Here is a 55,625-nt window from a genome sequence, read left to right as displayed (position 1 = left end):
CCGGGGTGCCCACCGACCTCCCGGCACGGATCGCGAGGATCGCGGCCGCCGCCGGCGTACCGGTGCTCCTCGATCTCGACGACGCGGCGCTGGCCGCCGCGGTCGGCACCGGCGCCGTCCTGACCCCCAACGAGGACGAGGCCGCGCGCCTGCTCGGGTACGCCCTCGACGACCCCGCCGCCGCGGTCACCGAGCTCGCGGCCCGCCACGGCGGCCCGGTCGTGCTGACCCGCGGCCGCCACGGGCTGGTCGCACATGCCGACGGCGGCTGCTGGGAGGTGCGCCCGCCCGCCGGGGTGAGCGGGAACCCGACCGGCGCCGGCGACGCGACCGCCGCCGGGCTCGCCCGCGGCCTGGCCCGCGGCCGGCCGTGGCCCGAGATCCTGCGCGACGCCGCTGCCCTGGGCGCCGCCGCGGTGGTCACGCCGGTGGCCGGCGAGATCGACCCCGACGCGTACCCGTCGTTCCTGGCGGACGTCAGCGTCAGACGAATCGACCGCAAGGAGCCCTGACATGCCCCTGGTACCGATGTCCCTCCTGCTCGACGACGCCCGCGGGACCGGACGCGGGCTGGGCGCGATGAACGTGATCCAGCTCGAGCTGGCCGAGGCGATCGTGGCCGGCGCCGAGCAGGCCGGCCGTCCCGTCGTCCTGCAGATCTCCGAGAACACCGCCGACTACCGCGGCTCCCTCGAACCGCTGCTGCGCGCCACCATCGCGATCGCGGAGCGCGCCACGGTCCCGGTCTGCGTCCATCTCGACCACGCGACCCGGGCCGAGCTCGTCGAGGAAGCCGTCGAGCTGGGCTGTCCCTCGGTGATGTTCGACGCCTCCAAGCTGGACTACGACTCGAACGTGGCCGCCACCGCAAAGGTCGCGGCCTGGTGCCACGAGCGCGGCGCCTCCATCGAGTCCGAGCTCGGTGAGGTCGGCGGCAAGGACGGTGTGCACGCGCCAGGGGTCCGCACCCAGCCGGACGAGGCCGCGGCGTACGTCGAGGCCACCGGGGTCGACGCGCTCGCGGTCGCGGTCGGCTCCTCGCACGCGATGACGACGCGTACGGCCTCGCTCGACAACGAGCTCATCGCCCGGCTCGCCGCCGCCGTCGAGGTGCCGCTCGTGCTGCACGGCTCCTCGGGGGTCCCCGACGAAGGCATCGTCGCGGCGATCGCCGCGGGGATGACCAAGGTCAACATCGCGACCCACCTCAACGCGACCTTCACCCGTGCCGTCCGCGCGGCGCTGAGCGACGAGACGAAGATCGACCCGCGCAAGTACCTCGGCGTCGGCCGAGACGCGGTCGCCGGCGAGGCTGCGCGACTGCTCGCGCTCATCGGTGGACCAAGGGTGGACCGGGCTGTGTGACCTACGTTACAGTCGCCCTCGACTTCGATTGATTCTGACTAATTAGGGCGTGATGTGATCATGTTCAATCAATCATTCAGACGGGTGCTGGTCGCGGGAGTCGCGCTGACTGCGGGCCTGGTCGCACTCAGCCCGGTCAGCTCCGTGGCGGCCGAGGCGACGAGCGAGCTCGGCGACGTCACCGGCTTCGAGCGCGACGGCGACAGCTACACCTTCGAGTCCGGTGAGGCCGCGCTGCGCGTGACCTTCGAGGACGCCGACATGGTGCGCGTACGCCTGGCCCCGAACGGCGAGTTCGACGACCCGGCCAACGACGACCCCGCCGAGCCCGGCGCTCCGGACGCCGACATCGTCGTCAAGCGCGACTACCCCGGCGGGGAGTCGGAGGTGAAGGAGTCCGGCGCGGCGTACGAAATCAGCACGGCGAAGGCCGTGCTCACGGTGACCAAGCAGCCGATCACCCTGCGACTGACCGATCCGGCCGGCAAGGTGCTGATGTCGGAGGCCTCGCCGCTGACCTGGGACGACAACGGCACCGCGCAGCACCTGGACCGCGGCGCCGAGGAGCAGTTCTTCGGCGGCGGCATGCAGAACGGGCGGTTCAGCCACCGCGGCGAGACGATCAAGATCTCGCGCGACTTCAACTGGAACGACGGCGGCAACCCGAACGCGGTGCCGTTCTACGTCTCCTCCCGTGGCTACGGCGTCCTGCGCAACACCTTCGCGGCCGGCAGCTACGACTTCGGTGCGCCGACCACGACCACCCACGACGAGCAGCGCTTCGACGCCTACTACTTCGTCGGTGACGCCGAGCGGGTCATCGACTCCTACACCGAGCTGACCGGCCGGCCGGTCGCGGTCCCGATGTACGCGCTGGAGGTCGGCGACGCCGACTGCTACCTCCACAACGCCAACCGCGGCGAGCGCGAGACCCTGCGCGACTCGACCGCGATCGCCGAGGGCTACGCCGAGCACGACCTGCCGCTGGGCTGGATGCTGGTCAACGACGGCTACGGCTGCGGTTACGAGGACCTGGCCGAGACGGGCGACATGCTGAACGACCACGGCGCCGAGCTCGGGCTGTGGACCGAGGACGACCTGACCGAGCAGGAGACCGAGGTCGCGGCGGGCGTACGCGTGCGCAAGACCGACGTCGCCTGGGTCGGCCCGGGCTACCGCTTCGCGCTCGATGCCTGCGAGCAGTCCCGCGACGGTATCGAGACCAACAGCGCCGACCGCTCGACCGTCATCACCGTCGAAGGCTGGGCCGGCACCCAGCGCTGCGCCGCGGTGTGGAGCGGCGACCAGTCCGGAAGCTGGGACTACATCCGCTGGCAGATCCCGACGTACGCCGGCTCCACCATGTCCGGCCAGCACCTGGCCACCGGCGACGTCGACGGCATCTTCGGCGGCAGCGCGGAGACGTACGTCCGCGACATGCAGTGGAAGATGTTCCTGCCGATGACCTACCTGATGAGCGGGTGGGCGGCCTCCGACAAGCAGCCGTGGCGCTACGGCGAGCCGTACACCTCGATCAACCGGAAGTACCTGAGTCTCCACGAGCGGCTGCTGCCCTACTTCTACACGCACACGATGCGCGCCAACCGCAACGGCGTCGGGGCCGTCAAGCCGCTCTACCTCAACTACCCCGAGGACCCGAAGACCTGGGGCGACGAGGTCAAGTACGAGTTCCTCGCCGGTGACGACTTCCTGGTCGCCCCGGTCTACGAGGACGCCACCACCCGCGACGGGATCTACCTCCCCGAGGGCACCTGGGTCGACTACTGGAGCGGCCGGATCCACCAGGGACCGACCACGATCGACGGCTACAAGGCCCCTCTCGACACGCTTCCGCTGTTCGTACGCGCCGGTGCGGTCGTGCCGCAGTTCCCCGAGGGCACGCTCGACTGGCAGCAGGGCAAGAAGTCGGGCCGCCTCGACCTCGACATCTACCCGCAGGGGTCCTCCTCGTTCGTGAACTACGAGGACGACGGGCGCAGCCAGGCGCACGCCTTGGGCGAGTCCGCCACCCAGGAGTTCGAGGTCGACGCCCCCGAACAGGGCCGCGGCCGGGTCGTGGTGCGGCTGGGCTCCGTGGACGGCGCCTATGCCGGCAAGCCCGCCGCGCGTGCGTACGGACTCAGCGTGCACGCCGATGCCGAGCCGGGCAGCGTGGTGCTGGACGGTGAGGAGCTGCCCCGGAGAGGCTCGAAGGCGGGGCTCGAGGGTGCTGCGACCGGATGGTTCCATGACTCGACGACCGGCATCACGTCGGTGAAGACCGGGAAGCTGCCCACGTCCTCAGCGGCCGTGGTCGCGCTGAACGGGTCCTCGGCGGTCGGCGGTGCCCACCCGGGCGACCGCGACGTGAGCCTCGACGCAGCCACCTCCGCGATCGCGGTCGCCGGTGAGGCCGGAGAGGTCAGCGCCACCTTCACCAACGACACCGGCTCCCGCGTGCAGCTCCGGTCGATCACCGCCACCGCGCCGGAGGGCTGGGCGGTACGCCCGGTCTCCGCCGCTTCCGGCGGCCTCGCGCCCGGGGCGTCGCGCACCGCCACCTTCAGCCTCACGCCGCCGGCGGACGCCGAACCCGGCCGCGTGAAGATCGAGACGAAGGCGACCTATGTCGCCCACAGCCGGACGTACGCCGTGACGGACTCGGCCACGACCACGCTCGCCCACCCGGACCTGGCCTCGGCGTTCAACAACGTGGGTGTCACCAGGGCGGAGGATCCCGGACCGGGTGACATCGATGGCGGTGGCAGCAGCCTCCTCGCCGACAAGCTCGCCGAGAAGGGCGTCACACCCGGGGCGACGGTGAGCGCGAACGGCTTCGACTTCACCTGGCCGGACTCGGCGCCGGGCACCCAGGACAACGTGGCCTCCGGTGGCGAGACCATCCGGATCAGCGGCCAGGGCAACGCGCTGGCATTCCTGGGGACCGGCACCAGCCTCTCGGCCTCCGCGAAGGCGACCGTCCACTACACCGACGGCACCTCCGGCACCGGGACGCTCGGCTTCCCCAACTGGTGCTGTGCGGCGACCGACAGCTACGGCGCCAAGGTGGCCGTCACCACGCTCGGGAAGAACACCCCGAACGGACCGGCGTACCCGACGGTCTCCTACCGCCTGTTCACCAAGACCCTGCGCACCGACCCGGCCAAGGAGATCGCCGCGGTCACCCTGCCCGCCAACGCCGCCGTCCACGTGTTCGCGATGACGGTCGGTGACGAGGAGATCGTTCCGCCGGCCCTGGCCGACGGCCAGTACTCGCTCGGCAACGTCGCCTCCGGGCTCGCGCTCGACGCCGCCGGTGAGACGACCGATGGCCAGCTGACCACGTCGGCGGTCGGGGCGGCGGCCTCGCAGAAGTGGGTGGTCACCCGGAACGAGGACGACGGCAGCTACCAGCTGAAGAACGCCGGCACCGGTCTGTGCGCCGACGTCGCCTACAGCTCGACGACGAGCGGCGACCCGGTCGTGGAGTACACCTGCACCGGCACGCCCAACCAACGCTGGGTGATCGCGGCCGACGGCGCGGCGCTGAAGATCGCCGTCAAGCACAGCGGCCTCAGCCTGGCCGCCGGCGCCGAGGGGCTGGTGATCCAGCAGACCGACAGCGCGACCGGGTCCCAGCGCTGGCGCGCCACTGCGAACTAGGGCGGTGGCGGGCGCCCCGGTCGCACTGCTTACATGACCCTCAGACACCGCGTCGTGCGGTGAGCGGGGAGGGCGGTGAGAGGTGCGGCCGGGGAGTCGTCGTGAGGTCGCGCTCTGCGCCGTCCTCGTGCTGATCGCCCTCGGGTGGATCCTCACCGGGCTCCGCGCCGACTCCGGCGAGCTGCACGAGGCTCCGGTGGTGCTGGTCGGTCCCGACGTCGTCACGGCGCCGCTCGTGAAGCAGGCCAACGCGGTGCCGGGGCGGCCGTTCTCGGCCGGCGCGGTCGAGGACCCGGCCGAGGCGGCGGAGCTGCTGGCGAGCGGAGACGTCGTCGCGGTGCTCGAGCTCGATCTCTCCGGCACGCAGGACCAGCTGCGGCTGGCCACCGCTCACCGGCCGGCGCTCGCTCGTGCGATCCGGGCGGAGGTCACGCGGATCGAGAAGACGCGGGGGAGGAGCGTCGCGCTCGTCTCCTCCTCCGCCGACCGGCACGAGGCGCGGTCCTTCTCGCCGATCACCTTCGCGACCGCCCTGGCCGGGTTCCTGCTGGTGTGCGTGGTCTCGCTCGTGTGGGGACCGCTGGCACGTACGCTTCCTCGGCTGCTGGCACGACTGACCGCCCTCGCCGCGCTGGCGGTGGGGGCGGGCGTCGGCGGCCGGCTGCTCGCGGGGTCGGTGCCGGTCGGGGTGGTCCTCGCTGCCACGGTGGTCGCCGCGGGCGCCCTCACCTTCGCCTGCGAGATCGTCGGCGGGCTGCCTGGCCTGCTGTTCGCAGCGGCGCTGATCCTCGCCGGACCGCTGCCCCTCGTCCTCGCCGGTGACCGGCTGCTCCTCTCCGAGCCGTGGTCGACCGGCTCCGGATGGACGATCGCGGGGGCCGCGGAGCCTCTGCTCTGGGCCGCGTCCGGAGCCGGTCGCGACGGCATCATCCAGCCGATCGTGACCATCGCCGGCTCGGCGTTGCTCGGTCTGGTCGTGCTGGTGGCGACCCGATGGCTGGTGCGAGGTCTCGCCGCAACCGAGGACGCTCACGTCTCGGTGGGAGGGTGGCGCAGGGCCCTCGGGCTGGTGCTGGTCTCGGCCACCTGCCTCACGGTGCTTGCGACCGCGCTGACCTCCGCGCTGCACGGCGAGGCCGTGCCACGACCGCTGGCCAGTCTCGCCTCGACGACCCAGTGCGTACCTTCGGGTCCGGTCGAAGACGTCGACGACCTCAACCGGATCACCAGGCTGCGCGCCGAGCCGGCCCTCCAGGGCGGTGACGTGGGGGTCAGCGCCACGCTGGGGGACGGGCGGAGCATCTGGATGTTCGGCGACACCTTGCGGGCCAAGAAGCTCCCCGGCGCCGGTTTCGTACGCAACTCGATGCTGCTCGTCGAGCCCGACTGTCTGCAGGTCGTGCTCCCGGAGTCCGGCGGTGCCGTCATCCCCGACCGGGAGGACGGCGTGGGCTACTGGCCGATGTCGGTGACCTCGCTCGACAAGCCGGGTTACGCGCTCGTCGTCGTGGCCGCGCAGCGGGTGCGTACCACCGACTCCGACGACGTGTTCGGCTTCGAGGCGCTCGGGCCGGCCATCGCCCAGTTCGTGGTCCCGGACGGGGGAGTCCCGCAGCTGATCGCCGTCACCGACATCGGGGCCGACGACGCCGACACGAGGCGGCCGATGTGGGGCGCCGCGGCAGCGGTCTCGGGGGAGTGGTTCTACCTCTACGGCACCGCGCGCGAGCCCGACCCGGAGCTCGGCACCGGCTTCGCGCTCCATGTCGCCCGGGTGGCCCCGGACCAGGTCGCGGACCCCGACCGCTGGACCTATTGGGACGGCACCGCCTGGACCGAGCGGGCAGCGGCCTCGGTCGAGCTGATCCCCGCGACCGACGGCGTCTCCCAGACGCTGAGCGTCTTCGAGCGCGACGGGCGTTGGTACGCCTTCAGCAAGAGCGACGAGTTCCTCGGTGACGACCTGGTCTTCTGGACCTCCTCGTCACCGACGGGACCGTTCCGGGCACAGCCTCCGGTCGGCACCCTGCCCTCCGGGGTGGCACGTGGAGAGCTGCGCTACATGCCGCTGGCCCATCCCGACATCCTCGAGGAACCCGGCTCGGTGATCGTCTCCTACAGCCGCAACAGCACCGACCTCGGAGCGGTGCTGCGCGACCCGCTGCTCTACCGGCCGAAGTTCATCCGGGTCGACCTGCCGGGCCACTAGAACGGACTCCTGCGGGCCAGTCGTGGGTCGCCGGCCCTGATCAGGATGTCCTGGATGCTGAAGTTGGCGGCGATCGCGTCGCGCAGCTTCTCGAGGCTCTCGCGGATGGCCTCCATCTCCTCGCGCGGCCTACGATGCTCGAGATAGGACCTGATGCGACGTACCTCGTCTTCTCTGGTCGGGTTGTCCCGGCCAAGCTCGGCGGACAGGTTGTCGAGAACCATCTGGTGGGAGCGGTACGAGAGCTGGTTGTCCGGCCACCGGACTCCCTCGTCGTCGACCTCGATGCTCGTCGTTCCCAGCGGGAGGTGGTCGTGGTCGAGTGCGTACGAGAGCATGTCCAACGCGGCGCTCTTGATGGTGAGGAGCAGGTCGAGGGCGAGCACGGACGGGCCCTCGATCACGTGGAGGTCCCAGCGCAGCACCTGGAGTCTCGCCGTGATCACCCGGAGGTCGGCGATCTGCTCCGGCACCAGCTCGAGAAGCGCGGCGCGCGCCCAGTTCGGGGCGGCGTTCGGTTCGCTCGCGTAACGCTCCATCTGGGTGACGATCTTTTCGGCCCTCACGAGCACGTCGTTGATCTGTACGTAGAGGAGGAACAGGTCTGCCCCGAGCTTCGCCGCCTTGTCGCGTTCGTTCCTGCCCACGATTCCCGGGACAGCCTTGAGGACCACGTCGACGAGCAGCTTCACGAACTCGATCATGCGGCGATCGTAGGGCTCCTGAACACCTGCTGGTGGGCTATCGGGCGAGCGCCTGAACGCTCGACCGACGCCGTTGTGACTCAGCCGCGGCCGCGGCGTACTCCCTTGTAGATGCCCCAACGCACGATCCAAGGCTGCAGGACGGTGTTGATCGTCCACGCGGGGAAGCGGAACGGGCGTCCGTTGGGCGCGAAGACCTGGAGCCCGTCTCGCTGAACGCCGATCACCGATCCCCAGCGACGACGGGGCGGCTGGTAGCTGTCGAGAGGTCTCCCCGTGAGAACTGCCTTGATGTTGCGAGCGAGGAGCCGGTCGGCGCGGTTCCTCGCGGAGGATCTCAGCCCGTCGGTGGCCGCGACATCGCCCACCGCGAAGACGCCGTTCTGGCCCTTGACCTGGAGATTCGGATCCACCATGACGAACCCGCGGTCGTCGAGGATCTCCGCGGGAAGCCAGCCGGTGTTGGGGTGTACGCGGCCGATGGCCCAGAGGACCGCGTCGGCCTTCGACGGTGGTTGCCCGGTGCTCCACGTGACCGCGGCGCTGGTGATCTCGTCCCCGACGAAGCCGCACGGAAGCTCGGCGCGATGGCCCGGGTGCAGCCCGACGCCTCGCTCGACAAGGCGTCTCTCCAGGCTCTGCCACGTCTTTCGATGGTGCTGGGGGAGGGCGCGCTCGCCCGGGTAGTAGAGGTCGACCTGCTTGTCGGGCCACGTGCCGCTGATGTTGGCCGCACTGCTGAGAGCCGCTGCGCCACCGCCGATGACGATCACCGAGGCCGCTCTCTGCAGCTGTTGGTGGACATGTTGCAGGTCGGCATCGATCTGGTCGTCCGTCTGGAAGCCCGGCTTTCTCCAGAACCCGTTGGTGACCCCCGTCGAGATCACCAGCAGGTCGTACGGTTCAGGGCGGGTTGTGCCGTCCGGCCGCTCGACATGGACGGCTCGGTTCGCAAGGTCGAGACCGACGAGAGTGCCGTGGACGGCATCGACCCGATCGAGTCCGCGGAACCGGTCGAACGAGATCCGGTGGTCGCGCTCCCACTCGGCCGGTCTGCTGACTCGAGCGCCGAGCTCCTGACCGCTGAGCAGCCCTGGCTTGGTGGAGATCCCGACGACGTCGGCGTGCTTCGAGAGGCGTACAGCTGTCAGGACACCCGTGTCGCCGAGCCCCGCGATGACGACCCGCTTGCGCCTCATCCGGCCGCCTTGGGTGGTCTCGGCACGAGGCGGGGCACCCGGTCGATGACGTCCTGGTAGGCAGGCCGCCGCGCGAGACTGCGCTTCTCCATCATCGGGATGCTCGCACCCAGGAACATCGCCGTCATCGCGACGGTGCCGGCGAACAGCCACCACCAGTCGTCAGGCGAGGCGGCCAGGCCGAACAGAGCGAGGGAGAACCAGAAGCAGATCTCTCCGAAGTAGTTCGGGTGCCGCGACCAGCCCCAGAGTCCGCGGTCCATCACCTGGCCCGGTTGGCTCTCGCGGGTGAATCGGTGCATCTGAAGGTCTGCGCCGAACTCCAGAGCCACGGCACCAAGGCCCAGCGCGCAGGCGGCGATGTCGAGCCAGCCGACGTCCTGACCCGTGTGGGTGACCGCGACGTAGATCGGCAAGGATCCCAAGAAGACCTGGAGGGTCGGGATGAGGTGGATCGCGACGAGGTCCACGATCAACGCGAATCTGCCGGCCCGCTCGCGAAACAGCGGGTAGCGCCAGTCCTCGTGATGGAGCCCGGGGAACGAGTACACCCAGTTGCCGGTCAGCCGGATCGACCAACCGAGGACCACCACAGCTACGAGGATGACGCGGGCGTCGGGGACGTCCTCGCCGGCCGAGGCCCACCAATAGAGAAGCAGGAGTGGAGGAACGACGCTCCAGTACGCGTCGTAGAAGCTGGAGTTCTTGTGCAGCCGGCTTGCAGCGAAGATGACGAGCGTCGCGAGGACGTCTGCGATCAGGGCGTCGAGCCACAGGTGAGGCGTGTCAGGTCCCCAGATCAGCCAAGCCGAAGCCACGGCGAGGGCGATGACGTACGCCGCGGCGACGCGGACGAGAGACTCTCTCTTGCTCACCGCTCGAAGGTAGTGGACCTTTCGAAGAATTGAAACATGTTCTAGTTAGCGTCAGCGAGCGAGCGTGTGGAGGAGGCCGGTGACCGCGGCCGCGGCGGCCGCGGCATCCTGGGTGCGGATCGCGTCGAAGACGGCGACGTGCACGTCGGCGATCTCGGCGGTCTCGTCGTCGAGATGGATGGTCGCGCGCAGGGTGTCCTCGAAGCCGGCGTAGAGCTCGATGAGGAGCGGGTTGTGGGTCGCGGTGACCACGCCGAGGTGGAACTCCGCGTCGGCATCCGCGAAGGCCTCGGCGTCTCCTGCTGTGACGGAGGCCGCGCGGCGTTCCATGATGGCGGTCAGGGACCGCAGGTCGTCCTCGGAGCGACGCTCGGCGGCAAGCGCCGCGGCGCGGGTCTCGATCGCATGGCGGACCTCGAGGACGTGCGCCAGGTCGACCCGGCCGACCTGGCGTCGCATCATCGCGGCGACCTCGTTGGAGGCGGCGACGTACGTCCCGTCCCCGCGCCGCACCTCCAGCACCCCGGTGTGGGCCAGTGCCCGTACGGCCTCGCGGACCGTGTTGCGACTGACGCCGAGTGCGGCGGCGAGCTCCGGCTCGGGCGGGATGCGGGCGCCGACGGCCCACTCGCCGTCGGCGAGGAGCTCGCGCATGCCGTCGATCGCCTGGTCGACCAGGGAGCGAGGCGTGGTGGTGGAGAGCGGCACGATGCCGTCCTTTCATCCAATCATCCGATGTCTGGCATCCTAGTGGGCGTGAAGTCGCGTCTCCAGTCCCGCCCCGAGTCACCGCCGTCGAACACCGCCGTTCGGTCGACGATGTGGCTGCTGATCGCGGTCCTGCTGGTGGCCGCGAACCTGCGCGGGGGCATCACGTCCCTCGGCGCCCTGCTCGACAGTCTCGACGGGCTCTCGGCCGGCACCAGGTCCTTCCTGACCTCGCTGCCGGTCCTGTGCTTCGCGGTCGTCGGCGCGACCGGGATGACACTCGCGCGCCGGCTCGGCGTGCACCGTGGCATCGGCGTCGCGCTCGGCCTGCTGGTGGCCGGTCTGCTGGTCCGGGTGATCGGTGACCCCTGGCTGCTCCTGCTCGGCACGTTCGTCGCCTGCGCCGGCATCGCGCTGGCCAACGTACTGCTGCCCGCCGTGGTCAAGGAGGGCTTCCCGCACCGGGTCGGCGCGGTCACCGGTGCCTACAGCGCGGTGATGTCCCTGGGCGCGGCGATCGCGGCCGGGGTCACGGTGCCGATCGCCCATGCTGCCGGCAGCTGGCGGGTCGGCCTCGGCGTCTGGGCGCTGCTCGCCGTCCTGGCCCTGCTGGCGTGGGTCCCGCACCTGCGCGACCACGGCCGGCGCCGCGACGGCGGAGCCCGGGTGTCGCTGTGGCGTGAGCCGGTCGCGTGGGCCGTGACCGTCGTCTTCGGCACCCAGTCGCTGTTCGCGTACGTCGTGATGAGCTGGCTGCCGAGCATCTACGCCGATGCCGGCTTCAGTCACGCGACGGCAGGGCTCCTGCTCGCGGTGAGCATCCTGGTCGGCGTACCCGTGTTCTTCCTGGCGCCGACGCTCGCGATCCGGTCGCCCCAGCAGGGCCACCTGGTCGCGGTCCTGACCGCACTGCTGGCGATCGGGTTCGCCGGGCTCTGGCTCGCTCCGGTCACCGGCGCCTGGCTCTGGGCGGTGCTGATCGGCATCGGCGGCGCGGTCTTCCCCGTGGTGCTGACCCTGTTCAGCATCCGCACCGCCACCACCGCCGGCACCACCGCACTGTCCTCGATGGCCCAGAGCATCGGCTACCTGCTCGCCGCCGGCGGCCCGTTCCTCGTCGGCCTGCTGCGCGAGTCCACCGGCTCCTGGTCGGTCCCGATCGCGCTCCTGCTGGGCCTCGCGGTCGTCCAGATCTATGCCGGGTACGTCGCGGGCCGCCCCGTCGTCATCGGAGCCGGCGCCGAGGACTGATCGCCGTTTCGAGGATCGATCGGCCGGGATCGAATACCGTGGGTGGCATGGCTACCGGGCTGTCGTCCTACACCATCGAGCCACTCGGTCCTGAGACGTGGCCGGCGTTCGATGCGCTGGTGCAGCGGCACAACGGCATCTTCGGCGGTTGCTGGTGCATCTGGTTCCATCCCGACGGTCCCGAGCGCGGCCAGGGCGCGGAGGCCAACCGGGCGCTGAAGAAGGCCTATGTCGAGCAGGGGAAGGCGCACGCCGCTCTGGTCATGGACGGGGACGAGGCCATCGCATGGGCTGAGTACGGCACCCCGGCCGAGCTGCCCACGATCCACCACCGCAAGCAGTACGACGCCACGAAGACCTCGGAGCCCGACTACCGGATCACCTGTGTCTTCGTCGACAAGCGACACCGGCGACAGGGCGTGACGGAGCTGGCGATCGCCGGTGCGCTCGATCAGATCGCGCGGGCCGGCGGCGGGCTGGTCGAGAGCTATCCGCACGACCTGACCGACCAGACCAAGAAGGTGTCCTCGTCGTTCCTCTACAACGGAACCCGTCGGCTCTACGAGCGGCTCGGCTTCACCTACGACCGGCCCAAGGGCCTGAAGAACTGCGTCATGGTGAAGACGGTCGAACCTGCCTGAGGTGGGCTGAGACTCAGGGGCGCGCGCCCCGATTCTTTGCGTTTCTGGGCAAGGAGGGGTCGATCGGCGTGACTCTGACGCCGAGCGCGGAGTGGGCGTAGCTGGCCAGCTGCTGCTCGGCCCGCTCCAGGGTCAGTGACGAGTTGTGGGCGAGCAGGTGGAGGCCGAAGGCGTCCTCGAGGGCGACGAAGTTGCGGGCGATCGCCTCGGCCGAGTCGGTGGGCGTGAAGACCCCGGTCGCGTGTCCGACCTCGAGCACGGCGACGTAGAGCGAGACCTCGCGGTCGAAGAGCAGCGTCATCAAGGTGGCGTGCATCGGGCTGCGGCTCGCGTTGACCGAGATCTCGTCGAGAACCTGGCTCAGCAGGAGGTCCTCACCTCGGGGAAGACCCGAGTACATCAGCCTGCCGAGCTTCTCGGCGGGGGAGAGGTCGCCCTCGATCGCCCGCTGTCGCGACCAGTAGTAGCGGTCGGTCGCGGCCTGGTGGGCGGCCTCGATGAGGCCGTCGAGCTCGGGGTAGTAGTAGGCGATCAGGCGCGGCGAGATGCCGGCCTCGGCGGCGATGTTCTTCATCGTGGCACCGGCCAAGCCGTGGGTGCCGATCACGGTGAGCGTTGCCGCGGTCAGGTGTTCGCGCCGAGCGGCCTGGTCCTTGCGTCGAGCCATGCTCAACCGTAACGCGTATGTGAAATCTGCGCGCGGATGATTGACACCTGGTGTGGCGGGGCTCATATTTGCGGTGAAGCGCAAAGAAAGGACTTGCACGTGCGAACCCACCAGGACTGGCTCGACCTAGCCGCCGAGGTCCGCCCACGGACGCAACCGTTCGTCGGGGGCCGTTCCGTCGACACCGCGGAGGGCTCCTTCGAGAACCGCAACCCCGCCAACGGCACCCTGCTCGCCGAGGTCGCCGACGCCGGCGCCGCGGGTGTCGACGCGGCCGTGCGCGCCGCGCGTTCTGCGTACGACGACGGCGGGTGGTCGCGGGCGGGGGTCGGATTCCGTCGCGAGCGGATGCTCCGCTTCGCCGACCTCCTCGCCGACCACGCCGCCGAGCTGGCCGTCCTGGACGCGCTCGACATGGGCAAGCGGGTCGTGGACGCCTACGACCTGGACCTGCCGTTCTCGGTGAACCTGTTCCGCTACTACGCCGAGGCGATCGACAAGATCAACGACGAGGTCGCGCCGACCCCGCCGGGCACCACCGCGCTGATCCGCCGCGTCCCGCTCGGTGTCGTCGGCGCCGTCGTCCCGTGGAACTACCCGGTGGACATGCTCGCGTGGAAGGTCGCGCCCGCGATGGCCGCCGGCAACAGCGTAGTGCTCAAGCCCGCCGAGCAGTCGCCGTCCTCGGCGCTGCGGATCGCCGAGCTCGCGGCCGAGGCCGGGATCCCCGACGGCGTCCTCAACGTCGTCCCCGGGCTGGGCGAGACCACCGGCCGCGCGCTCGGGATGCACCCCGACGTGGACGTGCTCGCCTTCACCGGCTCCACCGAGGTCGGCGCGTACTTCCTGCAGTACGCCGGCCAGTCGAACCTCAAGCAGGTCTGGCTCGAGTGCGGCGGCAAGAGCCCGCAGGTCGTCTTCGCCGACGCCGAGGACCTCGCCACGACCGCCAAGCAGACCGCCTTCGGCATCTGGTTCAACCAGGGCGCGGTCTGCTCGGCGCACTCGCGCGTGCTCGTCCAGCGCGAGGTCCACGAGGAGTTCGTCGACCTCGTCGCGAAGGAGGCCGCGGCGTACGCCCCGGGCGACCCGCTCGACCCGGCCGCCGGGATGGGCGCGATCGTCTCGCCCGAGCAGACCGACCGGGTCATGGAGTTCGTCGACGAGGCCAAGACCTCAGGAGCCCGCCTGGTCACCGGTGGCGAGCGGGTCACCCGCGACGGCAGCGACTGCTACGTCCAGCCCACCGTCTTCGACGGCGTCGACCCGGCCTCCACCCTCGCCCGCGAGGAGGTCTTCGGGCCGGTCCTGGCGATCACCGCCTTCGACACCGAGGACGAGGCCGTCGCGCTCGCCAACGACACCGCGTACGGCCTGGCCGCCTCTGTCTCGACCGGCAGCCTGAGCCGCGCGCACCGGCTCGCCGAGCGGATCCACGCCGGCACCGTGACCGTGAACGGCGTCGACGCCTTCAGCGCCTGGACCCCGTTCGGCGGGTTCAAGGGCTCCGGGTTCGGGCGCGACCTCTCGCTGCACGCCCTCGACAAGTACGTCGGTCTCAAGACCGTCTGGATCAACCACTGACCTCCAGCCCGACCAGCCAGGACACACCATGACGCAGACCAACCAGCCGACCGCCCTCGCGGCCGAGCAACAGTCACATCTCCGCAAGACGCTGCGACGCTTCGACATCGTCTTCCTGCTCATCGCCGCCGTCGTCGGCCTCGAGACCCTCGGGCAGGTCTCGCTCTACGGCGCCGAGGCGTTCACGTGGGCGCTCGTGCTCGCGGTCTTCTTCCTCGTACCGTACGGCCTGATCTTCGCCGAGACCGGCGCCGCGTTCAGCGAGGAGGGCGGGGCCTACACCTGGGTCCGGGACGCCTTCGGTCGCCCGGCCGCCGCGGTGGCCGCGATCCTGACCTGGATCACCCAGCCGGTGTGGGTCGGTGGCTCGATGGCCTTCCTCGCCGCCGAGACGGTGAGCACCTACATCACCCCGCTCGAGCACGGCTCGGTCGGCGACTACCTCTTCAAGATCGTGTTCATCTGGATCACCGTGGTCGCGGCGATCGCCAGCCTCGCCAAGGGAAAGTGGCTGCCGACCAGCGGCGCGATCCTCAAGGTCGGCCTGCTCGCGTTCTTCGTGCTGACCACGATCATCTACGCCGCTCAGAACGGCGTCGTCGACCTCAGCGGCGGCGACTTCAGCCCGACCCTGCTCGGCCTGTTCGGATCGGTGCCGATCCTGCTCTTCGCCTACCTCGGCTTCGAATCCTCCAACAGCGCCGCCGGCGAGATGGAGAACCCGGCCCGCGACGTACCGGTCTCGATCTTCCGCTCCTGCGCGACCGCCGCGGTCTGCTACCTGGTGCCGATCTTCGCGATCCTGCTCGTCGTCCCCAGCGACGACATCACCGGCATCGGCGGCCTCCTCGACGCCGTCGGCACCGTCTACTCCGTCTACGGCGCCGCAGCGGAGCCGCTGCTCACGCTCACCGCCGTCGTCTTCGTCTACATCCTGATGAGCCAGGGCGCCGCGTGGATGATCATCTCCGACCGGATGCAGGCGATGACCGCCGCCGACGGGGCCTTCTTCGGCGGGTTCTTCGGCCGCTTCCACGAGGGCCTCGGCACCCCGGTTCGGGTCAACATGCTCTCCGGCGTCGTAGCCACCGTCTTCCTGCTCGTCGCGATGCAGGTCACCGGCGACGGGGCCTCGATCTTCGGCGTCGTCCTGACCATCTCGATCTCGACCTTCCTGCTCAGCTACCTCCTGGTCATCCCGGCCGCGATCCGGCTGCGCACCCGCTACCCCGACCGCCCGCGCCCCTTCCGGGTGCCGGTCTCCGACCGCGGCTTCGCGGTGCTCGGCTGGCTGGCCTTCGCCTGGGTCCTGCTCGGCTCGTGGGTCGCGGTGTTCCCGGGCACCCTCGAGCGGCTGTTCGGCGAGGCGTACCCGTTCAAGGAGATCTGGGGCGTGAGCCAGCTGACCTTCGAGGTCTTCACGCTCGGCACCCTCGCCTGCCTGCTGCTGCTCTGCGCCGTCGGGTACGTCCGCGGCGCCCGCGTCCGCGCCGAGGTCGGCGCCCCCGTCCCGTCCGTCCCCACCGAGGAGACCACCCGATGAGCTCGTACGACATCCTGTTCGAGCCCGTGCAGATCGGGCCGTTCACCACGAAGAACCGCTTCTACCAGGTGCCCCACTGCAACGGCATGGGCTACCGCGACCCCAGCGCCCAGGCGGCGATGCGCAAGATCAAGGCCGAGGGCGGCTGGTCGGTGGTGTGCACCGAGCAGGTGGAGATCCACGCGACCTCCGACATCGCGCCGTTCATCGAGCTGCGGATCTGGGACGACCAGGACCTGCCCGCGCTCGAGCGGATCGCCGACGCGATCCACGAGGGCGGCGGCCTGGCCGGCATCGAGCTCGCCCACAACGGGATGAACGCACCGAACCAGCTCAGCCGCGAGACCCCGCTCGGGCCCGCGCACCTCCCGGTCGCCCCCGACACGATCGCGCCGGTCCAGGCCCGGGCCATGTCGCTGCAGGACATCCAGGACCTGCGCCGCTGGCACCGCAACGCCGTACGCCGCTCGCTCGAGGCGGGCTACGACGTCGTCTACGTCTACGGCGCCCACGGCTACGGCGCCCCGCACCACTTCCTCTCGCGCCGCTACAACAACCGCACCGATGCGTACGGCGGCTCGCTCGAGAACCGGATGCGACTGCTGCGCGAGCTGCTCGAGGACACCATCGAGGAGGTCGCCGGGCGCGCCGCGGTGGCCTGCCGGATCACGGTCGAGGAGGAGATCGACGGCGGCATCACCCGCGAGGACATCGAGGGCGTGCTGCGCGAGCTCGGCGAGCTGCCGGACCTGTGGGACTTCGCGATGGGCAGCTGGGAGGGCGACTCGGTCACCTCGCGGTTCGCGCCCGAGGGACGCCAGGAGGAGTTCGTCGCCGGGCTGAAGAAGCTCACCACCAAGCCGGTCGTCGGCGTCGGCCGGTTCACCTCGCCCGACGCGATGGTGCGCCAGGTCAAGGCCGGCATCCTCGACCTGATCGGCGCCGCACGGCCGTCGATCGCCGACCCGTTCCTGCCGAACAAGATCCGCGACGGCCGACTCAACCTGATCCGCGAGTGCATCGGCTGCAACATCTGCGTCTCCGGCGACCTCACCATGTCGCCGATCCGCTGCACCCAGAACCCGAGCATGGGGGAGGAGTGGCGCCGCGGCTGGCACCCGGAGAAGATCCGCGCCAAAGAGAGCGACTCCCGCATCCTGGTCGTCGGTGCCGGTCCCTCCGGCCTGGAGGCGGCCCGGGCGCTCGGGGTCCGGGGCTACGACGTCGTGCTGGCCGAGGCCGGCCGCGACCTGGGCGGCCGGGTGACGATGGAGTCCGCGCTGCCGGGTCTCGCCGCGTGGGGCCGGGTCAAGGAGTACCGCGAGGCCGTCCTCGCCGAGCTCCCCAACGTCGAGATCTACCGCGAGAGCCCGATGACGGCTGCGGACATCGTCGAGTTCGGCTTCGAGCACGTCCTCACCGCGACGGGTTCCACCTGGCGTACCGACGGCGTCGCGCGCTTCCACACGACGCCGATGCCGATCGCGGAGGGCGCCCAGGTGCTCGGACCGGACGACCTCTTCGCCGGCCGGCTGCCCGAGGGCAAGAAGGTCGTCGTCTACGACGACGACCACTACTACCTCGGCGGTGTCCTCGCCGAACTGCTCGCGCAGAAGGGCTACGACGTCTCGATCGTCACCACCGGCTCGCAGGTCTCCTCGTGGACCAACAACACCTTCGAGGTCAACCGGATCCAGCGTCGCCTGATCGAGAACGGCATCACCCGGGTCACCGACCACGCGGTGACGGCCGTCGGCCTCGGCGGCGTGACCGTACGCGACACCTACGCGGGCATCGAGCGTGAGCTCGACTGCGACGCGGTCGTCATGGTCACCGCCCGCCTGCCGAAGGAGGAGCTCTACCTCGACCTGGTGGCCCGCCGTGACGCCGGCGAGATCGCCTCCGTACGCGGCATCGGCGACTCCTGGGCCCCCGCCACGATCGCCGCCGCGGTCTGGTCCGGTCGCCGCGCCGCCGAGGAGTTCGACGCCGTCCTGCCCTCCAACGACGAGGTGCCGTTCCGCCGCGAGGTCACCCAGCTGGCCTGAGGCGCAACCACGCCAGCTGGGCACAGATCCGCACCCCGGTCTCCTCGCGAGCCCGGGGTGCGGTGCATCTCGCCCGTCCGTCCAGTGCCGAGTCGGCTCGTCCTGACCATCCCAAGCGCCGAGTCGGCGCGTTAGAACGAGCCGACTCGGCGCCGGCCGAGTTGGCGCTGCGGTCGGCCGAGTTGGCGCTTGGGTCGGCCGAGTTGGCGCTTGGGTCGGCCGAGTTGGCACGAGATGACGCTTCGACCGACCTAAGTGACGTTTCGACCGACGTAAGTGACGTCTCGGCCGACGTGCGTGACGTTTCGACCGACGTACGTGACGTCTCGGCGGGAGGGGGTCGGGCGTGGTGTGGGTTGGTTTGTCGTCGCCGGGGCGGTTGTTGGGCTGGCTTGTCCTGTCCGATCCAGGTGCCGAGTCGGCGCGTCAGAACGAGCCGACTCGGCGTGGGGTGGGTGGACGTGCGCGATGGCCCGGATCCCTGTCGGGATCCGGACCATCGGGGTGACGCCGGCTGAGCGTCGTTGGTCAGCCGAGGTCGGTCAGGAGCGGGCCTGGCGGTCGTACGCCGCGTAGCTGCGCTGCGTCGCGATGTGGCCGGCGACGTGCTTGGCGTCGTGCCACACACCCCAGATGAAGGACGAGCCTCGGCGGGAGAGCCAGGGGAGGCCGACGAAGTAGACGCCGGGCTCGGTGGAGACGCCGCGGCGGTGGGCGGGGCGGCCGTTCTCGTCGAGCGCGTCGACCTGGAGCCAGCCGTAGTCGGTCGCGAAACCGGTCGCCCAGATCACCGTGGTGATGCCGGCCTCGGCCAGGTCGACGGAGAGCAGCGGCGTGGTCGCGGCTGAAGGGCTGGGGCCGAGGTCGCGGGCCGAGGGCTCCTCGGGCAGGTCGATGCCGTTGCGGGTGACGTACTCGTCGGCGGCGTCGAGGAGGGCGAGGTAGTTGGCATCGCCCTGGGCGATGTTCTCGGCCAGGTCCTCGCGGAAGGTGAGCGTGCCGGCGTCGAACCGGTCGGTCATCCCGACGAGCTGGATCCCAAGCGCCTCGAGGGCGCGGAAGTCGACGGTGTGGCCGCCGCGGGCGCCGCTGACGGCGATCGTGACGTGCTCCGCGCCGGCGGCCGGGGTCTCCAGGTCCCACAGGCCCAGGACGCCGAGCCACCAGCAGAAGTCGCGGCCGCGGTAGCTCCGCGGGGGACGGTCGTGGGGGCCGACCGAGAGGTGGACCTGCCGGCCCGAGCGCTGCAGCTCGTCGGCGATCTGGACGCCGGAGGAGCCGGCGCCGACGACCAGGACGTTGCCCTCGGGAAGCTGGTCGGGGTTGCGGTAGTCGCTCGAGTGCATCTGCAGCGCGACCGCGCCGTCGGGGACGATCGGCGGGTAGACCGGCCGCTGGAACGGGCCGGTCGCGGCGACCACGAAGCGCGCGTCGATGACACCGTCGGAGGTCTCCACCCGGAAGCCCGGGCGGCCCTCGTGGCGGGTCACCGAGGTGACCTCGACGCCGGTCCGGATCGGAGCGGCGATCTTCTCGGCGTACGCCTCGAAGTAGGCCGCGACCTGGTCCTTGGTGGCGAACGCCTCGGCGTCGACGTCCTGGAACTCCAGGCCCGGGAACCGGTCGTGCCAGGCGGGGCCGTTGGCGACGAGCGAGTCCCAGCGCATCGTGCGCCAGCGCTCGGCGATCCGGTCGCGCTCCAGCACGAGATGGGGTACGCCGTTGTCGCTCAGGTGCTCGCTCATCGCCACGCCGGCCTGACCGGCGCCGACGACGAGGACCTCGATCTGTTCGTTGGACATACTCAGATCCTGAGCCGCCACGTTGCTCGTGTCCAACAGATGTTGTTGGCCTTACCGATCGGATCAACCGATGCAATCGTCGTCGTCGCCATTGCATCTGTTTCATTGACGGTAGTCCGCGGAAACATCTGTTGGACACATGCTCCGCGACGAGGTGGACTGGTCGTCGTGGAGACCAACAAACCCAGCAGCATCGTCGTCGGCGGACACACCCGGATCCGCCCGTTCAACACCAGCGTCACCTACCCCGAGCAGAACCTCGACAACGACCTGTGCCAGGCCGTCGTCGCCGGCAACACCGTCTACGTGCGCGGTCAGATCGGGCAGGACCTCGACACCAGCGAGTCGGTCGGCATCGGCGACGTCGAGGCGCAGACCGAGCAGGCGATGGCCAACATCAAGATGCTGCTCGAGGAGGCAGGTGCCGAGATGGAGCACCTGGTCAAGCTCACCATCTACATCGTCGACCCGCGCTACCGCGAGACCGTCTACCGGACGATCGGCCGCTGGACGAAGGGCGTACACCCGATCTCCACCGGTCTGGTGATCTCCGCCCTGGCCCGCCCGGAGTGGCTGGTCGAGGTCGACGCGATCGCGGTCATCCCCGAGGTGACGAAGTGACCTTCTCCGTCCTCGCCACCGACGGCAACGGCGCCGTCGGCATCGCCGTGACCTCCTCCAGCCCGGCCGTCGCCGCGCGCTGCATCCACCTGCGCCCCGGCGTCGGCGGCGCCTCCTCGCAGAACATCACCGACCCGCGCCTGGGCGCCGAGCTGCTCGACGCGCTCGCCTCGGGCCTCGACGCCCGGGCCGCGCTCGCGTCGGTCACCCAGGGCCGCGACCTGATCGAGCACCGCCAGCTGACGGTGCTGTCGCTGGACGGCGCCGGTGCGGCGTACAGCGGGTCCGGATCGCTCGGCGTCCACCACCACGCCGTCGCGCCCCAGGTCGTCGCCGCCGGCAACATGCTGGCGGGCACCGAGGTCGTCGACGCCGTCGTCGCCGGTTTCCAGGCCGCCACCGGTGACCTCGAGGAGCGGCTGCTCGCCGCGCTCGAGGCCGGGCTGGCTGCCGGCGGCGAAGCCGGGCCGCTGCACTCCGCGGGCCTGTCCGTCGTACGCGACGTCGCCTGGCGGGTCACCGACCTCCGCGTCGACTGGAGCGAGCGCCCGGTCGAGGAGCTCCGCGACCTGCTGAAGGTCTGGCTGCCGCAGCGCGACGACTACGTCACCCGCGGCCTCGACCCCACCGCCGCCCCGTCCTACGGGGTCCCCGGGGACGAGTGATGACCACCTCGAAGCAGTACGCGGCAACAACCGTCCGCGGCGACGCCGAGCGCCTGATCCGGCTCTCCGAGCAGCTGCACGCGAACCCCGAGACCGGCTGGGAGGAGCACAACTCCTCCCGCTGGGTCGCGGAGTCCCTCGAGGAGGCCGGGTTCACCGTGACCCCGGCCTACCTCGGCCTGGAGACCGCGTTCCTGGCGACCTTCGGCAGCGGCCCGTTCCGGCTCGGCCTCTGTGCCGAGTACGACGCCCTCCCCGGCCTCGGCCACGCCTGCGGCCACAACCTGATCTCCGCGATCACCGTCGGCGCCGCCCGCGCGCTCGCGCCGCTCGCCGACGCCGCCGGCCTGACCATCGAGGTCTACGGCACCCCCGCCGAGGAGGGCGGGGGCGGCAAGATCGAGCTGCTCGAGCGGGGTGCCTTCACCGGGCTCGACCTGGCGATGATGGCGCACCCGGCGCCGGTCGACGTCGCCGAGGCGGAGCCGTTCGCGGTGTCGCACTCCCACGTCGAGTACCGCGGCAAGGCGGCCCACGCGGCTGCCTATCCCGAGCAGGGCGTCAACGCCGCCGACGCGTTCACCATCGCCCAGGTCGCGATCGGCCTGCTCCGCCAGCAGCTGCCGCCGACCGTGCGCGTGCACGGCGTGATGACCAACGGGGGAGAGGCGCCCAACGCCATCCCCGCGCGGACCGAGGGCCGCTGGTACGTCCGCGCCGAGAGCCTCGCCCAGCTCGCGGAGACCGAGGAGAAGGTCTGGCGCTGCTTCGAGGCCGGTGCGCTCGCCACCGGCGCGAAGCTCACCGTCGAACCGGAGAGCAAGCCGTACGCCGAGTTCCGCACCTTCACGCCCGCGCTGGCGGCGTACCGGCGCAATGCCGAGGAGATCGGCCGGGTCTTCGACCCGGGCACCCCCGCTCGCCGGATGAACCGCGCCTCCACCGACATGGGCAACGTCTCCCAGGTCGTGAACGCGATCCACCCCTACGTCGGCATCAACTCCGGGACCGCCCTCAACCACCAGCCCGAGTTCGCCGCGCACTGCGTGGGCGGGGACGCCGAGAAGGCGCTCCTCGACGCCGCCACCGCGCTGGCCTGGACCGCGCTCGACGTCGCCGAGGAGGCGACCGCACGATGACCACCATCGACGCCCCACCGACCCGCACCGAGCACGACTCGCTCGGCCCGTTCGAGGTCCCGGCGACCGCGTACTGGGGCGTGCACACCGCCCGCGCGCTGCAGAACTTCCCGATCAGCGGCACCACCGTCGGGCGCCACCGCTCGCTCGTCGCCGCCCTCGGCGCGGTCAAGGTCGCCGCCGCGCGCGCCAACCACGAGCTCGGCCTCCTCGACGACCGTCGCCACGATGCCATCGTGGCCGCCGCGCAGGAGGTCTGCGACGGGGCCCTCGACGACCAGTTCGTCGTCGATGTGATCCAGGGCGGCGCCGGCACCTCGACCAACATGAACGCCAACGAGGTCGTCGCCAACCGGGCGCTCGAGATCCTCGGCCTGCCGTTCGGCAGCTACGACGAGATCCACCCGCTCGACCACGTGAACCGCTGCCAGTCGACCAACGACGTCTACCCGACCGCCGTCCGGCTCGCCCTGGTCGGCGCGATCGACCGCCTGGTCGAGGCCACCGAGGCCCTCGCCGACTCCTTCGCCCGCAAGGCGGCCGAGTTCCGCGCGGTCCCCAAGATCGGCCGTACGCAGCTCCAGGACGCCGTCCCGATGACGGTCGGCCAGGAGCTCGGCGCCTTCGCCATCACGCTGCGCGAGGAGCTGGCCCGGCTGGCCGACTCGCGTGTGCTGCTGTGCGAGATCAACCTCGGTGCCACCGCGATCGGCACCGGGATCACGGCCCACCCCGACTACCGCCGCCTGGCCGTCCAGCACCTCGCCGAGATCACCGGGCTGCCGGTCGTCGGCGCCGGAGACCTCGTCGAGGCGACCAGCGACACCGGTGCGTTCGTGCAGGTCTCCAGCGTGCTGAAGCGGATCGTCGTCAAGGCCTCCAAGATCTGCAACGATCTCCGGCTGCTCAGCTCGGGTCCGCAGGCCGGGCTCGCCGAGCTCCAGCTCCCCGCCCGCCAGGCCGGGTCCAGCATCATGCCCGGCAAGGTCAACCCGGTCATCCCGGAGATGGTCAACCAGGTCGCCTTCTGGGTGATCGGCAACGACCTCACCGTCACCATGGCGGCCGAGGGCGGCCAGCTCCAGCTCAACGCGTTCGAGCCGGTGATGGCCCACGGCCTGCTCCAGGGCTTCACCTGGACCGCAGCGGCCTTCGACTCGCTGCGGGAGATGTGCGTCGAGGGGATCACCGTCGACGCCGCCAAGCTCGCCGCCGCTGCCGCCGGCAACGCCGGCCTCGCCACCGCCCTGACCCCGCTGCTCGGCTACGCGAAGTCCGCGGAGATCGCCAAGGCCGCGCTGAGCGGTGGAGGTGCGGTGCGAGATCTCGCCCTCGCCACCGGCGGTCTCGACCCTGCCGTCCTCGATGCGCTGCTGCGACCCGAGACGCTCGCGAACCTGGACGCGTCCGGAGTCGAGGGGGCGAACGGCGTGAATAGCGCGAACGGCGCGAAACGGGAGTGACTTCCGGCAGGATGGCCCGCATGGCCGAGCCGTCCTTCACCCTGACGCAGCTGCGCTACTTCGCCGCGGCTGCGGAGCTGGGCTCCATGACCGCCGCGTCACGGCAGCTCGTGGTCTCGCAATCGGCCGTCTCGACGGCCGTCGCGCAGCTGGAGAAGGAGCTGGGTGTCCAGCTCCTCCTCCGCCACCACGCGCGCGGCCTGACCCTGACGGCGGCCGGCGAGGAGTTCTACCGCGAGCTGCGCAGCTACCTCGTGCACACCAGCGAGCTGGTCGAGGTGGCGCGCTCCGCCGGTCAGGCGCTCGTCGGCGACCTCACGATCGGCTGCTTCACCACCCTGGGCCCGTTCGAGCTGCCGCGGCTGCTGGCCGCCTGCGAGGCCGACCACCCCGGCATCCACGTCTCCGTGGTCGAGGACGAGCATGCAGCGCTCAAGAACGCGCTGCGCTCGGGCAGCTGCGAGCTGGCGCTCATGTACGGCTACGACCTCGACGACGACATCGACCACGTCCAGGTCGGCCTCGCGGCGCCGTACGTCCTCGTCGGCAAGGGCCACCGGCTGGCGCGCCGCAAGAAGGTCGCCCTCGCCGAGCTCGAGGAGGAGCCGATGGTGCTCCTGGACCTGCCGCACAGCGGCCAGTACTTCGAGCGGCTCGTCGAGTCCACCGGCTTCCGCCCGCAGATCCGCCACCGCAGCGCCGGCTTCGAGACCGTCCGGGCGATGGTCGCCAACGGCCAGGGGTGGTCGGTCCTCAACCAGCGCCCGGCCAGCGAGACGACGTACGACGGTGCGCAGATCGTGACCCTGGAGATCAGCGACCCGGTCGAGCCCCTCGAGGTCGTGCTGGCCTCGATGAAGGGCGTACGCCTCACCGCCCGGGCCCAGGCCTTCGTCCGCTCCTCGGGCCGGGCAGCACGACGGCGGGAAGGCCGCTGACGCGACCTCCCCGCCGTGGGAGTGCTGGGTGCCTCAGGCGTGCGAGGCGAGCGCCAGCTCGCTCGGGGCGAGCTTGCGGCCGCGCGCGAGCAGGTAGTAGATCGGCGCGGTGGCGACCAGGCCGATGATCCAGCTCAGGTCGGCGCCGTCGAGCTTGTCCGCGACCGGCCCGGTGTAGAGCGGCGTCGCCATGAACGGGATCTGGACGACGATGCCGATCACGTAGGCGAGGATCGCCTGGCCGTTGAAGCGACCGTAGATGCCGCCGTCGGCCGCGAAGATCGAGTCGAGGTCGTAGTTGCCGCGGTGGATCAGGTAGAAGTCGATCAGGTTGATCGCGGTCCACGGGACCAGCACGACGAGCAGCGCGAGCACGATGTCGACGAAGTGCGAGATGAAGTTGCCGGAGACGCCGATGGCGAAGTACGTCGAGGCGGCCATCACCAGCAGCGACAGCACCACGCGGCTGCGCGCGGTCGGGATCCAGCTGGCGAGGAAGGTCTGCACGCAGGTGATCATCGAGAGCACGGTGCCGTAGAGGTTGAGCGCGTTGTGGCTGATCACCGAGAGCAGGAACAGGATGAGCAGCGGCGTACCGAACGCACCGGTGGTGTCGCGGACCCCGGTCATCACCTCGACGCCCGGCTTCATCGCCAGCGCCACGATCGCGCCGAAGACGAACGGCAGGATCGAGCCGAGGGTGCAGCCGAGGTAGGTGGCGGTGAAGGTCGCCTTCACCCCGACGCTCGCCGGCAGGTAGCGCGAGTAGTCCGAGACGTACGGCGCGAACGCGATCTGCCACAGGGCACCCAGCGACACCGTCGCGAGGAACCCGGCGGTGCTGTAGCCGCCCTGCGTCCAGAAGCCCGCGGGCACGCCGGCGACGAAGATCGCGACGGTGCCGAGCACGATGCCGATGCCGAGGACCCAGGTGGCGACCTTGTTGAGCGAGTGGATCACCTTGTAGCCGATCACGGCGATCAGGCCCGAGCCGAGCGCGCCCAGAACGATGCCCGCCTCGACCGGGATCGGATCGGCGATGCCGTGCAGCGACTGGCCCGCGAGGACGATGTTGGAGGCGAAGAAGGCCAGGTACATCACGGCCGCGATCACCACGACGATCAGTGCCCCGTAGGAGCCGAACTGGCCGCGGCTCTGGATCATCTGCGGGATGCCCATCTGCGGGCCCTGGGCCGAGTGCAGCGCCATGAAGACGCCGCCCACGAGGTGGCCGACCACGATGGCCACGACGCACCAGAACAGATCGAGCCCGAAGACGGTGACGCCGGCGGCACCGGTGACGACGGGCAGGGGAGCGATGTTCGTCCCGAACCACAGGGTGAAGAGGTCGCGTACCTTGCCATGGCGGTCCTCGGGTGGGACGTAGCCGATGGTGTGCTTCTCGACGACTGGCTGGTCTGGCATGTTTTCATTCTCCAAAGGGTGTGAGGCGCACCACCAATGGTCGTGACCCTCGGGTTCCTCTGGCAAACGAATCCTTTTGGCTTAATGCATCGGCAGAATCGATGACTGCGGGAACGGGGTGGCCGGCTGCAGCGATCCGGTGCCCCGGAATCCTGGTTACCGGAGGAGCTTCACCGAGTTGATCGGTGTGATCGAACCCTCCCAGACCTGCCCGGCGGGGATGGTGATCGCACAGTTGGTGCCGCCGTACCCGTAGCACAGCTGGACTCGGGCACCGCCCCACTGGCAGTTCACGACTCGCCGCTCGCCGAACTCGTTGGTGAGGTTGTAGGAGCCGTAGTTGTACCACCGGTGCTGGTTCACCCAGCGCCCGATCTTGATCGGCGCGGACGGGTCGTCGACCACATAGACCTGCATGTAGGCGTTGCCGTCAGGCGCCGCGGCGCAGCCGGGATCGACGTACATCGCCGAAGCCGAGGGGGCCGTGGCGACGGTGAGGCCGAACGTGGCAAGAGCCCCGAGGAGGGCCGCCAGGGTGTAGTGAGCGATGCGTGTCTTCATGGGGCCACTATCTGGTCGTCGGCTGTCAGATATCTGTCACGGTCGTACGTGGGACGCCTTCGGGCGGCCGTCATTACGCCGAAGCGCTATCGCACACCTTCGTTGCTTGCGGTGGTAGTGCACAGACGACCGCCGAATGGACCGGTCATCTAGATTGACGGAGTGAGGATCACGGTCGTACGCGGCGACATCACCGAGCAGCAGGTCGACGCGGTCGTGAACGCCGCCAACTCCTCCCTGCTGGGCGGGGGAGGGGTCGACGGGGCGATCCACCGGCGAGGCGGCCCGGCGATCCTCGAGGAGTGCCGACGGCTGCGGGCCGGGCACCTCGGTGGTGGGCTGCCGGTCGGCGAGGCGGTCGCGACGACCGCCGGCGACCTGCCCGCGCGGTGGGTCATCCACACGGTCGGCCCGGTCCACACCGACTGCGAGGACAACATCGGGCCGCTGGCCTCGTGCTTTCGCGAGTCGCTGCGGGTGGCCGACGAGCTCGGGGCGCGCACGGTGGCCTTCCCGGCGATCTCGACCGGTGTCTACCGCTACCCGCTCGAGGAGGCCGCGTACGTCTCCTTGTGGACCCTCGCCCGGACCCCGACCTCGGTCGACGAGGTGCGTGTCGTGCTCTTCGACCAGAAGGCGTACGACATCTTCGACCGCGCCCGCGAGGCCCTCGAACCCTCGGACGCCCAGGTCGAGGCCTGGCTGCGGAGCCTGCCCGACGCGACGTGGCTCGAGCTCTTCGACGCTGCTGATGCGCTGACGGACGAGGACCGTGACGTCGCCCGGCCTGTCTACCCCGACCGCGTCCGCAGGCTCTATCGATCGCTTCCGGGGGCGTCGGTCGACTGGATGAAGTGGATGCGCGGGAATCCGCTGGTCTCGGATCCTTCGATGCTTGCCGGCGCGCCGGTTGCTGATGCTGCTCGGTTGGCGACCGTGTACGTCCGGGGTGAGAGGTTCAACGATGGTGTGTTCGGGCGGGCGGTTCAGGATGGTTCTGTTGACGCGGTCGTCCGTCGGTTGCGGGTGTGGGTTCGTCAGGGTGGCTGTTGAGGGGCTGTTGTTTCGTGGTTGGGGTGAGCCGCCGACCCTTGCTTTGAGGGTGTTCTCGATCTGGTCCGGCGTCAAGGACGCCCTTCGGGCGCCGGCTTCGCCGGCCGCTTCGCGGTCCTGGACTCCGGACCAGATCGAGAAAAGATTTGGCTGGCTATCGGGGCGGCGGCCCGGGTGTGGCGCAGCGGAAACCTTCCGGGATTGGTGGGGCTTGTGGGGGTGTTGGGTGGCCCTTCGGGCCACTTACCATCCACAGAAGCGAGGTCGTTCGCTGACCGCGAAACTGGCTTCTGACCTGCACCTATAGGTGGCTAGGTATCCCTTGAAAGCGTAGAATCAGACCCATCACGACACGCCCCGCCTATGGGGGAGGGATCACGATGAGTCTGGACCGCGACGTCGACCACTGGGGCAGCCACCCCGGTGATGCGATCGACACCGCTCTGGCCGCTATCGAGTCCTCCCTCCATGACCTACTTGCGAGTGATCCGGTCTATTGGCGCACCAGCCAGAAGAAGGATCTGCTGACCAGGTTGGAGACGATCCAGACCCAGCAGGCCGCATTGCGGCTGCGAGTGCTGGCCACGGCCGGTGACATCGCCGAAGAGACCGGTGACCGGGACGCCTCTGCCTGGATGCGTGCCGAGCTCTTGGTCGACAAGGCCGTGGCCCGGTCGCAGATCAAGCTCGCCACCAAGGTCGCCCAGTACGAGCTCGTCGCCGACGGTCTCGCCCAGGGTGTGGTCTCCCCGGACAAGGCCCGGGTGATCACGAAGGCGTTGGACAAGATCGAGGCCGACCCGGTCGCTAGCGCCGAGGACCTGGTCCTGGCCGAGAAACTGCTCGTGGACTACGCCACCAGGCTGACCGCGAACGAGTTGGCGATCATGGGCAGGAAGATCCTGGCCGAGATCGACCCGGCCCGGTTCGAAGACGCCGAAGCCCAGGCCCTCCTCGCTGAGGAGGAACGCGCCCAGCAGAGGACCGCGTTGCGGGTGTGGGACAACCACGACGGCACCGTCGGGTTCGACGGTGTCTTGCCGGTCTCGGTCGGGATGCGGTTCAAACGGCTGGTCGAGGCCTATGCCCAGCCCCGCAAACAACAGCTCGTCGACAAGGGTGCCCCGCTGCCGCGGTGGGAACGACTCATGGGCCAGGGGTTCTCGCGGCTGCTGGAGACCATCGACCCCACCACCCTGCCCCGCCACGGCGGCGACGCCACCGTGGTCAACGTCGTCATCTCCCTCGAGGAGCTTCGCAAAGACCTCGGCACCGCCACCCTGGGCTATGACGAGACCAACGGCACCACCATCACCGCCGCCGAAGCCCGACGGATGGCGTGCAACGCCACCATCATCCCCTGGGTGCTGGGCGGTGACGGTGAGGTCCTCGATGCCGGCCGAGCCAGCAGGTTCTTCCAACCCATCCAACGCAAAGCACTCCGACTGCAGGCCAAGTGCTGCCAAGCCGAGGGCTGCGACATGCCACCGGAGTGGTGCGACGCCCACCACCTCGACCCCTGGGCAGCGGGCGGGAAGACCGACCTGAAGGACGGGGCGTTGTTGTGCCAGCATCATCACCGCCTGGCGCACGCCCCGGCGTATGTCCATGAGCGGTTGCCGGATGGCACGATCCGATTCACCCGCCGGCCCTGACTGCGCCGTCGGATACCCGCCGGAAGTCGTCCGCGTCGGACCCTAGGTTCGAGGCATGAGTACGCATGTCGACATCGATCCGGCCATCCTCTACTTCGGCACGCCGGTGGTGGTGCTCTCGACACTCAACGAGGACGGCACCACGAACCTGATGCCGATGTCGTCGGTCTTCTGGCTGGGACGTACGGCGGTGCTCGGGATCGGGGCGTCGTCGCAGACGGCGCTCAACGTGCGGGAGCGGCCGGAGATCGTCCTCAACCTCCCGAGCGTCGACCTGGTCACCGAGGTCGACCGGCTCGCGCTGAGCACGGGCAACGCAGCGATGTCGGCGGCGAAGGCGGAGCGGGGATACGTGCACGTGTCGGACAAGTACGCACACGCCGGGCTGACCGCGTACGGCTCGGACACCGTGCTGCCGACGTCGGTCGCGGAGTGTCCGGTGCACATCGAGGGGACGGTGCGAGCGTTGCACGAGCTCGGGGAGCCGAAGTTGCTGGCGGTGGAGGTCGCGGTGACCGCGGTGCGGGTTGCGCCCGATCTGCGCCTCGAGGGTCATCCCCACCGGATCGACCCGGATCGCTGGCGGCCACTGGTGATGAGCTTCCAGCAGTTCTACGGGCTGGGGGAGCGGGTCCATCCGTCGCGGCTGGCGAGCATCGACGAGGAGCTCTACCGGTGACCGGCGCCGGATCGACACGTCCGAGCGCAGGAATGTGGTGCGGGTCGACATAGACCTGTGGTGACCGTCACATCTACCGTCGATCTGCCTGCCGGGAGACGGCGGGCGGGGCTCCCACAGGAGGATCGGTCATGCGTCTCGGGTCACGGATCTCGTCCAGGTTTCGGCAGCTGCGGCAGCAACGGATCGGCGCCGCGATCGCGGGCCTCGGACTGGTGCTGGCGGGCGGAGCGGTCGTGGCGGTCGCCTCGGCCGAGAGCTCGACGGCCGCGGCGGGGACGTGGTCGGCTCGGACAGCAGGCGGGATGACGACCCAGCTGTACGTCCCCGGCACCGCGCCGACGCTCGGCACCGGGCGCGCGCTCATGGTCAGTCTGCACGGCTGCGTCCAGACCTCGGCCGCTCTCCGCGACGGCGGCAACTGGGCAGCGACCGCGGATGCGCGCGGCATGGTCGTGGCGATCCCCGCGGCGCCGAATGGCGGCGTACTCCTCGGGTGCTGGGACTACTACGACAGCAACCACTCCCGGACCTCGCCGGGGCGGCACGACGACAACCTCCTCCAGCTGGTCAGCGACCTGCTGGCCGACCCGGCGCTCGACATCGACCCCGACCAGGTCTATCTGTCCGGGCTGTCCTCGGGCGGCGGCGAGACGATGGTGATGGGCTGCCTCGCGCCCGACGTGTTCGCCGGGATCGGGATCAACGCCGGCCCCTCGGTCGGGACGACGTCGGGGCAGATCGGGTCCGTGGCGGTGACGCAGTCGCAGGTGACCAACACCTGCCGGACCTTCGCCGGCTCCGCTTCCTCGGGGTTCGGCAGCCAGGTCACCTCGGTGATCTACGGCTCCAACGACACCACCGTCGCGCCCGGCTACAACACCCTGAACGCGCAGGTCATGGCCGGGATCTACGGCGCCTCGTCACAGTCCTCGTTCTCCCTGTCCGGGCTGGCCGGGAACAACAAGGCCGGCTCCGGCACGCTCTGGTCGGACGGCAACGGTCCGCGGGTGTCCTTGATCCAGAACACCGGGATGGGACACAACTGGCCGGCCGGCGGCGGCCCCGGGGGCTCGTACGTCACGACGAACTCGATCGACTACCCGGCGTACGTCACCGACTTCTTCTTCGACAACAACCGCCGGGTCGAGCGGGGCACGGAGCCGACCGACCCGCCGACGGATCCGCCGACGGAGGAGCCGACCGACCCGCCGACCGAGCCGGGCCTCTACTGCGGCTCGGCGACCAACGCCCAGCACGAGGCTGCCGGGCGAGCCCACTCGTACGGCACCAACCCCTACAACCCCTTCTACGCCGAGGTCTCGGAGGACTACCTGGGTCAGGGCGACGCCACCGTGACGACCCTCCAGGAGTCGGCGGGCGGCCGCTTCGACGTGGTCACGGCGTGCTGACGTACCTATCAGGTACGTGTCAGGAGTAGCCACACCAGGTAACCGACGTAGGTGGCGACGAACAGCCCGCCCTCTGCTCGGGTGATCCGGGCGCCGCTCACGAGAACTGGCAACGCGGCCGCCATGGCGGCCACGAGGAGGACGAGATCGGCGTTGAGCACCTCCTCGGAGACTGGAACGCCGTTGGGTGCGATCAGGACGGTCAGACCCAGTACTGCCGCGATGTTGTAGATGCTCGACCCAAGGAGGTTGCCGATCGCGATATCCCGGTTACCCCGAATGGTCGACATGATGGTGGTGATGAGCTCGGGTGCGGACGTGCCTATCGCGATGATCGTGAGTCCGACGACCGCGTCGCTGATGCCTAACGCGTTGGCGGCGGACACGGCCCCTTCGACGAGCAGTTCGGCGCCGAGGACGACCAACGCGAGCCCGAGCACGAGTGACAGACCGATGCGTGTCAGCCGTTGCTCCGAGGACGCCGAGACACTGCCTGTGTAGTCCTCCTGGACGTCCGTCGTCTCACGGCGGCTGACATACAGCAGACCTAGTGTGTAGGCGACTGCGCCCGCCACGAGGAGGGCGCCGTCGAGACGAGTGAGAATGCCGTCGAGGGACAAGAGGTAGAGGACGAGCGTCGAGGCGATCATCGCGGGCAGGTCGAACTTGAGCGTTCTTCGGTCGATCGCGATCGGGATGAGCAGGGCGCTGAGTCCGAGGATGAACAGAAAGTTCAGGAGGTTGGTGCCGACTATGTTGCCGACCGCGAGGTTGGGGCTGTCGTTCACCGCCGCGTCGATCCCGATGGCGAGCTCGGGCACGCTCGTGCCGACCGACACGACAGTCAGCCCGATGATGATCGGGCGAACTGAGAGCCTGGTGGCCAGGCCGGTCCCGGCACGGACGACGAGTTCTGCACCTCCGAGAAGGGCGAGCAGCCCACCGACGACCAGCAGGGCGTCAGACATTGACGGACCAGCGAGTGCGGCTGGAACAGATCGCCATGAACAATCCTTAGCACACCGCGACCGTGCTGCGCCGCCACTCCAGTCCGGCGTCGTGACCGTCGAACTCAACTATTCGGGCAGAGCTCTGCGAACGAATGGGCGACGTGTGATCTCCCTCGATTTCAGTGCGACCTGGTTTATGCTCATACAGCATCAGCGCGGCACGTCAAGTCCTCGACTCTGGTGAGGCTTGCATCCACACCCACGAGACCGCGCCGCCGCGCACAGTCTGGGATCCCTGGGGGTGAGCTCAGTGTCGAAGGAACGCGTGGTCCGTGGTCGCCAGCCCTCCTTGATCGATTCCCTCCTGCCCTTGGCGGCCCTGGCGCTCCTGATCGGCGGAGCGCTCACGCTGTTCGGCCTCGACGCCCTTGACGGGCCGATCCAAGTGGCGCTGATGCTCTGTTGCGCGATCGCTGCGTTGATCGCGATGAAGAACGGACACGACTTCGCCGCCGTCCAGGAGACCGGCAGAGGCGCACTGGCCTCGGTGACCAGCGCGATCTTCATCCTGCTGGCGGTGGGCGCCCTGATCGGCGTGTGGAACCTCAGCGGCACCATCCCGACGCTGGTCTACTACGGGATCCAGATCCTCTCCCCGGGCTGGTACTACGTCGCCACCGCCGTCATCTGCGGGGTGGTGGCGCTCTGCATCGGCAGCTCGTGGACCACCGCGGCCACGATCGGCGTCGGACTGGTCGGCATCGCCGGCTTGATCGGGGTGTCCCCGGAGATCACCGCCGGCGCGGTGATCTCCGGCGCCTACCTCGGCGACAAGACCTCACCGCTGTCGGAGACGACGATCCTGACCGCGCAGATCGTCGGTGTCGACGTACACGAGCACATCCGCCGCCAGGTCTGGACGTCGGTGCCGGCGTTCCTCATCGCGCTCGTCGTGTTCACGGTTCTCGGTGTCACCGGATCCGACACGGTCAGCCAGGCCGAGACCGACTCCGACCTGTCCCGCCTCGACGAGGTCTTCTGGATCACGCCGCTCGCGCTGCTGCCCATAGTACTGCTGGGGTATCTGTCGATCCGGAAGGTGCCGGCCTCGATAGCCCTGCTCGCGTCCACCCTGTTCGCCGGAGTGCTCGGCGCCCTCCTGCAGCCCGGCGTGTACGCCGACTTCGTTGCCGGCGCCGGGAACGTCGTCGTGGAGTCGGTCAAGGCGGTCTGGCTGGCGATGGCAAACGGCTTCTCGATCGCCACCGGCATTCCCGATGTCGACCGGCTGCTCTCGCGCGGTGGCATGGACAGCATGCTGCTGACGATCTGGCTGATTCTCGGGGCGGTCACGTTCGGGGCGTTGCTGGAGGAGTTCGGACTGATCGACCGACTGGTGCAGCCCATGATCCGGGCCGCGCGGTCGACCGGGCGCCTGTTCCTCACCGTGTTCGCCTGCGCCTTCGGGCTGAACGTGGTCGCTGGTGACCAGTACATCGCGCTGGTGCTGCCCAGCCGGATCTTCCGTGCCGAGTTCGCCCGCCGTGGGCTCGCGCCGACGAACCTGTCCCGGCTCGCCGCGGACAGCGGCACGGTCACCTCGCCACTCGTCCCGTGGAACTCCTGCGGCGCCTTCATGGGCGCAACTCTCGGCGTCTCCACGCTGCTGTACCTCCCGTACGCCGTCTTCTGCTACGCCAGCCCCGCGCTGAGCGTGCTGTACGGCGTCACTGGCTTCCGCGTCGAAAAGATCGAGCCGACACAACTCGAGGAGAAGGAATGAGCACGAAGACCGAGACGGCGCCGACGGCCGTCGCGAAGATGAGCCTGCCCACGCTGACCGCGATGGCCGGCCGGCGGACCACGGACGCCCTGGTGCTCGGGGCCGTCCTCGTCCTCGTTCTCGGCGTGCTCACCGGCTGCGGGAGCTCCGGTGACACGTCGGGCGAGGAGCCGACCACGACCGCAGGGGAGTCGCCGGCGGCGGTGGACGCAGCGGCCCTCGAGGGGGCGACGTACGAGTCCACGTCGGTGGAGGGCCACGACCTGGTCGAGGGGTCGACCATCCAGCTGGCGTTCGAGGACGACACGATGTCGGTTTCGGCCGGGTGCAACACCCTGTTCGGCTCGTACGCCGTGACCGACGGGACGCTCGCCTGGACCGGGCCACCGGCCAGCTCGATGATGGCCTGTTCACCGGAGCTGGACGAGCAGGATCGGTGGCTGACCGACCTGTTCACCAACGGGATGCAGGGCACGGGCGACAAGACCACCCTGACCCTGACCGACGGAACCGTCACGATCCAGTTCGCCAGCACCTCCGCCCCACCCCTCGACACCCTGCTCGGCAAGGTCTGGACGGTCGTCGGCACGATCGCCGACGGTGCGACCGCGCGGCTCCCGGTGAACACGCGCCGCCCGTGGCTGACCGTCGGTGGGGATGGGCTCTCCCGCCTCTTCACCGGCTGCAACAGCGGACGCACGACAGTGCGGGTCGTGGACGACCAGATCGCCTTCGGCCCCGCCACCGTGACACGCGGCAGTTGCCAAGGGGCCGCGCGACTCAACGAGGAGGCCGTCCTCGCGGTCGTCGACGACCAGACCACCGACCACGTCGAGTTCAACGGGAACGTGCTGATCGTGACCGTCGGCGACAAGGGGCTCGTCTTCCAGATCCGCTGACGCCCGTCCGGCGTGGCTGACGTACGCTTCTTCTCCCGACGAGAACGAGGTGCAGCATGACGGCGAGCAGGTCCGCTCGAGAGCGGAAGGCAGCCGCGCAGGCCGGGTCCCTGGCCACCGTGAAGATCGACCTCGACGCGCAGGAGCAGTTCGTCTACAAGATCACCTGCACCGAGTGCGTCGTCAGGGACAGGATCAAGTGGGCGACCTATCGCGCCGGTGAGGACAACGGCTTCATGGCGGCGATGGACCGCTGGATCTTCCATCTGACGCAGAAGCATCCCGAGGCGGACGCGCCGTGCCTGAAGTTCCTGCCCGAGGCTGAGCAGCGGCTGCAGGAGCGACGGGAACGGCGCTCGTCCGACTGAGGGTCTCAGCCCCTCAGGGCGGCGGCCTTGATCTCCTCGAACTGCTCGCCCATCCGGGTGGCGAGGGCCTCGGCGGCACGCAGCGGGCGGACCATCACCTTGAAGTCGACGATCCGGCCCTCCTCATCGTAGGTGAGGAAGTCGCAGCCGTTGAGGTCGAGATCGTCGACCTTGGCGGTGAACTCATAGGCGTGGTGGGTGCCGTCGTGGATCTCGCGCACGTAGGTGAAGTCCTCGAACACCTTCACCACGGCGCGCAGGATCGCTGAGGTGATCGCCCGGCCGGGGTAGGGCTTGAACGCGACCGGGCTGGTGAACACGACGTCGTCGGCGAGCATCGCCTCCACGGCGTCCATGTCCTTGGCCTCGATCGCCTCACGGAAGGTGGTCATCTGGGCTCCTCCTGGGTCGGGTGATGGAGGAGAGCCTAGAGGGACGGGTGGCGCGAGGTGTTCTGCGGCAGGCTCCGGTCCCGGCTGTCGAGGGCGTAGCCGAGCGCGATCCCGACCGCCGCGGGAGCGAGGACGAGGCCGGCGACGAACGGAGTCAGGTACCGCAGGTCGCTCCACAGGACGCCGAGGTCTCGGCCCTCCTCGAACCAGATCTTGAGCGGTCCGCTGAGACCGACCACGAGGGCGACCACGGCCCAGCGCACGAACACGGGCGGCAGGACGGTCGAGTGGTAGCCGTCCCACAGACCCCAGGCCCCGGAGACGACGATCAGGGCCGCGAAGTAGATCAGGCCGGCACCGATGTCGGCGTCCTCGGTGGGGAAGAAGTTGGTCATCACGATCGAGTAGAGGAGGCTGGCGCCGAGGATCGCGCCGAGACGTACGAGGAGCTTCATGTCCCCAGCCTCCCCGATCGAGGCGCCGGGCGCATGAGTGCGAGTACTCATCCGGTTAGATTCGAGGCGTGAACAGCTCAGCGGGTCGGCGTGCTCTGGTGGTCGGTGCGGGGATCGGCGGGCTCACCGCGGCGCTCGCGATGTCGCGCGTGGGGTGGCAGGTGAGCGTGCTGGAGCGCGCCCCGGAGCTCGGCGAGGTCGGGGCCGGCCTCTCGATCTGGCCGCGGGCGTGGAAGATCCTCGCCGATCTCGGGGTCGCGGATCGCCTCGTGGACGGGACCCGGCCGGCGATCCAGGCCGGCCTGCGGCGGCCCGACGGTCGCTGGCTGGCGAAGGTGGGTGCCGACGCCGCCGAGCGGACCCCGGTGATGGTGCACCGGGCCCGGCTGCACGAGGCGCTGGTGGCCGAGCTGGGGACGCGCGACGGGATCGAGGTACGCACCGGGGTGACCGTCACCTGTCTGGCTGATCTCGACGACGTCGACGCCCGCGGCCCGGCCGACGTGGTGGTCGCCGCCGACGGGATCCGCAGCACGATCAGGAACGAGCTGCACCAGCGCGATGACGTACGTTATGCCGGCTACACCGCCTACCGCGGCGTGACCGCGGAGCCGGTGCCGGGAGAGGCCTCGACCACTGGTGGGGAGACCTGGGGGACCGGGGTGCGCGTCGGCCACGTCCCGCTGGTGGATGGCCGGACCTACTGGTTCGTGACCGCCAACCGGCCGGCGGGGGAGACGAGCGGGGACCACCACGCCGACGTCACCGCGCTGGTCGGCGACTGGCACGAGCCGATCCCGCAGCTGTTGGCGGCGACCCCGCCGAGCGCCGTGCTCCGCGGAGACATCTGCGATCTGCGGCTGCCGCTGAGGCGGTTCGACCACGGGCGGGTCGTGCTCCTCGGTGATGCCGCGCACGCGACGACCCCCAATCTCGGCCAGGGTGCCTGCGCCGCGATCGAGGATGCCGCCGTGCTGGCCGCGCAGCTCGCCGGCCACGCCCGCATCGAGAGCGCGCTGGTGGCCTACGACCGCACCCGACGGCCCGCGACTCAGCGGCTGGTGCGGGTATCCCGGCTGGTCGGGGTGCTCGGCCAGGTCGAGAACGGCCCGGTGGTGGCGGTTCGTGATGCCGGCCTCGCGGGGCTCGGCGCGGTCGCGGGGCTGCTGAGCAGGTAGGTCGGCGTCACAGTAGTGGGGCCACCGGTGTCTGGATGGCCATGACGACCACCTATCTCACTGTGACCCTGATCGCCTCGATCGCCGCGCTCGGCGGGGCGGTGCTCAACCTGACCGGTCATCGGATACCCGTGACCGAGGCCCGACGGCTCTCGGTGCCGATGGAATGGTTGAGGTTCCCGATCGGGGTGTCGTACGCACTGGGCTTCCTCGGTCTGCTTGTCGGCGTGGCGGTGCCGGCGGTCGGGATCGTCGCCGCCGCGGGTTTCGTGGCCTTCTTCGTGCTCGCGATCGGCGCGCACCTGCGGGTGGGGGACCGCAGCCTGGGGCGCGCCGGGGCCGGTCTCGCACTGGCGTCGGCGACGCTCCTCGTCACCGCCGCGTGGGCGGCGGGGCGGGACGATCTCGGCGGGGTCGTGTCTGCGTACGTCAACGAGCTGCCGGACCCGTGGTGGCCGGTCGTAGTGCTCGCGGTGATCCAGATCGGCGACGCGGCGATGTGCTTCAAGCCGGTCGGCTTCATCGCCCGGTGCTTCACCGACGTCGGGCTGCCGCGGGCGCTGTGGCCGGTGATGCCGTGGGTCAAGGTCGCCGCCACCGCCGGCCTGGTCGCCGGGCTGTGGGTGCCGTACGTCGGGGCGCTGACCAGCGCTGCGCTGGTGGTCTACTTCGTCTGCGCCGTCTCGGCGCACGTCCGGGCCCGCGACTTCGGCCGCAACCTCGCCCTCAACGCCACGTTGTCCCTGGTCATGTGCGTGGCCGTGTTCGTCTTCTGCTTCCTGCGCTGAGCCGGGCCGCGCCGGGCGGTGGACCCCGATGTCACTCCTCGGAGTGACTCCTGACGTGGTCGAGCAGGTCGGCGGCTGCCGAGGTGAAGCGGTCGACCTCCTCGCCGCTGTCACAGGTGCACAGCACGATCGTCACCTCGCCGGCGCGCGGCCAGATCGCCTCCCAGGTCGCGCCGGCCTGCTCCCAGCGGAGCAGGCGTTCGAGGTCGTACGTCATCGGGTGGTCCGTGTGGTCCGTGCGATCAGCCGAGGACGGCGTCGACGGACTGGGCCCAGAGTCCGGCGGCCTCGTCGATGGCCGCGGAGTCCACGACGAGGGCGGGGATGAACCGCACGACCTGGCCCCAGGCGCCGCAGGTGAGCAGCAGCAGGCCCCGCTTGGCGGCCTCCTGCTGGGCCGCGGTGGCGGTGGCGCCGTCGGGTTCACCATCGGGGGTGCGGAACTCGTTGCCGAGCATGAGCCCGAGGCCGCGTACGTCGGTGATCGCCCCGTGCTTGCCGGCGACCTGCTCCAGGGCGGAGCGGAGCTCGGCGCCGCGCTCGGCGGCGTTCTTCACCAGGCCCTCCTCCTCGATGACGTCGAGGGTCGCCAGAGCCGCGGCGGAGGCGACGGCGTTGGCGCCGTAGGTGCCGCCCTGCGAGCCGGGCCAGGCCTTCGACATCAGCTCCTCGCTCGCCGCGATCGCGGACAGCGGGAACCCGGAGGCCAGGCCCTTGGCGGTCATGATGATGTCGGGACGGGAGCCGAAGTGGTCGTGTCCCCAGAACTCGCCGGTGCGGCCGAAGCCGGTCTGCACCTCGTCGATGATGAGCAGGATGCCGTGCCGGTCGGCGCGCTCGCGCAGGCCGTCGAGGAAGGTCTTGTCCGCGGGCACGTAGCCACCCTCGCCGAGGACCGGCTCGACGAGGAACGCGGCGGTGTCGGCCGGCGCGCTCTGGGTCTGCAGCGTGTAGTCGAGCTGGCGCAGCGCGAACTCGGTCGCCTGCTCCTGCGGCCAGCCGAAGTGGGGTGCGTCGGGGAAGGGGGAGACCACGACGCCGGCCATCAGCGGACTGAAGCCGGCGCGGAACTTGGTGCCCGAGGTGGTCATCGAGGCGGCCGCGACGGTCCGGCCGTGGAAGCCGCCGTGGAAGACGACGATGTTGGGTCGGCCGGTGGCCTGGCGGGCCAGCCGGATCGCCGCCTCGGCGGCCTCGGAGCCGGAGTTGGCGAAGAAGAGACTGTCGAGACCGGCCGGGAGGACCGGACCGAGGCGGTCGACCAGGTCGAGGAGCGGGCGGTGCCTGACCGTCGTGTACTGCCCGTGGATCAGGTTGGCGATCTGCCGCTGGGTGGCCTCGACGACCTTCGGGTGGCTGTGTCCGGTGCTGGTCACGCCGATGCCGGCGGTGAAGTCGAGATAGCGGCGGTCGTCCTCGTCGAAGAGCTGGACGCCTTCGCCGCGAGCCGCCACGACCGGGGTTGCCTGCTTGAGGATCGGGGAGAGCTTGGCCACCGTGGACTCCTGTCGATTGTTGACAATCTGACCCGCTACTACACTAGGCCAGCGTTGGCTGGCTGTCAGCCGGACGGCCGGATGCTGACCCTTGGAGGGTGATACGGCATGGGTGGAGAACCGAACGAGGCACGGGTCGTGGCGGGGGTGCCCAAGGAACTCCTCGTCGCAGGTCAGTGGGTGGATGCGAGCGGGGGCGAGACCTTCGACGTACTCGACCCGTCGACGGGGGAGGTGCTCTGCGCCGTCGCCGATGCCACCCCCGAGGACGGACAGCGAGCGCTCGATGCCGCAGCCGGCACCCAGAAGGAGTTCGCCGCGACCGCGCCGAGGGCCCGGGCGGACATGCTGATGGCCGCCTTCGACCTGCTCCACGAGCGGATCGAGGACCTCGCGCTGCTGATGACGCTCGAGATGGGCAAGCCGCTGGCCGAGGCGAAGGGCGAGATCGCGTACGCCGCGGAGTTCTTCCGCCACTTCGCCGAGGAGGCCGTGCGGATCGAGGGTGGCTATCAGACAGCGCCCGCCGGCGGCGCCCGGTTCCTGATCACCAAGCAGCCGGTCGGTCCGGCGCTGCTGATCACGCCGTGGAACTTCCCGATGGCGATGGGCACCCGCAAGATCGGGCCGGCGATCGCGGCCGGCTGCACGAGCATCGTCAAGCCTGCCCAGCAGACACCGCTCTCGATGCTGGCGCTGGGCGAGATCCTGCGCGAGGCAGGCGTGCCCGAGGGGGTTGTCAACATTCTGCCGACCACCAGGCCGGGGGAGCTGACCGAGCCGCTGCTGCGCTCCGGCGTGATCCGCAAGCTCTCCTTCACCGGCTCCACGGCGGTCGGACGCGTGCTGCTCGCCCAGAGCGCGGAGAAGGTGCTGCGTACGTCCATGGAGCTCGGCGGCAACGCCGGCTTCGTCGTCTTCGACGACGCCGACATCGACGAGGCGGTCGCGGGCGCGATGGCCGCGAAGATGCGCAACACGGGCGAGGCGTGCACGGCCGCCAACCGGATCTACGTGCAGCGCTCGGTCATCGAGGAGTTCGGCGACCGGCTCGCCAAGGCGATGTCCGAGCTGCCTGTCGGTCGTGGCGTCGAGGAGGGCGTACGCGTCGGGCCGCTCATCGACGAGGCGGCCAGGGAGAAGGTGCAGACCCTCGTCGACGACGCGGTCGCCGGTGGCGCCCGGGTGCTGACCGGCGGCACGGCCCCCGACGGGCCGGGCTACTTCTACCCGCCGACCGTGCTCACCGGGGTCCCCGCGTCGGCGAAGATGGGCAGCGAGGAGATCTTCGGGCCGGTCGCGCCGCTGACCCCGTTCGACACCGAGGACGAGGTGGTCGCGGCGGTCAACGACACCGAGTACGGCCTGGTCAACTACCTCTTCACCAACGACCTGCGCCGCGGCCTCCGGGTCGCCGAGGCGCTCGAGTCGGGCATGGTCGGGCTCAACCAGGGCGTGGTCTCCAACCCCGCCGCGCCCTTCGGCGGCGTCAAGGCCTCGGGACTGGGGCGGGAGGGCGGGCGTACCGGGATCGAGGAGTTCCTCGAGACGAAGTACGTCGGGATCGCGATGTAGGCCTACATCTAGGCCTAGATGTAGGCCTGGTTGTCGTCGTCCTCGGCGTGGATGAGGCGCCGCAGCGCCTCGTCCATGTGCAGCTCGACGCGCTTGAGGGTCAGCTTCACATCGCCCGCCTCGATGGCGGCGACGATCTGGTTGTGCTCCTCGACCAGCTCCAGCGGCTGCTGGTAGGTGCCCTCCAGCGCGGTCAGGCACATCCTCGTCTCGACGATCAGGGTCTGGTGCATCCGGGCCAGACGCCGGCTCCCGGAGCATTGCACGAGCACGTCGTGGAAGTGGAAGTCGGCATCGCTGAGCGCGGCCGGGTCACCCAGGTCGAGCGACGTCGTCATCGCGTCGCAGGCGGCGCGGAGCTCGCGCAGCGCCGCCGGCACCCGTGCTTTGGCGATCATCGTGGCGGCGGCACCCTCGACGGCTGCCCTGGCCACGTAGATGTCACGGATGTCGGCCTCGTCGAGCTCGATCACGAAGAGCCCGCGGTTGGGCTCGCTGCGGAGCAGGCCCTCCTGGACCAGGCGCTGCATCGCCTCGCGCAGCGGGCCGCGGCTGACGCCGAACTGGGCCGAGAGCGCGGTCTCGCTCAGCTGTGCACCGGGCTGCAGGGTGCGCTCCATGATCGCCGTACGCAGCTGGCGAGCGATGACCGAGGCCGTCGACTCCCTGTGCACGGGTTCGAAGCTCGATGTCACTGTCAACGTGGTCTCCGATGGGTCACCGAGAAAGAGTTTGATTGTTGACAATCATTGCATGTGGTCGGGTCGGCGGCGAGCGGATGGACCGCGAGCGGACCGGGCGTGAGACGCTCCCGGCCCGCTCGCGGCCGGCCGCTCAGACGGGCTTGTCGAGACTGTCGAGCTCGGCGAGCTCCGCCTCGGACTCCGGCGTACCCGGGATCTCGGTGCCCCGGATCGACTTGCCCGCGGTCTCGACGACGAAGAACAGCGCGATCAGGCCGACCACGGATCCGGCGATCATGTAGTAGGCCGGCATCAGCACGTCACCAGTGGCGTCGATCAGCGCGTTGTTGACGTACAGGGCCGTGCCACCGAAGGCGGCGGTCGAGATGTTGTAGCCGATCGCCATGCCGCCGTAGCGCACCTGCGAGGGGAACATCGCCGGGAAGGTCGCCGAGATCGTCGCGAGCTGGGCGACGTAGACGATGCCCAGCACAGTGAATCCCAGGACCGCCGGCCAGAAGCCCTGGCCGATCAGGAGGAACATCGGGACCGACAGCACGATCAGCCCGATGAAGGAACCGCCCCACATCGGCTTGCGGCCGATCTTGTCCGAGAGCGATCCGGCGATCGGCAGGAAGACCAGCATCGCGATCTGTCCGAAGATGACCAGCAGGTCGGCGTCGGAGCTGCTGAAGCCGGCTTCCTCCTGCAGGTAGGTCGCCATGTAGGCCAGCAGGGTGTAGTTGGCGATGTTGAGCGCGGCGACCAGGCCGATCAGGGTGAGGATCGGCTTCCAGAACAGCGCGAAGAGATCCTTCAGTGCGGCCCCTGCGCCGCCCTCGATGGCGTCCTGCGTCTCGAGCTCCTGGAAGACCGGCGTCTCCTCGAGCTTGGTCCGGATGTAGAGGCCGATGAGGCCGATCGGACCACCGATCAGGAACGGGATGCGCCAGCCCCACTCGGTCATCGCCGCGTCACCGATGATCGACTCGGTGGTGAAGACGACGGCGATGGCGGCGGTGAAGCCGACGATGGTGCCGAACTCCAGGAAGCTGCCGTAGAACCCGCGCTTCTTGTCGGGTGCGCACTCGGCCATGTACGTCGCGGCGCCGCCGTACTCGCCGCCGGTCGAGAATCCTTGGATCACCCGGAGCAGCACCAGCAGGACCACGGCCCAGATGCCGACCGAGTCGTACGTCGGCAGGCAGCCGACCAGGAAGGTCGCGCCGGCCATCAGGATGATCGTCATCGCAAGGACGCGTTGGCGCCCGATGCGGTCACCGAGGGGGCCCCAGAAGATGCCGCCGAGCGGTCGCAGGATGAACGAGATCGCGAACGTCAGAGCCGTGCCGGCGAAGCCTGTCTCCGGGAAGAAGTTCGCGGTGATCTCGGTCGCGACGTAGGCGAAGGCGCCGTAGTCGAACCATTCGGTCGCATTGCCGACCGCTGAGCCGGTGATGGCTCTTCGAAGCTTCGATTTGTCGGGTTGTGCCTCGTCGGAGGGGATGGTTGGGGTTCCGGACATTTCTTCTCACCTATTCGGTGTGATTGATGGCTGGGGACCGCGTTTGACCCGCAGTGTCGACAGTAGGTTTGTCAACAATTCGCGCCACGTTAGCGCTGTCTGCGCGCCCTGGCTAGGCGCGCGGAAGGCGGCGCGGGGTGTGACGGGAGGTTTATGTAAAGCCGCGACGCTACCTGAAGAGGGCTCCGAGCCCGGGCAGGGGGCGGGGTCTCCCGGCGAGTCGCAGGCCCTCCCACACGGTCACCTGGTTGGCCGTCAGCACGGGTTTCCCGAGGGCTTTCTCCAACGTATCGATGCAGGTCAGCGTGTGCAGCGCGGTGTCGGGGACGAAGACGGCCTCGGCCTCGGGAACGTCGACGGCCAGGGTCATCTCCAAGACCGCCTCCGGGCCCAGGCGGCCGGCGTCGACGGCGGAGAGGATCCCGCTGGCGCCGAAGGAGACGACGTCGATCCCGCCGGCCCCGAGGAAGGAGCTGAAGTGTCCGGCCAGCTCCTCGGGGTAGGAGGCGGCGACGGCGACATTCGCGAGACCGAGCGCTCGGGCCGCCTCGACGAACGCGATCGACGTCGACGAGGCGGGTACGCCCACGCGCTCGCTGATCGCGGCCGCCTGGGCCGCGGCGCCGTCCTGGCCGTAGACGAAGCTGCCCGACGTGCACGCCCACATCACCGCGTCGGGGGAGTGGGCCGCGATCGCGTCGGCACCCTGCGCGAGCCGGGGCGCGGAGCCGGTGTCGAGGAGAGCCTCGACGGTGTGCTCGTCGCGACCCATGGAGGTGTGGACCAGGGGCAGCCAGATCGCACCGCCGAGCGCGTTCTCGAGCGCCGGGAAGTCGTCCTCGGCCGCGTAGCCGGGATAGAGCAGCCCGATGACCGGTGGCCGGGTCATGAGACCTGCCCCAACAGGTCCTCGGCGGCCGGCGGGGTGCGCCCGACCAGCCGGAGCGCGGCCTCCATGGTCGCCCGGTTCGCGGAGATCACCGGCTTCCCGAGCTCCGCCTCGAGCCGGCCGATGATGTCGTACGTCGCGAGGTTCGTGCACGAGACGACGACCGCCTCGGCAGCGTCGTCGTCGGCCGCCCGCACCAGCTCGAGCGTGGTCTCGTAGGGGACCTCCCAGATGTGGTGACCCAGCCCGAGGTCGCCCGTGCTCACCACGGTGATCCCGGCCTCGGCCAGGAAGCTGCCGAACCGGGCGGCGAGCGCGACGTCGTAGGGGGTGGCGACCGCGACCCGGGAGACACCGAGAGCGGAGAGCGACTCCAGCACGGCGCCGGAGGTGGTGATCGCGGGAGCCCCGCCGGCACGGCTCATCGCCGCCGCCAGCCGGCGCTCGCCGTGCCGGCCGTGGACGAAGCTGCCGGAGGTGCAGGCGTAGACGTAGGCGTGCGGGTCGGCTGCCGAGAGGTCGCGCACGGCCTGCTCGAGGACCGCGATCTCGCTGATCTGCTCGGCCATCTCGAGGGTGACCGCACGGTCGGTGAAGGGCGTCCGGGTGAAGAGCAGGCTGGTGTCAGGCGGCGCCCACCGCCACAGCTCGTGGTCGAGCACCATGTCATGGGGAACGACCACGGCGATGCGTACTGTCGGAGACATCGCACCTCGCTAGGATTGTTGACAATCTTCAATCTGCGCTCCTAGCGTAGTCTCGGATTATTGCGGAGGTGTGTCGATGCGACGGAGGATTTTTCTTGGAGACGTCCCGGCGCCCCGTGATCACGATCCTCTGCCCGTCCGCCGGCGGCAGACCCGCCGGCGTGGAGCGCCTGGAGGCGGATGCCGAGCTCGTCTTCACCGATGCCGCGGGCCTGGCCGACGCGCTTCGCGGAGCCGAGGCGCTGCTGCTGTGGGACTTCTTCTCCGAGGCCGTCCGTGATGCCTGGCCGAGCACCGGCTCGCTGCGCTGGATCCATGTCGCCGCCGCGGGGGTCGACAAGCTGCTGTTCCCGGACCTGGTCGGCTCCGACGTGGTCGTCACCAACGCCCGCGGCGTCTTCGACCGGGCGATGGCGGAGTTCGTGCTCGGCTCGATCCTGGTGGTGGCCAAGGACATCCACCTCAGCCACGACCTGCAGTCGGCCCGGAAGTGGCTGCGCCGTGAGACTCGGCTGATCAGCGCCGAGACCGCGCTCGTGGTCGGCACCGGCGCGATCGGTCGCGAGACTGCCCGGCTGCTGCGCGCGGCCGGGATGGACGTACGCGGCGCCGGCCGCACCGCCCGCACCGGTGATCCCGACTTCGGCGAGGTCCTCGCGAGCACGGACCTGGCCGCACACGTCGGCTGGGCCGACCACGTCGTCATCACGGCCCCGCTGACCGCCGAGACCCGCGGCCTGATCAGCGAGGACGTGCTCGCGGCGATGAAGCCGGGCAGCCACCTGATCAACGTCGGCCGCGGGCAGATCGTCGACGAGGCCGCGCTCGTCGCCGCACTCCGTGACGGCCCGGTCGAGGCGGCGTCCCTCGACGTCTTCGAGGTCGAGCCGCTTCCGGCCGAGAGCCCGTTGTGGACGATGCCGGGCGTCGCGGTCTCGGCACACATGTCCGGTGACTACGAGGGCTGGCGAGAGGCGCTGGCGGACCAGTTCGTCGACAACGCCCGGCGCTGGCTGAGCGGCCGGCCGCTGCTGAACGTCGTCGACAAGCGGCGCGGCTTCGTCGTCGCGGAGCAGGGGGAGAGGTCATGACCGACCCGACGACCGCAGTCGGGCTCAGCGCCATGACCGCCGCCGAGCTGGTGGCCGGCTACCGCTCGGGCGCCTTCACGCCGCTGGAGGTGACGCGGTCGGTGCTCGACACGATCGAGGAGCGCGATCCCGCGGTGAACGCGTTCGTCCGGGTCGATCCCGACGGCGCGCTGGCACAGGCGAGCGCGTCCACCGAGAGGTGGCGGGCCGGGCATCCGCTCGGCATCGCCGACGGCGTACCGACCTCGGTCAAGGACATCTTGTGGACCGCAGGATCGCCGACGATCCGCGGCACCTGGCTCATCGACGAGGCCGGCCCCTGGCCCGAGGACGCGCCCGCGGTCGCATGGCTGCGCGAGGCCGGTGCCGTGATCACCGGGAAGACGACGACCCCTGAGTTCGCCTGGAAGGGCGTCACCGACTCGCTCCGCTACGGCTCCACCGGCAACCCCTGGGACCCCGGTCTGACCTCGGGCGGTTCCAGCGGCGGTGCCGCCGCGGCGGTCGGTCTCGGCATGGGCCCGTGGGCGCTCGGCACCGACGGCGGCGGCTCGGTCCGGATCCCGGCGTCGTTCACCGGCACGGTGACCATCAAACCGACCTACGGACTATTCCCGCTCTATCCCGCCAGTCCCTTCGGCACGCTCTCGCACGCCGGTCCGATGACCCGGACCGTGACCGACGCGGCGGCGCTGCTCGACGTGGTCGCCGGCTTCGACTCCCGTGACTGGTCGGCGATGCCGACACCCGGGGGCTCCTTCCTGGCCGGCCTGGACGACGGCGTCGAAGGACTGAGGATCGGGTTCTCGCCCACCCTCGGGTACGTCGAGAACGACCCGGAGGTCGAGCGGCTGGTCCGCGAGGCGGTCGCGGTGCTCGAGTCCGAGGGTGCCCGGGTCGACGAGGTCGACCCCGGCTTCACCGACCCGGTCCAGGCGTTCGAGGTGCTCTGGTTCTGCGGCGCGGCGAAGGTGCTCGACGCCTATCCTCCCGGCGCGATCGACAGGATCGACCCTCTGCTGCGCGAAGGCATCGAGACCAAGGGCCGCGGCTCCGCTGCCGACTACCTGGACGCCACCGCGGTCCGGATGGAGCTCGGCCGGCTGATGGGGCGGTTCCACGAGACGTACGACCTGCTGGTCACCCCGACGATGCCGATCACCGCCTTCGAGCGCGGGCTGCAGGCGCCTAAGGGCTGGCCCTCGCAGTGGTGGCCGAGCTGGACGCCCTACACCTACCCCTTCAACATGACCCAGCAGCCGGCGGCGAGCGTGCCCTGCGGCACCACCGAGGCCGGCCTGCCCGTCGGCCTCCAGATCGTCGGCGCCCGCCACGACGACGCCCGGGTGCTGCGGGCGGCGCGGGCCTACGAGCGGGCCAGCGGTGAGCTGTATGTCCGACCTGTCGACAATCCACGAGGAGCCCGATGAGCCGCTACATCACCGTCACCCTCGAGCGCCGCGGTGTCTCCTGCCTCGCCCGCCTGCTCGACGAGGAGGCACCACGCACCGCCGGTGCCGTGTGGGACGCGCTGCCGCTCGGTGGCCAGGTCTTCCACGGCAAGTACGCCCGCAACGAGATCTACAACCTCGTCCCCGCCTTCGCCGCGAAGGAGCCCGGCAAGGAGAACACGACGGTCACCCCGATCCCCGGGGACCTGTGCTACTTCGCCTTCTCCTCCGACGACCTCGGCAACCCCTCCTACGGCTACCCGGAGGACCGCGGGCCGCGCGAGATGACCGAGATCGTCGACCTCGCCCTCTTCTACGGCCGCAACAACCTGCTCATCAACGGCGACCAGGGGTGGGTGCCGGGCAACGTCTTCGGAACGGTCGTCGACGGCCTCGAGGAGATGGCGCAGGCCTGCCAGGACGTCTGGATGAACGGCGCCACCGAGGAGACCCTCACCTTCGCGCGCTCGCACGAGGACGCGCAGTAGCCGACGGCTCGGCCTCACGGATGGGACGTACGGACCGGGTATCGATCCGGTGTTCGAGGACGCCGTCGATAGGGTTTGGGCATGTCGTGGTCGCAGAGCAACACCCATCACTGGGACGACTGGTCGCTCGTCGACCTCGTCGCGGCCAAGCAGGGGCAGCGGGTGAGCCTCGTGGTGCCGGCGCGCAACGAGGCAGCGACTGTCGGAGGCCTGGTCGACAAGCTGCGTACCAGCCTGATGGAGACCTCGGATCTGGTCGACGAGCTCGTCGTCATCGACTCGGACTCCTCCGACGACACCGCGCGGATCGCCGCCGACGCCGGAGCCGACGTCTACGCCTCGGCCGCCATCCGGCCCGAGCTCGGCTCCTACCCCGGCAAGGGCGAGGCGATGTGGAAGTCGCAGTTCGTGACCACCGGCGAGCTGATCGTCTTCATGGACGCCGACCTGACCGACTGGGACACCCATTTCGTACGCGGCCTGGTCGGCCCTCTTGTCAACAATCCGACGATCGAGCTGGTCAAGGGCTTCTACCGGCGCCCGGGGGAGCACGGTCTCGACGGCGGCCGGGTCACCGAGCTCGTCGCCCGCCCGCTGCTCGCCCTCCACCGCAGGCCGTTGCGCGACCTGATTCAGCCGCTCGCGGGGGAGTGGTCGATCCGGCGCTCGCTGTTCGAGCGGCTGCGGGTCCCGACCGGCTACGGCGTGGAGCTCGCCGCCCTCGTCGACACGCTGGACATGCGCGGGGTGGACGCGATCGCCCAGGTCGACCTCGGCCAGCGCGACCACAGCCACCAGGACCTCTTCGACCTCGGCCTGATGGCGACCCAGATCGTGGGCATGATGTCGCGCCGCCTCGGCACCGGCCCGGAGGGCGACGACGTCGAGCTGCGGCAGTACATCCCGATCGACGGCTCCACCAAGGTCGTCGACCGGTCCGTGAGCCTCCTGGAGCGGCCGCCGCTGCGCGACGGCTCGGACGGTAGGGTCGCCTGATGCTGCGCCTGGGACGACATGCCTTCGGTGACGACGACGCGCTGATGATGGCGATCGTCAACCGCACCCCGGACTCGTTCTTCGACAAGGGAGCGACCTGGGCCGAGGACGCGGCCTTCGAGCGCGTACGCCTGGTGGCCTCCCAGGGCGCGGAGATCGTCGACATCGGCGGGATCAAGGCGGCTCCCGGAGCCGAGATCGGCGCCGCGGAGGAGAAGGCCCGTGTGGTGGACTTCGTCGCCCGCGTGCGAGAGGAGTTCCCGGCGCTGGTGATCTCGGTCGACACCTGGCGCGCCGAGGTCGGCGACGCGGTGTGCGCTGCCGGCGCCGACCTCCTCAACGACGCCTGGGGCGGGGCCGACCCGGAGCTCGTCGATGTCGCCGCGGCCCACAGCGCCGCGATCGTGTGCACCCACACCGGAGGCGTGACGCCGCGGACTCGGCCCTACCGGATCGAGTACGACGACGTGGTCCGTGCCGCCATCGACGACACCCTGGGCTACGCCCAGCGTGCCCTGGACGCCGGCGTCGCCAAGGACTCGATCGTGATCGACCCGGCCCACGACTTCGGGAAGAACACCTTCCACTCCCTCGAGATCACTCGCCGGCTCGGGGAGATGGTCGCGACCGGCTGGCCGGTGCTGGTCTCGCTCTCCAACAAGGACTTCGTGGGGGAGACGCTCGACCTGCCGGTCGGAGAGCGCCTCCTCGGCACCCTGGCCGCGACGACCGTCTGCGCGATGGCCGGCGCCCGGATCTACCGGGTCCACCAGGTGCCGGAGACCCGGCAGACCGTCGACATGGCCTGGACGATCGCCGGCCGGCGGCGTCCGAAGCGAGCGATCAGGGGGCTGCAGTGACTCGAGTGGCGCTGGTTCCGGGGTGTCTGGCTCTGCTGCCGGAGCACGCCTCGCTCGACGACCCCGTCGACGAGCTCCGCGCGGCCTGCTTGGCCGCCGCGGCCTGGCTGGGTGAGGACGTACGCGTCATCGCCGGTGCGCAGGGAGCCCGGGTGGCCGCCTCGCTGCTGGCCGAGGTCGGCACCGCTCCGGTGACCAGCGGCGAGGCGGCCTACCTGATCGTCGGCAACGGCTCGGCCCGCCGAAGCGAGAAGGCGCCGGGTCATCTCGACCCGCGGGCCGCCGAGTTCGACGAGGCGCTGGGCAGATCCCTGGAGAAGCCCGACCCCGATGCGCTCCGCGCGCTCGATCTCGGGCTCGCCGGTGAGCTGTGGGCCGACGTCGGCCCGATCGTGGAGGCAGCCGACCTGCTGAGCCGGGTGGCGACGGTCGCGGTCGACTACGACGACGACCCCTACGGGGTGCGTTACTGGGTGGCTCGCTGGGAGTGAGGGTCGGGGTAGTCCGGTAGCGAACTGCCCATTTACTGGCGGGTAATAGGCAGTTCGCTACCGGACTACCCCGGATCAGCTGAGCAGGTCGGCGAGTCCGGCCGCGTAGACCTTCGGGGTGACGTCGCCCATCATGATCCGCTGCAGGATGAAACCGGGCAGCAGGCCGGTGAGGACCATCGCGATCCGCTCGGGGTCGGCGTCGCTGCGGACGAGGCCGGACTCGATGGCGCTCTCCGCGTAGGTGCGCCAGGTGGCGCGGATGCGGCGGGCCTCCGGTGCCATGACGGCGTGGATCTCCGGGTCGCGGGCGGCCTCGGCCCAGGTCTGCAGGGCGATCCGCGGGAGGTCGACGCCGAGCTCTTCGGCGAGGTCGAGGAGGTGCTGGGTGGCCGTCTCGATCGCCTGCTCGGGCGGGGGAGTGGTCTGGTCCGATCCCTTCTCGGGGATGAGGCGCTGGATCGCGGCGGCGATGCCGGTCAGGCCGGACTCCGCGATCGCCCGGATGATGTCGTTCTTGCCGCGGAAGTAGGTGTAGACGGAGCCGGCGGAGAGGCCGGACTCCTCGACGACCGCGGCCATCGTCGTCTTGTGGAAGCCGTCGCGCTCCACGCAGCGGAGCATGGCCGCGATGATCTGCTGGCGTTTCTCGGCGCGGTGCTCCTCGCTGATCTTCGGCATGCCCGAAGCATACCTCAAAAGAAAACGAATATTCATTCTTGATAAATCCCGGAAGAAGGAGGAGAGTGCTCTCAAAGAGAATGAACATTCGTTTTTCAAGAAGGAACCGACATGCCCAAGTCAGTGAAAGCCGTGATCGGGATCAGCCTCGGTCTGGTCACCCTGCTCACCCTGCTCATCACCGCATTCGCCTGGCCCTCCAGTGAGATCGAGCCACGCGCCCTGCCGTTGGCCGTCGCCGGTCCGGAGCAGGCAGTCGCCCAGATCGAGACGCAGCTCGCCGCCACCGCGGGGGAGGACGCCTTCGAGATCACCGCCGTCGCCGACCGGGACGCGGCCGTGGAGGCGATCGAGGACCGTGAGGTGTACGGCGCGATCGTCGTCGGCCCCGAGGGCCAGGAGGTGCTGACCGCGTCCGCCGCCAGCGCCAACGTCGCCCAGCAGCTCACCGCGATGGCAACGGCGATGGGCGCCGAGACCGGCACCGCGCCGACGGTGACCGACGTCGTGGCCGCCCCCGAGGACGACCCCCGCGGACTGGTCTTCGGCACCGCGGCGCTGCCGCTCGCGCTCGGCGGCATCATGGCCGGCGCGATCACCTCGCTGGCGCTCAAGCGCACCCGTGACCGCGTCGCCGCCGCGTTCCTGATCGCGATCGGAGGCGGCTTGGCGATGACCGGAGTCATCCAGGGCTGGCTCGGCGCGCTCGAGGGCAACTACCTCCTCAACGCGGGCGTCGTCGCGCTCGGCATCCTCGCGGTCGCGCTCCCGATCATCGGCCTGCGTCACTTCATCGGCATGGCCGGCGTCGGGATCATGGCCCTGCTGGTCATGCTGGTCGGCAACCCGCTCTCCGGCATCTCCTCGGCCCCGGAGATGATCCCGCTCGGCTGGCTCGGCCAGCTCCTGCCCCCGGGTGCGACCGGCTCGGCGCTTCGTGGCCTGTCCTTCTTCGACGGCGCCGGCACCACGACCCCGCTGATCGTGCTCGCCTGCTGGGCCGCTGCCGGTCTGCTCCTCACGCTTCTCCCGCACCGTGAGAAGGCCGTCTCCGAGGGGGAGCAGAAGGTGGGTGAACTCGAGCCCGTCGCAGGGTAGAACTGTAGGGATGAGCCAATCCTCCCACGAGCCGGTCGGCGAGTGGTGGCGCGACCAGGTGGCCGCGCTCCACCGCTGGGGCCGGCTCGTGCTGCGTGACGAGGACGACTCGGTTCACCAGATGCGAGTGACGGTACGCAGGCTGCGCAGCGTCCTGGCGACGTACCGCCCGCTCCTCGACTCCTCGCGGACCGAGCCGCTCCGGGCAGAGCTGAAGTGGCTGGCCGCCCTCCTCGGAGACGTACGCGACGCAGAGGTGCTCCGCAAACGGCTGCGGCAGTGGACGGTCGAGCACGGTCCGGGGCCATCGGGTGTCGACGCGCTCCGGGCCGCGCTCACCGAACGCCAGGCCGCGGGCCGCGCCCGGCTCCTGCCGGAGCTGGACGGTGAGCGCTACCGCGCCCTGACCGCCGCTCTCGCCGCCACCGACGATCTCCCCTGGCCAGGAGGCGCCCCGGGCAAGAAGGCGCTGCGCAAGCGGGTCCGCCGCGACTGGCGACGGCTGGCGGCCGCGGTCGCAGCCGCGGAGCAGGCCGGTGCTCCCGAGGAGCGTCGCCGCCGGCTCCACGAGGTCCGCAAGAAGGCCAAGCGGACCCGCTACACGGCCGAGTCGCTGCGAGAGGTCTTCGGCAAGGACGCCGAGCGTCTCGCCGATGCCGCCAGATCGATCCAGTCGGCCCTCGGCGACCTCAACGACTCCGCGCTCATGATCCGGACGATCGAGGCGGTCCCCGGACACGACGCCGCCCTGCGTGAGTTCCTCGAGGCGGAGGAGGCCGCCGCCGACGCCGCCGAGGAGCGGTTCGCCTCCGTGTGGAAGAAGGCGAACCGCTCGAAGGTCCACGGCTGGCTGAGCCCCTGAGTCAGCCGATCGGGCCCTCTCCGACGGGAAAGTCGAAGTAGGTGTCCGGATAGGGCTCCTCGATCAGCGAGTAGTGCCACCACTCGTTCTCGTAGCGGCTGAACCCGCACGACTCCATCACCGAGCACAGGTGGGCCCGATTGCGCGCCGCAACCTCGGAGACCCCGGCCGCGCCGTGGTGGGAGATCTCGTCCATCAGGTCGTGGTCGCCACCCATGTCCAGCAGCTCCCCCGAGGCCAGGGAGAAGAGGGTCAGATCGACGGTGCTGCCGCGGCTGTGACCGGACTTCGTGGCGACGTACCCCTTCTCGAACATCTCCGGACGGGTGATCGCGGGGTAGTGCACGCGCTTGCGCTCGTCGTCGTCGGGCGAGGGCTCCTCGGCCCAGCGGAGGAACGCGTCGACGGCGCGCTGGGGGCGGTAGCCGTCCCACAGCAGGATGCCGAACCCGAGGCCAGCCGCCTTGTCCCGCGCCTCGGCGAGCGCTGCGCACAGCTCGCGGGTCCCGATGATGCGGTTGACCAGGTAGCCGTCGACCGGCTTGCCGGTGAAGTTGTCCCAGGTGGCGTACTTGCTGTCCCAGCGGATGCCCGGTGCCAGCTCGTCGACGAAGCCGAAGCCGTCCCTCATCGCGGGGTCTCTTCGAGCGCCAGCGTGACGGCGCGGTCGAGGAACTCGGTCATCGAGATGCTGGCCGCGGCCATCATCCGCGGGTAGCGGCTGTAGGAGGTGAGCCCGGGCAGGGTGTTGACCTCGTTGAGCACCACGGTGCCGTCGGCCTGGAGGAACATGTCGACCCGCGCCAGACCGCGACAGCCCAGCGCGCGGTAGACCCGCTGCGCCTCGGTCTTGACCAGCTCCTGCGCCTCGGCCGGGATGTCGGCGGGCACGATGAAGGTCGCGTTCTCCGAGCCGGTCTCGGGGGCGTCCTCCTGGTGGATCTTGAAGAAGCCGTGCGAGAGCGCGACGTGGTCGACCTCCCCGGTGACCAGCTCGGCACCGTTGCCGAGGATCGCGCAGCCGATCTCCTCGGCGACGACCCCCTCCTCGACGAGCACCTTCTCGTCGTACTGCCGTGCCGTCGCCACCGCCTCGTCCAGCTCCGCGGCCGAGGTCACCTTGCTGACGCCGAACGAGGACCCGGAGCGGGCCGGCTTCACGAAGACCGGATAGGGGAGTACGTCGGGGTCGACCGACTCGCCGGGGCCGAGGATCCAGAAGTTCGGCGTCGGGATGCCGGCCTCGCCGACGACCGTGTAGGCCAGGGACTTGTCCATGCACAGTGCCGAGCTCTGCACGTCGCAGCCGACGTACGGGATCCCGGAGAGCTCGAGAAGCCCCTGGATCGCGCCGTCCTCGCCGAGCTTGCCGTGCAGGACCGGGAGCACGACGTCGAGCCGAATCGTCTCGTAGCTGCCTCTGTCGTCGCCCTCGTCGAGGACGAGCAGCCCGTGGACGCTGCGGTCGGGGGAGAGCACGACCGGTCGGTGCGCGCCGTCCTCCCAGCTCGCCTCGGGGCCGTCGCAAAGGCGCCAGTCACCGCTCTTGGTGATGCCGACCCAGTAGGCCTCGTACTTGTCGGTGTCGAGGTTCTTGGCGACCTCCTGCGCCGATTTCACCGAGACGGGGTGCTCCTCGAAGACGCCACCGAAGATGATGCCGACCTTGAGCTCAGACATGCGGAAACCTGCTTTCGAATTCGCGACAGTTCAGGATGGAGTTCTCGACCGTGTCCATGAGGGCATGGTCGGTGAAGTAGGCGATATGGGGGCTGACCAGCACGTTCGGCATCTCCTGGAGCCGTTCCAGCCAGCGGTTGGGGAGCTCGCGTCCCCGGAGGTCGGCATAGAAGATGCCCTCCTCGCCCTCGATGACGTCCAGCGCCGCACCGCCGAGCCGGCCCTCCTCGAGCGCGCTGATGAGCGCCGGCGTCTCGAGGAGCGCGCCGCGACCGGTGTTGACGACGTACGCACCGGGACGCATCCGGTCGATGCGCCGACGGTCGAGGAGATGGTGCGACTCCTGGCTGAGCGGCGCGTGCAGCGTGA

General features: G+C 70.0%; 53 protein-coding genes and 1 pseudogene (2 of these 54 only partly in view). 33 read left to right on the top strand and 21 right to left on the bottom strand.

Annotated features, from left to right (window positions below):
* From ACIRON_RS17940 to ACIRON_RS17925, 4 genes are all read left to right on the top strand, one after another.
* Positions 1-512, top strand: partial view of a 1-phosphofructokinase family hexose kinase gene (locus ACIRON_RS17940; protein ID WP_402993952.1) — the 3' portion only. It extends 397 nt beyond the left edge of the window; the window shows 512 of its 909 coding nt (coding positions 398-909); the start codon falls outside the window, past its left edge; its stop codon occupies positions 510-512.
* Between the two features lies 1 nt (position 513).
* A complete protein-coding gene (locus ACIRON_RS17935; RefSeq protein ID WP_402993950.1) occupies positions 514-1,365 on the top strand; it encodes a class II fructose-bisphosphate aldolase in 852 nt (283 codons plus the stop codon).
* An 84-nt stretch (positions 1,366-1,449) separates the two neighbouring features.
* The gene (locus tag ACIRON_RS17930; protein WP_402993948.1) at positions 1,450-5,028 is read left to right on the top strand and encodes a TIM-barrel domain-containing protein; all 3,579 of its coding nucleotides are present in this window, start codon (positions 1,450-1,452) and stop codon (positions 5,026-5,028) included.
* 82 nt (positions 5,029-5,110) lie between these two features.
* On the top strand, positions 5,111-7,237 hold the full coding sequence (locus ACIRON_RS17925; protein WP_402993946.1) for a hypothetical protein: 2,127 nt from the start codon (positions 5,111-5,113) through the stop codon (positions 7,235-7,237).
* On the opposite strand, the gene ACIRON_RS17920 is transcribed toward ACIRON_RS17925, so the two are convergent.
* The 4 genes from ACIRON_RS17920 to ACIRON_RS17905 all read right to left on the bottom strand — a co-directional run bounded on the left by ACIRON_RS17920 (position 7,234) and on the right by ACIRON_RS17905 (position 10,723).
* Complete coding sequence (locus ACIRON_RS17920; protein WP_402993944.1) at positions 7,234-7,941, bottom strand: hypothetical protein; 708 nt, start codon at positions 7,939-7,941, stop codon at positions 7,234-7,236. The two genes, ACIRON_RS17925 and ACIRON_RS17920, sit on opposite strands and share 4 nt — an antisense overlap.
* Before the next feature lie 80 nt (positions 7,942-8,021).
* Positions 8,022-9,140 (bottom strand): FAD-dependent oxidoreductase, encoded by a 1,119-nt coding sequence (locus ACIRON_RS17915; RefSeq protein WP_402993942.1) that lies wholly within the window; start codon positions 9,138-9,140, stop codon positions 8,022-8,024.
* The gene (locus tag ACIRON_RS17910; protein WP_402993940.1) at positions 9,137-10,015 is read right to left on the bottom strand and encodes a DUF1295 domain-containing protein; all 879 of its coding nucleotides are present in this window, start codon (positions 10,013-10,015) and stop codon (positions 9,137-9,139) included. Before ACIRON_RS17910 ends, ACIRON_RS17915 begins: the two co-directional genes overlap by 4 nt.
* 51 nt (positions 10,016-10,066) lie before the next feature.
* Positions 10,067-10,723: a FadR/GntR family transcriptional regulator gene (locus tag ACIRON_RS17905; protein ID WP_402993938.1), complete on the bottom strand. Its 657-nt coding sequence runs from the start codon at positions 10,721-10,723 to the stop codon at positions 10,067-10,069.
* A gap of 27 nt (positions 10,724-10,750) precedes the next feature.
* Between ACIRON_RS17905 and ACIRON_RS17900 the strand changes: the two genes are divergently transcribed.
* Complete coding sequence (locus ACIRON_RS17900; protein WP_402993936.1) at positions 10,751-11,974, top strand: MFS transporter; 1,224 nt, start codon at positions 10,751-10,753, stop codon at positions 11,972-11,974.
* Positions 11,975-12,021: 47 nt separating this feature from the next.
* Positions 12,022-12,615 (top strand): GNAT family N-acetyltransferase, encoded by a 594-nt coding sequence (locus tag ACIRON_RS17895; protein WP_402993934.1) that lies wholly within the window; start codon positions 12,022-12,024, stop codon positions 12,613-12,615.
* A gap of 13 nt (positions 12,616-12,628) precedes the next feature.
* Here the strand turns inward: ACIRON_RS17895 and ACIRON_RS17890 are convergent, their stop codons facing one another.
* Entirely contained in the window at positions 12,629-13,282 is a 654-nt protein-coding gene (locus ACIRON_RS17890) for a TetR/AcrR family transcriptional regulator (protein WP_402993932.1), read from the bottom strand.
* 99 nt (positions 13,283-13,381) lie between these two features.
* On the opposite strand from ACIRON_RS17890, the gene ACIRON_RS17885 reads away from it, so the two are divergent.
* Genes ACIRON_RS17885 through ACIRON_RS17875 form a run of 3 tightly spaced genes read left to right on the top strand, consistent with a single transcriptional unit; the run spans position 13,382 to position 18,457 of the window.
* Positions 13,382-14,866 (top strand): aldehyde dehydrogenase, encoded by a 1,485-nt coding sequence (locus ACIRON_RS17885; protein ID WP_402993930.1) that lies wholly within the window; start codon positions 13,382-13,384, stop codon positions 14,864-14,866.
* Between the two features lie 28 nt (positions 14,867-14,894).
* Positions 14,895-16,409, top strand: coding sequence for an APC family permease (locus ACIRON_RS17880; RefSeq protein WP_402993928.1), 1,515 nt, complete (start codon positions 14,895-14,897; stop codon positions 16,407-16,409).
* Positions 16,406-18,457, top strand: coding sequence for an FAD-dependent oxidoreductase (locus ACIRON_RS17875; protein WP_402993926.1), 2,052 nt, complete (start codon positions 16,406-16,408; stop codon positions 18,455-18,457). The genes ACIRON_RS17880 and ACIRON_RS17875 overlap by 4 nt, the downstream gene beginning before the upstream one ends.
* A gap of 542 nt (positions 18,458-18,999) precedes the next feature.
* Here ACIRON_RS17875 and ACIRON_RS17870 read toward each other — a convergent pair.
* Positions 19,000-20,259 (bottom strand): flavin-containing monooxygenase, encoded by a 1,260-nt coding sequence (locus tag ACIRON_RS17870; protein WP_402993924.1) that lies wholly within the window; start codon positions 20,257-20,259, stop codon positions 19,000-19,002.
* Between the two features lie 168 nt (positions 20,260-20,427).
* On the opposite strand from ACIRON_RS17870, the gene ACIRON_RS17865 reads away from it, so the two are divergent.
* From ACIRON_RS17865 to ACIRON_RS17845, 5 genes are read left to right on the top strand one after another with little or no spacing between them, the layout of a single operon-like run.
* Positions 20,428-20,880 carry a RidA family protein gene (locus ACIRON_RS17865; protein WP_402993922.1) on the top strand — a complete coding sequence of 151 codons (453 nt, stop codon included), beginning with the start codon at positions 20,428-20,430 and terminating at the stop codon, positions 20,878-20,880.
* Positions 20,877-21,545, top strand: coding sequence for a DUF1028 domain-containing protein (locus tag ACIRON_RS17860; protein WP_402993920.1), 669 nt, complete (start codon positions 20,877-20,879; stop codon positions 21,543-21,545). The genes ACIRON_RS17865 and ACIRON_RS17860 overlap by 4 nt, the downstream gene beginning before the upstream one ends.
* Positions 21,545-22,684 carry a M20 family metallopeptidase gene (locus ACIRON_RS17855; protein ID WP_402993918.1) on the top strand — a complete coding sequence of 380 codons (1,140 nt, stop codon included), beginning with the start codon at positions 21,545-21,547 and terminating at the stop codon, positions 22,682-22,684. The genes ACIRON_RS17860 and ACIRON_RS17855 overlap by 1 nt, the downstream gene beginning before the upstream one ends.
* On the top strand, positions 22,681-24,147 hold the full coding sequence (locus ACIRON_RS17850) for an aspartate ammonia-lyase (RefSeq protein ID WP_402993916.1): 1,467 nt from the start codon (positions 22,681-22,683) through the stop codon (positions 24,145-24,147). Before ACIRON_RS17855 ends, ACIRON_RS17850 begins: the two co-directional genes overlap by 4 nt.
* A gap of 20 nt (positions 24,148-24,167) precedes the next feature.
* Positions 24,168-25,085 carry a LysR family transcriptional regulator gene (locus ACIRON_RS17845; RefSeq protein WP_091046902.1) on the top strand — a complete coding sequence of 306 codons (918 nt, stop codon included), beginning with the start codon at positions 24,168-24,170 and terminating at the stop codon, positions 25,083-25,085.
* Between the two features lie 33 nt (positions 25,086-25,118).
* Here the strand turns inward: ACIRON_RS17845 and ACIRON_RS17840 are convergent, their stop codons facing one another.
* Together ACIRON_RS17840 and ACIRON_RS17835 are read right to left on the bottom strand one after the other, a co-directional pair.
* A complete protein-coding gene (locus tag ACIRON_RS17840) occupies positions 25,119-26,510 on the bottom strand; it encodes a purine-cytosine permease family protein (protein WP_402993913.1) in 1,392 nt (463 codons plus the stop codon).
* A 156-nt stretch (positions 26,511-26,666) separates the two neighbouring features.
* A complete protein-coding gene (locus tag ACIRON_RS17835) occupies positions 26,667-27,071 on the bottom strand; it encodes a hypothetical protein (RefSeq protein ID WP_402993911.1) in 405 nt (134 codons plus the stop codon).
* Between the two features lie 162 nt (positions 27,072-27,233).
* Here ACIRON_RS17835 and ACIRON_RS17830 point away from each other — a divergent pair.
* The 5 genes and pseudogenes from ACIRON_RS17830 to ACIRON_RS17810 form a co-directional block, all read left to right on the top strand.
* Positions 27,234-27,737 (top strand): annotated as a pseudogene (locus ACIRON_RS17830) (O-acetyl-ADP-ribose deacetylase); the annotation flags it as partial.
* Positions 27,717-28,124 carry a DUF6508 domain-containing protein gene (locus ACIRON_RS17825; protein WP_402994262.1) on the top strand — a complete coding sequence of 136 codons (408 nt, stop codon included), beginning with the start codon at positions 27,717-27,719 and terminating at the stop codon, positions 28,122-28,124. The pseudogene ACIRON_RS17830 and the gene ACIRON_RS17825, both read left to right, overlap by 21 nt.
* Before the next feature lie 380 nt (positions 28,125-28,504).
* The gene (locus tag ACIRON_RS17820; RefSeq protein ID WP_402993909.1) at positions 28,505-29,779 is read left to right on the top strand and encodes a DUF222 domain-containing protein; all 1,275 of its coding nucleotides are present in this window, start codon (positions 28,505-28,507) and stop codon (positions 29,777-29,779) included.
* A gap of 55 nt (positions 29,780-29,834) precedes the next feature.
* On the top strand, positions 29,835-30,458 hold the full coding sequence (locus ACIRON_RS17815; RefSeq protein ID WP_091046910.1) for a flavin reductase family protein: 624 nt from the start codon (positions 29,835-29,837) through the stop codon (positions 30,456-30,458).
* A gap of 131 nt (positions 30,459-30,589) precedes the next feature.
* Positions 30,590-31,870 (top strand): PHB depolymerase family esterase, encoded by a 1,281-nt coding sequence (locus ACIRON_RS17810; RefSeq protein WP_402993906.1) that lies wholly within the window; start codon positions 30,590-30,592, stop codon positions 31,868-31,870.
* 8 nt (positions 31,871-31,878) lie between these two features.
* Here the strand turns inward: ACIRON_RS17810 and ACIRON_RS17805 are convergent, their stop codons facing one another.
* On the bottom strand, positions 31,879-32,838 hold the full coding sequence (locus tag ACIRON_RS17805; RefSeq protein ID WP_402993904.1) for a calcium/sodium antiporter: 960 nt from the start codon (positions 32,836-32,838) through the stop codon (positions 31,879-31,881).
* 292 nt (positions 32,839-33,130) lie between these two features.
* On the opposite strand from ACIRON_RS17805, the gene nhaC reads away from it, so the two are divergent.
* The 3 genes from nhaC to ACIRON_RS17790 are packed head-to-tail and all read left to right on the top strand — an operon-like array spanning position 33,131 to position 35,870.
* Positions 33,131-34,603 carry a Na+/H+ antiporter NhaC gene (nhaC, locus tag ACIRON_RS17800; protein ID WP_402993902.1) on the top strand — a complete coding sequence of 491 codons (1,473 nt, stop codon included), beginning with the start codon at positions 33,131-33,133 and terminating at the stop codon, positions 34,601-34,603.
* Positions 34,600-35,502 (top strand): META domain-containing protein, encoded by a 903-nt coding sequence (locus ACIRON_RS17795; RefSeq protein WP_402993900.1) that lies wholly within the window; start codon positions 34,600-34,602, stop codon positions 35,500-35,502. The genes nhaC and ACIRON_RS17795 overlap by 4 nt, the downstream gene beginning before the upstream one ends.
* Before the next feature lie 56 nt (positions 35,503-35,558).
* Positions 35,559-35,870, top strand: a complete 312-nt coding sequence (locus tag ACIRON_RS17790; RefSeq protein ID WP_402993898.1) for a hypothetical protein — start codon at positions 35,559-35,561, stop codon at positions 35,868-35,870.
* A 5-nt stretch (positions 35,871-35,875) separates the two neighbouring features.
* Here ACIRON_RS17790 and ACIRON_RS17785 read toward each other — a convergent pair whose 3' ends face one another.
* Both ACIRON_RS17785 and ACIRON_RS17780 read right to left on the bottom strand, forming a co-directional pair.
* Entirely contained in the window at positions 35,876-36,262 is a 387-nt protein-coding gene (locus tag ACIRON_RS17785) for a nuclear transport factor 2 family protein (RefSeq protein WP_402993896.1), read from the bottom strand.
* Positions 36,263-36,297: 35 nt separating this feature from the next.
* Positions 36,298-36,768: a hypothetical protein gene (locus ACIRON_RS17780; RefSeq protein ID WP_402993895.1), complete on the bottom strand. Its 471-nt coding sequence runs from the start codon at positions 36,766-36,768 to the stop codon at positions 36,298-36,300.
* Positions 36,769-36,785: 17 nt separating this feature from the next.
* Between ACIRON_RS17780 and ACIRON_RS17775 the strand changes: the two genes are divergently transcribed.
* Positions 36,786-37,895, top strand: coding sequence for an FAD-dependent monooxygenase (locus ACIRON_RS17775; protein ID WP_402993893.1), 1,110 nt, complete (start codon positions 36,786-36,788; stop codon positions 37,893-37,895).
* A gap of 41 nt (positions 37,896-37,936) precedes the next feature.
* Positions 37,937-38,683, top strand: coding sequence for a DoxX family protein (locus ACIRON_RS17770; protein WP_402993891.1), 747 nt, complete (start codon positions 37,937-37,939; stop codon positions 38,681-38,683).
* A gap of 31 nt (positions 38,684-38,714) precedes the next feature.
* On the opposite strand, the gene ACIRON_RS17765 is transcribed toward ACIRON_RS17770, so the two are convergent.
* Positions 38,715-38,900: a hypothetical protein gene (locus tag ACIRON_RS17765; RefSeq protein WP_402993890.1), complete on the bottom strand. Its 186-nt coding sequence runs from the start codon at positions 38,898-38,900 to the stop codon at positions 38,715-38,717.
* Between the two features lie 25 nt (positions 38,901-38,925).
* Positions 38,926-40,179, bottom strand: a complete 1,254-nt coding sequence (locus ACIRON_RS17760; protein WP_402993888.1) for an aspartate aminotransferase family protein — start codon at positions 40,177-40,179, stop codon at positions 38,926-38,928.
* Between the two features lie 108 nt (positions 40,180-40,287).
* Here ACIRON_RS17760 and ACIRON_RS17755 point away from each other — a divergent pair, with 108 nt between their 5' ends.
* Positions 40,288-41,754: an NAD-dependent succinate-semialdehyde dehydrogenase gene (locus tag ACIRON_RS17755; protein ID WP_402993887.1), complete on the top strand. Its 1,467-nt coding sequence runs from the start codon at positions 40,288-40,290 to the stop codon at positions 41,752-41,754.
* A gap of 14 nt (positions 41,755-41,768) precedes the next feature.
* Here ACIRON_RS17755 and ACIRON_RS17750 read toward each other — a convergent pair whose 3' ends face one another.
* The 4 genes from ACIRON_RS17750 to ACIRON_RS17735 all read right to left on the bottom strand — a co-directional run bounded on the left by ACIRON_RS17750 (position 41,769) and on the right by ACIRON_RS17735 (position 45,558).
* A complete protein-coding gene (locus ACIRON_RS17750) occupies positions 41,769-42,428 on the bottom strand; it encodes a GntR family transcriptional regulator (RefSeq protein WP_402993885.1) in 660 nt (219 codons plus the stop codon).
* A gap of 160 nt (positions 42,429-42,588) precedes the next feature.
* On the bottom strand, positions 42,589-43,962 hold the full coding sequence (locus ACIRON_RS17745; protein ID WP_402993883.1) for an MFS transporter: 1,374 nt from the start codon (positions 43,960-43,962) through the stop codon (positions 42,589-42,591).
* Between the two features lie 169 nt (positions 43,963-44,131).
* A complete protein-coding gene (locus ACIRON_RS17740) occupies positions 44,132-44,851 on the bottom strand; it encodes a maleate cis-trans isomerase (protein WP_402993881.1) in 720 nt (239 codons plus the stop codon).
* The gene (locus ACIRON_RS17735) at positions 44,848-45,558 is read right to left on the bottom strand and encodes an aspartate/glutamate racemase family protein (RefSeq protein WP_402993879.1); all 711 of its coding nucleotides are present in this window, start codon (positions 45,556-45,558) and stop codon (positions 44,848-44,850) included. Before ACIRON_RS17735 ends, ACIRON_RS17740 begins: the two co-directional genes overlap by 4 nt.
* Positions 45,559-45,653: 95 nt before the next feature.
* Between ACIRON_RS17735 and ACIRON_RS17730 the strand changes: the two genes are divergently transcribed.
* The 6 genes from ACIRON_RS17730 to ACIRON_RS17705 all read left to right on the top strand — a co-directional run bounded on the left by ACIRON_RS17730 (position 45,654) and on the right by ACIRON_RS17705 (position 50,935).
* Positions 45,654-46,649, top strand: coding sequence for a D-2-hydroxyacid dehydrogenase (locus ACIRON_RS17730; protein WP_402993877.1), 996 nt, complete (start codon positions 45,654-45,656; stop codon positions 46,647-46,649).
* Positions 46,646-48,079 (top strand): amidase, encoded by a 1,434-nt coding sequence (locus tag ACIRON_RS17725; protein ID WP_402993875.1) that lies wholly within the window; start codon positions 46,646-46,648, stop codon positions 48,077-48,079. Before ACIRON_RS17730 ends, ACIRON_RS17725 begins: the two co-directional genes overlap by 4 nt.
* The gene (locus ACIRON_RS17720) at positions 48,076-48,588 is read left to right on the top strand and encodes a DUF3830 family protein (RefSeq protein WP_402993873.1); all 513 of its coding nucleotides are present in this window, start codon (positions 48,076-48,078) and stop codon (positions 48,586-48,588) included. The genes ACIRON_RS17725 and ACIRON_RS17720 overlap by 4 nt, the downstream gene beginning before the upstream one ends.
* 81 nt (positions 48,589-48,669) lie before the next feature.
* The gene (locus tag ACIRON_RS17715; protein WP_402993871.1) at positions 48,670-49,584 is read left to right on the top strand and encodes a glucosyl-3-phosphoglycerate synthase; all 915 of its coding nucleotides are present in this window, start codon (positions 48,670-48,672) and stop codon (positions 49,582-49,584) included.
* Complete coding sequence (gene folP, locus ACIRON_RS17710) at positions 49,584-50,444, top strand: dihydropteroate synthase (RefSeq protein ID WP_402993869.1); 861 nt, start codon at positions 49,584-49,586, stop codon at positions 50,442-50,444. The genes ACIRON_RS17715 and folP overlap by 1 nt, the downstream gene beginning before the upstream one ends.
* Positions 50,441-50,935, top strand: a complete 495-nt coding sequence (locus ACIRON_RS17705; protein WP_402993867.1) for a hypothetical protein — start codon at positions 50,441-50,443, stop codon at positions 50,933-50,935. The genes folP and ACIRON_RS17705 overlap by 4 nt, the downstream gene beginning before the upstream one ends.
* Before the next feature lie 75 nt (positions 50,936-51,010).
* Here ACIRON_RS17705 and ACIRON_RS17700 read toward each other — a convergent pair whose 3' ends face one another.
* Positions 51,011-51,616, bottom strand: a complete 606-nt coding sequence (locus tag ACIRON_RS17700) for a TetR/AcrR family transcriptional regulator (protein WP_402993865.1) — start codon at positions 51,614-51,616, stop codon at positions 51,011-51,013.
* 111 nt (positions 51,617-51,727) lie between these two features.
* On the opposite strand from ACIRON_RS17700, the gene ACIRON_RS17695 reads away from it, so the two are divergent.
* Together ACIRON_RS17695 and ACIRON_RS17690 are read left to right on the top strand one after the other, a co-directional pair.
* Complete coding sequence (locus tag ACIRON_RS17695; protein WP_402993863.1) at positions 51,728-52,714, top strand: hypothetical protein; 987 nt, start codon at positions 51,728-51,730, stop codon at positions 52,712-52,714.
* A 10-nt stretch (positions 52,715-52,724) separates the two neighbouring features.
* Positions 52,725-53,576, top strand: a complete 852-nt coding sequence (locus ACIRON_RS17690; RefSeq protein ID WP_402993861.1) for a CHAD domain-containing protein — start codon at positions 52,725-52,727, stop codon at positions 53,574-53,576.
* A 1-nt stretch (position 53,577) separates the two neighbouring features.
* On the opposite strand, the gene vanX is transcribed toward ACIRON_RS17690, so the two are convergent.
* The 3 genes in view from vanX to ACIRON_RS17675 are tightly spaced (each overlapping or abutting the next) and all read right to left on the bottom strand, a layout consistent with a single transcriptional unit that may run on beyond the window.
* Positions 53,578-54,207: a D-Ala-D-Ala dipeptidase VanX gene (vanX, locus tag ACIRON_RS17685; RefSeq protein ID WP_402993859.1), complete on the bottom strand. Its 630-nt coding sequence runs from the start codon at positions 54,205-54,207 to the stop codon at positions 53,578-53,580.
* Positions 54,204-55,256: a D-alanine--(R)-lactate ligase gene (gene vanA, locus ACIRON_RS17680; protein WP_402993857.1), complete on the bottom strand. Its 1,053-nt coding sequence runs from the start codon at positions 55,254-55,256 to the stop codon at positions 54,204-54,206. The genes vanX and vanA overlap by 4 nt, the downstream gene beginning before the upstream one ends.
* A protein-coding gene (locus ACIRON_RS17675; RefSeq protein ID WP_402994260.1) for a D-isomer specific 2-hydroxyacid dehydrogenase family protein crosses the window boundary here: on the bottom strand, positions 55,249-55,625 show its 3' portion. The gene runs 619 nt beyond the window's last position; the window shows 377 of its 996 coding nt (coding positions 620-996); its start codon lies beyond the right edge, outside the window — the gene reads right to left on this strand; its stop codon occupies positions 55,249-55,251. Before ACIRON_RS17675 ends, vanA begins: the two co-directional genes overlap by 8 nt.

It is taken from the genome of Nocardioides sp. NPDC101246 (assembly GCF_044767415.1).
In the GTDB taxonomy this organism is placed as follows: Bacteria; Actinomycetota; Actinomycetes; order Propionibacteriales; family Nocardioidaceae; genus Nocardioides.
Note: the sequence above shows the minus strand (reverse complement) of the source record. Positions and strands in the feature narration are given on the sequence as shown.

Excerpts from the sequence above, each read along its gene's own strand:
- ACIRON_RS17875 (WP_402993926.1), top strand. The coding sequence starts at position 16,406 with ATGAGCTCGTACGACATCCTGTTCGAGCCCGTGCAGATCGGGCCGTTC.
- ACIRON_RS17870 (WP_402993924.1), bottom strand. The coding sequence starts at position 20,259 with ATGTCCAACGAACAGATCGAGGTCCTCGTCGTCGGCGCCGGTCAGGCC.
- ACIRON_RS17695 (WP_402993863.1), top strand. The coding sequence starts at position 51,728 with ATGCCCAAGTCAGTGAAAGCCGTGATCGGGATCAGCCTCGGTCTGGTC.
- ACIRON_RS17840 (WP_402993913.1), bottom strand. The coding sequence starts at position 26,510 with ATGCCAGACCAGCCAGTCGTCGAGAAGCACACCATCGGCTACGTCCCA.
- ACIRON_RS17790 (WP_402993898.1), top strand. The coding sequence starts at position 35,559 with ATGACGGCGAGCAGGTCCGCTCGAGAGCGGAAGGCAGCCGCGCAGGCC.
- ACIRON_RS17765 (WP_402993890.1), bottom strand. The coding sequence starts at position 38,900 with ATGACGTACGACCTCGAACGCCTGCTCCGCTGGGAGCAGGCCGGCGCG.
- ACIRON_RS17820 (WP_402993909.1), top strand. The coding sequence starts at position 28,505 with ATGAGTCTGGACCGCGACGTCGACCACTGGGGCAGCCACCCCGGTGAT.
- ACIRON_RS17900 (WP_402993936.1), top strand. The coding sequence starts at position 10,751 with ATGTCTGGCATCCTAGTGGGCGTGAAGTCGCGTCTCCAGTCCCGCCCC.
- ACIRON_RS17935 (WP_402993950.1), top strand. The coding sequence starts at position 514 with ATGCCCCTGGTACCGATGTCCCTCCTGCTCGACGACGCCCGCGGGACC.
- vanA (WP_402993857.1), bottom strand. The coding sequence starts at position 55,256 with ATGTCTGAGCTCAAGGTCGGCATCATCTTCGGTGGCGTCTTCGAGGAG.
- ACIRON_RS17700 (WP_402993865.1), bottom strand. The coding sequence starts at position 51,616 with ATGCCGAAGATCAGCGAGGAGCACCGCGCCGAGAAACGCCAGCAGATC.
- vanX (WP_402993859.1), bottom strand. The coding sequence starts at position 54,207 with ATGAGGGACGGCTTCGGCTTCGTCGACGAGCTGGCACCGGGCATCCGC.
- ACIRON_RS17920 (WP_402993944.1), bottom strand. The coding sequence starts at position 7,941 with ATGATCGAGTTCGTGAAGCTGCTCGTCGACGTGGTCCTCAAGGCTGTC.
- ACIRON_RS17890 (WP_402993932.1), bottom strand. The coding sequence starts at position 13,282 with ATGGCTCGACGCAAGGACCAGGCCGCTCGGCGCGAACACCTGACCGCG.
- ACIRON_RS17805 (WP_402993904.1), bottom strand. The coding sequence starts at position 32,838 with ATGTCTGACGCCCTGCTGGTCGTCGGTGGGCTGCTCGCCCTTCTCGGA.
- ACIRON_RS17770 (WP_402993891.1), top strand. The coding sequence starts at position 37,937 with ATGACGACCACCTATCTCACTGTGACCCTGATCGCCTCGATCGCCGCG.
- ACIRON_RS17720 (WP_402993873.1), top strand. The coding sequence starts at position 48,076 with ATGAGCCGCTACATCACCGTCACCCTCGAGCGCCGCGGTGTCTCCTGC.
- ACIRON_RS17785 (WP_402993896.1), bottom strand. The coding sequence starts at position 36,262 with ATGACCACCTTCCGTGAGGCGATCGAGGCCAAGGACATGGACGCCGTG.
- ACIRON_RS17690 (WP_402993861.1), top strand. The coding sequence starts at position 52,725 with ATGAGCCAATCCTCCCACGAGCCGGTCGGCGAGTGGTGGCGCGACCAG.
- ACIRON_RS17795 (WP_402993900.1), top strand. The coding sequence starts at position 34,600 with ATGAGCACGAAGACCGAGACGGCGCCGACGGCCGTCGCGAAGATGAGC.
- ACIRON_RS17735 (WP_402993879.1), bottom strand. The coding sequence starts at position 45,558 with ATGTCTCCGACAGTACGCATCGCCGTGGTCGTTCCCCATGACATGGTG.
- ACIRON_RS17915 (WP_402993942.1), bottom strand. The coding sequence starts at position 9,140 with ATGAGGCGCAAGCGGGTCGTCATCGCGGGGCTCGGCGACACGGGTGTC.
- ACIRON_RS17845 (WP_091046902.1), top strand. The coding sequence starts at position 24,168 with ATGGCCGAGCCGTCCTTCACCCTGACGCAGCTGCGCTACTTCGCCGCG.
- folP (WP_402993869.1), top strand. The coding sequence starts at position 49,584 with ATGCTGCGCCTGGGACGACATGCCTTCGGTGACGACGACGCGCTGATG.
- ACIRON_RS17810 (WP_402993906.1), top strand. The coding sequence starts at position 30,590 with ATGCGTCTCGGGTCACGGATCTCGTCCAGGTTTCGGCAGCTGCGGCAG.
- ACIRON_RS17745 (WP_402993883.1), bottom strand. The coding sequence starts at position 43,962 with ATGTCCGGAACCCCAACCATCCCCTCCGACGAGGCACAACCCGACAAA.
- ACIRON_RS17815 (WP_091046910.1), top strand. The coding sequence starts at position 29,835 with ATGAGTACGCATGTCGACATCGATCCGGCCATCCTCTACTTCGGCACG.
- ACIRON_RS17880 (WP_402993928.1), top strand. The coding sequence starts at position 14,895 with ATGACGCAGACCAACCAGCCGACCGCCCTCGCGGCCGAGCAACAGTCA.
- ACIRON_RS17725 (WP_402993875.1), top strand. The coding sequence starts at position 46,646 with ATGACCGACCCGACGACCGCAGTCGGGCTCAGCGCCATGACCGCCGCC.
- ACIRON_RS17780 (WP_402993895.1), bottom strand. The coding sequence starts at position 36,768 with ATGAGTACTCGCACTCATGCGCCCGGCGCCTCGATCGGGGAGGCTGGG.
- ACIRON_RS17740 (WP_402993881.1), bottom strand. The coding sequence starts at position 44,851 with ATGACCCGGCCACCGGTCATCGGGCTGCTCTATCCCGGCTACGCGGCC.
- ACIRON_RS17895 (WP_402993934.1), top strand. The coding sequence starts at position 12,022 with ATGGCTACCGGGCTGTCGTCCTACACCATCGAGCCACTCGGTCCTGAG.
- ACIRON_RS17755 (WP_402993887.1), top strand. The coding sequence starts at position 40,288 with ATGGGTGGAGAACCGAACGAGGCACGGGTCGTGGCGGGGGTGCCCAAG.
- ACIRON_RS17850 (WP_402993916.1), top strand. The coding sequence starts at position 22,681 with ATGACCACCATCGACGCCCCACCGACCCGCACCGAGCACGACTCGCTC.
- ACIRON_RS17855 (WP_402993918.1), top strand. The coding sequence starts at position 21,545 with ATGACCACCTCGAAGCAGTACGCGGCAACAACCGTCCGCGGCGACGCC.
- ACIRON_RS17835 (WP_402993911.1), bottom strand. The coding sequence starts at position 27,071 with ATGAAGACACGCATCGCTCACTACACCCTGGCGGCCCTCCTCGGGGCT.
- ACIRON_RS17715 (WP_402993871.1), top strand. The coding sequence starts at position 48,670 with ATGTCGTGGTCGCAGAGCAACACCCATCACTGGGACGACTGGTCGCTC.